Here is a 57671-nt window from a genome sequence, read left to right on the forward strand (position 1 = left end):
GAATTGTGCCACTTTCTCAATTTCACCTGCCACATCGGCAACAAAGTCTTCGTATCGAACAATCAACACTTCGTGAGGGTTGCGTTCAGCTCCTAACACAACACGTTTGACGAAAGTAAGATATTTGCAGCAAAATTCGCTGAAGCTGTACCGTGCGGCCCAAGGAAACGACCGACTGAGACCTAGCCAAACATCAATGGGATCTCTCACGGTGGCAATCGTCTTGTAATTTGACATGTGTGAAAGCGGGAGGCGATCTAGAAACCAACTGCAAGATTCTGGAAGACGCTCCGTATTCTCACTAAAAAAGACGCTTTGGGTATGCTCCCTTAGCAATACGCTTCGTCCATGGGTCGCCGCGAATTGCAAGCAGTTCACGGTGCGTTCTACGAGAAGTTTTTCGAAATCGTTCCGATCAATGGCTCCTGATTGCAGCATCTGCATTTCAGGATCGTATGGCAAAAACACCTTTCGTGACGGTGTTTGCGACGGACCGATCTCATTTAGCCCCATCAAGTTGAACGTTTCTAGCAATACGCGGAAGATGACTGACCCGCCACTACATGCAGGATGGACAAGGATGACTGTTGGGAGGCGCTGCTCTTCCGAAGAGGTTTCGTTCGAGTTCAACGGGCTTCTGATGTTCGGCATTGGAAAACTCTGTTTGAATGAGGACGACGCACTAACTTCGGCAGTCTGCGATGGCAAAGGCAGATTGTACTTATGCTGCTCATTAGTTAGATTGCAAAATTCAATTTAAGCGTGATTTGTGGTGCCGTAGTTACGTACCCATCAGGCAGGACTCCACTTCGTTGACGCGATGTTAAGGAAACCTACCTTAGAACCAGACAGAAAATCACTAAAACGATTGGCATAAAATCTGCGACTTGTTTAACCATTTTCACTCCAAGGAGGACTAAGATGGCTTAAGCTAATATGCCGGATGAGTTTTATGAGATTGCGTTTGGTCATCTTCCCCCGGAAGCAGCGGTTGGTCCCGATGGTGGCCGACCTGCGATTGACCGTTACAGGGGCCTGCGTGTGATCTTGTATGTGCTGGTTACCTGAGCTCGCTGGCGAGACGTGCCGGAGGTAATGAGGTGCAGCGAGGAGGCCGCTCGCTGTCGATTGCGTGGCTGGACAGGATGCGGGCGTGCGGGATCGACTCCACGTGGATATGCTCCGTTTGCTGCATCGTGAGGGTGAACTCCAACATGAGACCGCGATTATTTTCAGCACACAAGCCGGAGCCTTTGGAGGCGGGGAACTAACGGGGACTAGTCCGGTCGATCGACGCAAACTGGGCACAAAATTCACTCTGATGACGGATCGAAACGGTGTTCCTTTGTCGATCACTATCGCCGGGACCAATCGGATCGATCAACGTGAAGTATTGCCGATGATTAAAAACGCATTTTCTGCAGGCCGGCGGTCAGCCTCGGCGTCCACTAACCAGGCCCAATGTGGCCTCCGCCGACGCCGGAGACGACAGCAAAGCAACACGCGATGTTCTGCGAAGCTTGGGGATGACGCCGTTCATCCGCAAACGAACTGCCCCACACGGCAGCCATCTGGGGCGTGTTCGCTTGGCTCAAAGGCTTTCGTCATGTGCGATTGAGTAACGATTGCAGCGAACCGGTCATCCACGGCTGGGCGGCTTTGACAATGGCTGTCCTTACTTTTCGGATTTTGCAAAATGACGCTCAACTCGCCAATTGATTATGAAAACTTGAACCATTGAACTCAGTTATAAAAACAACAGTTTCCTGTCCGGTTCTTATGAACCTGCCCTTCCCACGCGGCCCTATCGCGGTCACTCTCTTTACAATTGCGTCAGTAAACGATAGGTATGAAGCAGAGGTTAGTCCACTGAGCGAAAAATTCGCATGGCGCAAATGCCGATGATGCATTGGACTGTTGATCAAGGCAATCGCACCCTCGTTCATTCACGGACGGCTTTCCTGCCGGGAATCGAAGAGATCTCACGTACAATTGTTTTGAGCATCCGTTTAGCTTGACGTGTCGTAAGACCGGCCCGCAGGAAATGATGGAATGTGCGCCAGGGTTTACACCCAATACGGTAATCGTCCCCCAATCCCTCGACTGCTCCCGTCATCCCTTCGAAGATACACATGTAGGCCGTCTGTTCTTGGGTCCATTCTCCGAGCCAGATCGAAGCGTTTGGATGCTTGAATCGTGAGGAATGAACTGATCGCCACTGCAGGAACCGTTCTGCATATTTCAAATCGCAATCGGTTCTCCGGTAGCAAAGCATTCCGGCGTTAAAGAATCGGTGACCTATTTTGAATGCAAACGTCTCTTCCGATTGCCCGAAAATCTCCGCGAACATTTCACGCAGCCAGAGTGCGTCAGCATTTCTTTGAACATGATCGTGCAGGTACATCCCATTGATTGTTGCCTGACGTGCCCATTGAACCACTTTGCTCGGAAACTGCAAGAAAACGGTGTCTGAATCAATCACCACCATTTGGTCGCATCGCCCCAACAGGATAGGGTGGAGAAGTTTTGCAATCATATGAAAATCGCTCTGATACAATGCTGTTAGTGCTGGGTATTTGTTCAATATACCTGAATTGTTTGCAGCTTCGTACCGTGTCAACAACCTCACACCAGGAACATGCTCGACCAGAATAGCTTTCTGATCGGCTGTGAGAGAACCATCGTCTGTAACTGTCACAGCCGCGCGAAGATCAAACCTTAGTAACGACTTGAGCGCAACGAGGCCAACAAAGAAATCTTCTGAACGCAGTAACAAATGAACTTCAAAATCGGCGGTCAGCGGATCGGCCGCAGGAATTGCCCGAGTGCGCACCACACTTCGGACCGACCGATCGATCCAAGCTTGATCCCAACTACGACGCATTCGAAATGGAATTAGTGACTCGAGCATTAGAAACTTATTGATCCTCACGTCTTTGAATCAGCCATACTGTTTATCAATTTACGCGAATCGGGCAGCGGAATTGACTTTGCTACGATTGGCCAGGCGAAGAATCGCTCGACACGTATTCGGCCGGCTTTGCCGAGTTCAGCTCGCAGCGCTGGATCGTTATGGAGTTTCAAGATAGTATCCGCCACCGCGGCAGGATCGTTCCCGTCTACTAGAAATCCAGTCTCACCGTCAGCAATTGCTTCTGATGTACCTCCGGAACGACCGGCAATCGTCGGTTTTCCACAGGCGGCTGCTTCCAAGAGAACCATTCCGAACCCCTCCACATCCGACCCCACTTGCCGATTCGCCAATACAAATAGATCACAGTACTGATAGAAGGAAGTCAATTCCTCGTCGGATACATTTGTTCGAAACTCCACGAGGGAAGTCACGTTTAGTTCATCAGCCAGCCGTCGCAGATAAGTTTCCTCTTCGCCCGAACCGGCGATAACGTACAGCAAATCAGGAATTTGATTCCGAAGGACTGGCAAACTTCGAATCACGTTATCATGCCCCTTTCGTCGCTGCAGTCGTCCAACGGTTAATAACACAAAACGGTTGGACCAGCTCGCTAAATACGGACGGGCAGGCACAGAGGCACCCGGGCTTGAAGGAGTGAAGGTCAATGCGTCCACACCAGGATATGCCACGGTCACTCGACGGCGAGGCACTCCCCACTGGTCGGTCAACAGCCTCGCTGTGTTTTCACTATTCGCAATCACTAGCTCCGCGGAAGCGAAGCATAAATTCGCCATCCATCGGTGTTGGCGACTACTCATGACGCCACCATTTTCAATTCCGTCAAGATTGATTTCTTCGCCATGGGCGAACACGTGATAAGAAGGTCCTCCGAAGAATCGCTTCCAAAGCCATAGAACCCAACCCTCGGGGACGACCCTCGCGGCGCGTGCTAAATCAACGGGAGATTCACGGTCAATGGCTCGGACGCGACGAAGTAAACGGAGATACTGCGACATTCCACGAGCAGAAAAGAAGCCTGTTTCAGAAAGACCAAAGGGTTGTCGGATAATTGTGAGATTGCCCACGATTTCCCGGGTCGTTCCTGGTAATTCGCCTCCGTTGGTCAATGCCACTGCCGGATGGTCCAAGCGAGTGTAAACTTCGTATAGCCACCGACCGCTTCCTCCCGGTCGCGGTGGAAAGATTTCGCTGAGTAATAGCTCAGGCATGAGCCGCTGGTTGCCTCCCCTTTTCATCCCAATCTTCGCCGGTTGACATACTGTCAGTCGGTTCCTCCCAATTGTCGTGGGCGAAGATCGATGCTGTCGCCAATCCGATCGACGCTAGTACGTACGGGGATTCCGAAAGTGCGCCGGTCGAGAACATGGACCCTGCAATGTAGCCGGGTAAACCGGCGATAACGGCCAGCATGCTTGCCCCCAGCCATGGCGGAGCGTTTTGAAGGCCTCCGAATCGACGTCTCAAACTCACCATCTGAAACCACGGCATGGCAAGAAAAGCAAAATAAAGAAACGCCGCTGGCAGTCCAAACCCGGTTGAAATGTCGAAGAAGAGGTTGTGAAGCCCCTTAGTGCTTGCACTTAACCCTCCTTCGTAGTATTCCGGAACTAAGCGCTGCCCAGCGTAGGGGCCAACCCCCAACAACGGATAGTCGAGGGTAATCTGAAAGCCGGCTTTCCAAAGATAAAAACGGCTCTCCGCCGAGGAATCACGCTCACCTTTTGCCTGAAAGCTTGACGAGAATTCCTCCACGACGGACGGGCCAGCAAGTGCAAGAGTGGCAATGATAGCGATTACTGTGCTACGGATCGTAAACGTATTCTTAGGCATCACCCATGCAATCACAGCGGCCATCCCCAACGCGGCCAACATCGCCCCGCGTGACTGTAAAAGCATGATTTGGTGAATCTGCAGAATCGCGATGCTTCCGGTTAGGTACCGCACCCAGCGTTTGTCCGTGAATATGCAGATAGCGATCGAGCATGCAATCAGCGGAAGCGTCAGATTGGAGTAGAGATTGTTATCACCCTTCGTTCCCCACGGTCGGTACGCGTACAAGCTGAAGCCATCCTGAAAGTACTGTTCGTTGATTCGCAGCGCCGAGTAGCCTTGCGCAAAACAACAGACGGCGATTGCGATCCAGACCTTCTTCGGCGAATCGATTAAGACAACTGCCAAGATAGCCATCAATACGATCTTCCACATATTGGACATGTAGAATTCGCTAAGCTTCGGATCGATTGACTGTGTGGCGCTGACGAAGCCAAGCAACAAAAAGCCCGCCAGGCATGCGATTGCCAATTTCGACGATGTTGCCAACGGCGGAACCTTGCAGCCAGTGAGAACCCAACCTGCCAGTGTTGCCGCCGCAATGTACTTTTGGAATTGGAAGTCGGCGGGAATGCTCCACCGCCAATTCCATTGCGGCTCCAGAATCACCCATCCATAGAAACCGATCAGGCCAACCCACGGACGCATCACCCCCGCTATAAGCAGCGACAGGAATAGAGGGTAAACAAAAAAGGGGCCTAACAAGAATTCATCCGTAAAATAGAAGCTTAGTTTAGATCACCGCCCCCACTGTCACGTTAGAGGAACTCAGGGCGGTGGTCCATCACTTATTAATAACGGCAGCCAACCATCGCTGCAAATTGGCCTAAAAACAGCACTCACTTGCCGACTCACCATGCCAGTCTCGATAAATCTCCGCTTTTGCGTGAGTTGGCTCTGTGTTTATGAGTCGATTGGAAATTCTGACCTGCTTATCCGCATAACAATTAAGCGTCCGCCGTACCGCATTAGCTAACAGCCTCTAAGTGCAGCAATTCGGCATGCCAGTTTTCTTGGCAGGAAAGAAAAGCCGTTGTAGGCCAAGCGCTTCAGCCGCCCGAGGTTACCCGGCGGAATATTTCGAAGGATTTCGCGGGCTTCGGCCCCTTCGCCACGAACGAGCGAATGGTATACCGCCCCAACTCGTCTCTGCTGTAAAACCGCACGAATGTGTTGACGTTCTACATCGGTCAATTCACCACACTCTAACAAACGTTCAAGCACCTTAACATCGTTACGATACAAACGTCCTTTCGTGCCGCTGATGTTGTCCCCCTGTTGATACATCGTCACGAGAATTTGGTCGACCGCGGCGAAGGTGTAACGTTTGGCCAAACCCAACCACAATGCCCAGTCCTCCGATCCCCATATGTCTTCCGGAAAACTGAAGCCATCAAGCCCACCTCGCACCATCACCGCCGAAGTAATCACTCGGGACTGGGTGATCATCCGTTGAAACAAGTCCGGGCCAAAAAGCAATTTATCGCCGTCTCGCTGGACTTCCGCTCCATATAAACCGCCGAGCGAAAATCGGGAGGGCATCAAGATCTGGCCAGCGGATCGAGTCATGGTATCGCAAAAAATCAAATCTGCCCCTGGAAAACGACTAGAGGCGTCCAGTTGACGCTCTATTTTTTCAGGATGCCATTCGTCATCACTGTCCAAAAAGGCGACCCATTCCCCGCACGCTGTTTCAATCCCACGATTGCGGGCAGACGCTGCGCCAGCATTTGCTTGACTGAGCACACGAACGTCTTCCCCGTAGGAAAGCGCCACACCAACCGTATTATCGGTGCTGCCATCATCGACGACAATGATCTCACCAACCGGCACTGTTTGCGCTCGCACACTTGCTATGGCACGGCCAATCTGGTTGGCGCGATTGTAACACGGTATAACTACCGAGATCTTCATGAACAGCAATCTTTCATTCAGCCAGCCCTTCAAAATTTTTCTTCGAAAGTTCAAGGACAGCCGGAAGATGCCGTCGGATCTGCTCACTAAGTTGTGCGCTCAGAGAAATACGTTGACGAAACAACGATGCCATTTCGTCAGCACTCTCAGGAAATCTTTCAGCCCCAACCAGCCCGCCCGACGACAAACCAAACAGCTCAAACTGCCCTTCAAACTTCCCTTGATAGGGGAAACCGGTGATCGGACGTCCCATCCCCAACGAGGCAATGCCCAAATGCAGGCGGCAGGTAAAAACATGTTTACACAATCCAGCAATATGCTTCAGCACCTGAGCATGCGGCAGCGGGGACACCAAGTGAGAGATAGGCTCGGCTTCTCTATGCAATTTCTCTTGGAATGCCCTCAAATACTCAACGCCTTCTGGCTCGTCATGAGGAAGCAAAAGAAACCGCACTCCATCCTCGATCGCGAGCCGTCGACACGCTTCAGCCAACACCTCTAGCCGATGCTGCTCCGCACCGTATTGGCCCAAGACAACCTGCGTCAAATTTATGCCAATAAGGTTTCCACGATTCTGATTAACAAAACGCCTTAGTCCAAGATCTTCTTGTGGTATCTCAGCAGGATTCAACAAGTAAGCAAGATCTCCAACTTGCTCAATTCCTGGGATCCCAGCGGCTTGCAATCGCCGAAAAGAGACGGGGTCGCGAACCAGTAAACGGGTTCGTTTCCCCAAGCGTGACATTCGCGCCACAAGCCCAGGCGAAGGTTTCCCATTCACGCTGAACCCCAATATTCTTGTCTTAATCCCCAATTTCGTAGCCAAATCGATAGCGTCCATCGAAGCAACGCTTCGCTCCTCGCCATATCCTTCGTCGAGAACGTCCGCGCCAATCACCAGCATTTCTCGATGCATCCCCGCCACCCTGGGAAACGCAAGCTGTTCACGAAAACTACGAGTTGTCAAAAACAGAGGAAACAAATCAGACCGAATTCGACAATCTTTCGTAGGGCACAAGGACTCTATCGACTGATCACTCGTTGTAAGAATCGTGTGAGGCCCCCCCTTCGTTGCAACATGCTCGACGACGACCTTCAACAAAGCTTGATCACCACGATTTCGCTCAGGGACGGGAGCGGAGCAAATCAGATAGCCAGCGCCCGGCTTGCGGTTCCCTGCCAGTGCCAGGCTCACTGCGACCCCAAGTTGTTTTGCCAAGCCTATCATTCTACACCCGCATCCCAGTTTAGACTGCCACACGCGATGGCGAACGCCCGCCTAAAAGAACATACTCGCATATAGCAACGCCCCCATAATCTCATTACTTCACCGCCCAAGGTCGACGCATTTTCCTAACCGCGCTTTTGAACCAACAGCTAACCCTCGTCTTTTGCATTGACGTATTCATTGGCGTTAACCGAAGCGCTTTTGCAAACGCAGAAAATGCCCCCTGCTCATCACCAGACATCCAATGAATATTATACCCCACGGACCAAAAAAGATCATGGGCGACCCGTTGATGCAGAGCCTTAAGTTCGCGATCGCTAAATCGAACTTCCTGCTTAAGATCTAAATACCCTCTAACCAGTGACTCGTATACCTTCGCACGCGCGGCAGAAGCCATACTTAGCGATGCAGAGGAGGAATTCCCCCGATGCTTGCGAAAGACATATTGCAAACGATGCAATTGCGCCACTCGAACCCCGGATTTGATTGCACGAATCAAAAACATACGATCTTCCCCATTGCGCAAGTCCGCCCGCAATTCGACACGATCAAATACGGATCGTCGAATGACAGACAATGGAAGCCCAAAGCTATGAGCGGTCAGCAACAGCTGTTCTACAAATGCAGTGTCCGTAAAAATCTGCAAGTCGTCATTCCAACTTGACTCTAGCGCCAAAACGGACTCGGGCACTGCACTCATTTCTCGAGATCGCAAATCATCAATTGGCGATTCGCCAGAAACATGACACCCCCTGACGGACACCCAGTCAACACCAGGATACCCCCTCAATACCTCAATACAATTGTTGAGATAATCCTCAAACCAAATATCGTCACTGTCGTAAAACGCAACAAATCTACCATTTGCGTTCAACAGCCCTAACTTTCGCGCCGCGTAAGCGCCTGCATTATCTTGATAAACATACGTTGCACGCGACTCCGCAGAACCAAAACAATCATCAAACAGCTTCTTGGTATCGTCGACGCTACCGTCATCAACAACAATTAACTCCCAATCCCTGAATGTCTGACGTTTTATCGCTGCAAACGCTTCAGGCAAAAATGCGGCTCGATTATAGGTAGGCATAATGATCGAAACACTAACCATCGTGCGCCTCACTTCCAGCTTCGGCTAACCGTTCAGCGATTTCCACGATACGCTCCAAGGTTTTTGTTTCACTCTCGACGCTAAATTTTGCTCTTACAGTGTTCCTCGCCGCTTCTCCAACCCGTCGCCTTTCCGTCAAATCGCCACCAAGCCGGCACAACAATTCGGCATGCCGAGAAATATCGCCCGGCTCAAAAAGAAAGCCATTTACGCCACTCTCTATCATATCGACGACTCCTCCGGATTCACCTGTCACAACGGGCAACCCATGAGCCATTGCCTCGAGAATACTAACACCAAAAGTCTCAACCCTCCCCGACGATGCCCCCGTACAATTATGCGCAGTAAACACGTCGGCTTCACAACGCAAACGATTCCCTTGATCACTTGAAACGGTGCCGAGAAAGTGAATCCGATTATAGCAATCCTGCTCGCGAGCCAAGGCCTCACAGCGGTCTCTCATTGGCCCGTCTCCAGCAATGGTGAGTTCCGCGTCCAACCCCCCGCTACATGCTAAAGCAAACGCACGTATCAGGAGGTCAGGCCCCTTACAGTCCACCAATCTCCCCAAGTACAGAATCTTCATGGGAGAACGACTCGAAACCTCCGACAAAACAGCTGGCACTTCGATCCCAAAGTGGTTGACGACAACGCGGTCAGAAGGAAAACCAGCCTCGACCAGTTGGGTTCGAGTGTAATTTGAATTTGCAATTAACATCACATAGGGAGCAAGACCAAGACAAGCGTCTCTATATGCTTTAGCGTCACGCAAGTTTTCCCCGTTATCATTTGACAGCCCCCAATCAAAATCAGCACCATGGCAATGCACAACACAAGGATGACGCTGAGAGCGAATGATCGACTCTAATTCTAACGCTACATCCAGATAGTGAACGACCAGTGGTGTCCCTTCCAACCCTCGAAGTTGCTTGCCGACTCGTAGCACCGGATCCTTGCGCCACAACGACTCACTGCCTCCGGCAAAACGGCCGATGCAACGCCGAAATGCCCCAGGCTTCATACCCCACGCAGCGACCAAAGGGCATGCAAACGAACTTGCTCCTAAACTCTCAATGGATCCATGGTCAGTTATCACCACCGATACCCGGGAGCCCAAATTACCAATATTTCGCCGCATCCACAGATGTGGTGGGGCTGCTAAATGCTTCGCCACAACAATCACGGCATCGACCGATTAAACTTTGTCGGAAATGACATACTATCGACCGTACACTTTCTAGAGAACTTAAACATTGTAACGCAGCATCTAGCGTCCAATCATACCCATCACTCGGTCGTAGAGACGGAACACAAAGCCCGGCAACACCACCCGACTTGCCGCCGATTCCACAGAACGTGGGAGGGTTTCTTTGCGACAGGCACGGGAAAGGCTAACATAATGGTCCATCCTACGGGAATAATAAGCGGCGTCGAGAATACAAGTAAACACATTATCATTGAGAAAATGGCAACTTGCGGCACGATCCTCTCCTAACGAAGGTGCATGACGTGTTATCCATTCACGTTTTGCCAAATACCTATACAATTGAGTTGCTTTGAATCGACTCTGCCCAGCTGCGTGGCGACGATACCCAACCAGCGGTTCCGATACGTAGAGCAACGCTCCACGAAGTACTACATCGAGAAAAAACAGAGTATCTTCACCGTAAGAGACACCTTCTCGGAATCGCGGACAACACTCAGACCGGATCAAAAAAGTTGACATATTCGATGGAATGCCCCGAATGACGTCCTCGATACTAAAGTAACCTTGAAGTCCATCGGGAGCATGCACATCAGAGATGTCACCAAAGTTAAAAAAACCTGTACACGACGCCAGGGCATCGTCTTTAGCTAATCCTTGGAGTTGACGCTCTAATTTCCCGGGCTCCCACAGATCATCTGCGTCACAAAATGCGATCCAATCACCGGTACTGAGTCTGATCCCGTGATTGCGGGCAACTGCCTCACCAGCGTTTTCCTGACGAACGACTTGCACCCGATCATCTACCGACGCTGCCACTTCAGCGGATGCATCAGTACTGCCATCGTCAATGACCCAAATCTCTGTTGGCTTGTGCGTTTGCCCCAATACTGACCGAAGTGTTTCTTCAATAAACGACTCACCGTTATAACACGGAATTACGACTGATACGCTATCACTCCTCATGTTAAATCGCTCGATCCTTTCTTCATAGTTCACACAAGCATATTGCGGGATACCGTTTGCCTAAACAACGGCAACTTTGAGACAAGTCGCCTACTGCAATTTAAACGAGCAGAAAAACCACAACGATACCAAGCGGGGTTCTTTTCGAAATACCATATTGCCCCTTCGTGCTTTCACGTCCATACTTTTCTTGCCCAAGAATCGGATTCAGAAATAGCCCCGGCGATCCTCAGCCAACTGAACCACCGGAGACGGCCACTCTCAGACTAACACAAAATTCCTGCATGTACCGTCAAAAGCCCGCTCCACACTAAACGTCCTGCCGCGTTGGTTCGAACAATGAGAGTTAGCCTCCATTGCGAACCAGCTTAATCATGGGCTATATCCTCAGAAGATTCAGGCCCTCACTTACGACAGGAGGAGAAGTACGCTGCCTAAACCAGCGACTGCCTCAAGAGGCCAGAGCAAGGCAAAAAATGAACGATAAGCCTCTCAATTCCCTCTAGTATGTTTTTCCTGAAGATATACGCGGTCGGCCTGGGACGTGATGCAATGATTACAACACGGCCCCTTCCAATGCGAACGTAGACGACGTGTGCAACTCGCTCCCCCACCGCACCGTCTCAATTGGCGCACCAGATTTTTCGCCCCGCAGCACCTGCGCTAAACAACCAGAATGTTACTCCGAAAAAAACGCAAGTCGCGTTGTGTGGGCTGACGCGCCGAATGCCTGACTAGCTAGGGCTTAGCTGGAAGGCGGAACACACAACTGACAACTGGCCATCGCTGACCTTCACCGCCCATCAATTGACTATTCGGTCTCCCATTCGAGTACAACATATGGAATCCTGGCTTCCCGGGCAGGATTCATAGGCAACCTGTTCGAGCCGCATTCAGAACCTCACCGGGAATACTTTCGCTGTTGCCAAGAACAAATGTCACACGACATGCTGAAGGAAACCGCCCCCCCACGTGGACTTGCACCACTTCATACCGGGATGCGAGCAGGAACATGCTAACAAAATCGATTCCCGCCGTTTGAGCCACGTCGCGACGGGCGTTCGTCGATGGGCCGCCGTGGACCATTCAGATTCACGTCTTAGCGCGTTGGCCGAGCATTTACAAAAACGCTAATAAAGTCACCTGCGGGGTCTTCTCGCCAACAAATCTCCCCGCGGACAGAAGCCTCTCGCGTTCGTCCTTGAGAAATCAGAGTGGAAAAACATCAGTACAGACACCACTGGCGCTATCAACGGGCATTTCAGGATCGCTACCAATGCCGTCACAAGCTCGACTCCATCGCTCTGAAAACTGCAATGATGCAGGCTGCGGATTTGAGTGAACCTCTCACACATCCCCAGGGATAATAGAGACGAAGCTCACCCCCGAGTCATTTGTCGGATTGGAAATAGCCGCTGACTTAAGACGAGGAAAACGGCGCCGCAGCCAACTTGATAACCGCGAATCCAGTACCTGTGTTTACTCGTGTAGCTTGCAATATACCATAGCGTTCCTCCCAGGCTTCAAAAATCTTTGTCTCCCCCTCTCTTGCAGCATCATCCAACACGATGATAGCGTCTGGGGCGAGCTTGCCAGCGAGTGCTTCAATTGCCGGAATTCGAGCATACCCCGCCCCCTTGGATCCATTAGGAGGACCATCGACGATGACAAGGTCTACATCACCTCCAATACTACTAAGGTGCGATTCAAGATCGTACCAATTTACCTTTTTCCCAAAATAACTTTGTTCGTTTAAAGGCGTAACAATCACGTTGGCAATGGCATCGCAGCTACGCTTTCCAAGATGCCTAGTTGTTATTTCCGCCCACTCCGGATCGTGGTCCACCGACAGGAGATTACCACGCCCTGCCTCTTTCAGCCAACTCGCCACACAAAGCGTTGATATACCGGAACCGAATTCTACAACGTTACGAGGCCTGTACGTGTCTAACACATCGATAAGGAGCAAAAGATTGGGAAACGTCATCGACCAAGTCGACGTCGGAATCTGGAGCCCTGGAAATCGTTCACGGACTGCCAACACAGCGTTTACGTCGACCGCTGCTATTGTGGCAGAATCAGTCAAATGCTTACGCGCCAGCAAATCATGTTGCCCGGCACGCAATTCCCACAAAGCGACATTAAATCGCGCGGCGACCATTCCGCATCCGAAAACAAACAATACAAATGCAGCAGTGCACCCCCAAAAAGGCGGCACTACCCCCAATGCAGCAGCAAAAGCGTTGACAATGGAAACGCCAAACACAAAGAATAAAACTATTTTCACAATATACTTTGCAGAAACATGGAAACCTAACGAATCTACTGTCTAGCACGCAAACGCATAATCTTTTGAAGTGACCGTATCCCAGAACCGCTTACGTTCGATTCAGATTCTAGCGATGCATTGTGGGCAACGCGGAATTCACCTAAGGCATTTTCACAATCCCCTTCGGCGCCAATGAACTCCCAAAACTTCATGAAATCCGCGGATGCATTATCGAGACTAAATTCCATCTTACGTGTCTTGTCTAAAAGAAACAGTTCGATGTTGCGATTTACGGTCTCACAGTAGTCGAGTGATACCTCAAATGGACTGTAACCCTCGTCCACGTGGAGCAATACATCTCGCCGATACGCGTCGATAATTCCTCGATCATAGCGTTTCACAAAACTTTGTGCGGTATCAACAAGGTTGCGTTTCAAGTGCACGTACAACGCATTATCGCCAAAGTGGGCATGAAGCCTTCCCAAGCACCAGGAGAGACGGTTATCAGCTTCAATATGTCGATCAGGAAAGTCGAAGCGATCAGCACCTAGCAACCCGCTCCTTGACTCGTGTTCACTTGTGTAGTTGGTAATGTGCTCGCATGCACGGATGAAGGTCATCGATCCGCACCGCCCCGTATTGAGTATAAATACGTTCATAAATCTTTTTATTCTTTGGACCGGCTGCCAGCAAATTGTGATGAAAGTTAATGCACAATAAATGTAAGGATGCACATCTAGCTGCGACTTTGCCGACCTACAACATCTACTGACCACCCGCTAGAAGCGTGATGACATGAATACGTTTTCTAAATCGGCTTCAAGCGAAAGCAAACTTGGGCTCTGCTTGTATCATGCGGCAGATATTATTACGGTTCACAACGATTGTTGCAACGACGCCACTCGCTCTTTGCGATGCACACTCCAGGATGCGTCCTTTTGCTTGTACTCAAGCTTACGCCGTCGACGATAGTAAATGGAGCAATTTCCGATATCAAATCTAATTGCTTACCTTTGCTCGAAATTCCGACTGTCAGCGTATAGTCCCCTGGCGTTAAAGGAAGTCGCTGAACAACCGACAGCACATCATCGGACGATGAAATGTCATTGCCCAAACCAAATGAATCAGTTGAAAAGCAGGTTAGCATTCGCTGACCTCTGATGCTGTCAATGCCGATTCCGATGCGAAAAGATTGTGCAGGCAACTGTTTTTTAAAACGCAGTAGGACCATCAAGTCGGATTCTACCGCGATTGAATGTATCACAGCATGGTCTTTATCGATGATATGTGCCGACCGCAAATAGGCTGCCGACGCAAGTCGTTTCAGCTGCTCGGGTTCATTGTTTTTAATTATACTGTTTCTATATTTTAGCATCACATCGCCAGTGACTCCGACAGACGCAACCTGGCCGCGTCTCACCTCAACAGCGCGATCACATAACGTTTCCACTGCGTCTAAGTTATGACTTACAAAAATCACAGTCCTACCACTCTCGGCCACACTTTGCATCTTCCCCATACATCTTCTTTGGAATTCCGCGTCTCCGACAGCAAGAACTTCGTCGATAATCAAGATTTCAGGCTCAAGATGCGCAGCAACTGCAAAGGCGAGCCTGACCTGCATGCCCGACGAATAGCGTTTTGTCGGCGTGTCGAGGAATTTCTCAACTCCTGAAAAGTCGACGATCTCGTCGAACTTGCGATCGATCTCGCGTTTGGTCATCCCCAAGATCGTACCGTTCATATAGATGTTGTCGCGGCCGGAGAGTTCCGGATGGAAGCCGGTCCCGACCTCTAACAAACTGCTGACACGACCTCGTATCACCGCCCGACCACTTGTCGGCTCGGTGATCCGGCTGAGGATCTTTAACAGAGTGCTTTTGCCTGCTCCGTTGCGGCCAATGATCCCTAAGACATCACCTTCATTGACTTCGAACGAAACGTCTTTCAACGCCCAAAGCGTATCTTCCTGATCATCGTGATCTTCGACTTTGGTCGTGCTGAGCCGTCGCAAACGCTGCAGTTTTTTCAGCGGGGATCGAAGAACTCCCTTCAGGGCGTCTGCCATGGTATCGGGGACCTCTTCCTTTAAACCTAGTCGGTAGGCTTTGGAAAGGTTTTCGACAGAGATGATCGGGCGTGACATGGATTTGTTACAGAAGACGGGAGGTGGGAGAGGGGAGTTGGGAGTGACTAAGCGACGTCGGCGAATATTTTCTCTTTGCTGCGGAAGAATGCCAAACCGCTGATGAACATCAACGTTGCAGAGACAGTGCCAACAGCGATCAGATCCCAAGGCATCGATTGAGTTCCCAGTAGAGCGCTACGGAAACCTTCGATCACGCCCACCATCGGGTTCAGGGCGTAGAGCAAGCGGTATTCTGCTGGCACCAAACTGGTCGGGTAGACGACGGGGGATGCATACATCGCGATCTGGATCACAAATCCCATTCCATGTTTGACATCGCGGTACTGGACCGCAAGCGCAGTCAACCAAATGCTGATCGCCGCCGCCGAAAGGGACATCAACAACACCAACAGCGGCAACATCACGATGCCCATACCGGGCGGATGACGATAGGCAACCATCAGTGCAACCAGCACTAACATCGCGATTGCAAAATCCAACAACTTGGCTGCCACCGCCGACAGCGGCAGCAACAGCCTTGGGAAATAGATCTTCCGTAACATGTTGGCTTCGCTTACCAACGACGCCACGCCATCGTTGACCGCGTTGGAAAAATAGGTCCAAGGAACAAGCGCCGCAAAGCTGAACAGGGCATAAGGGACGCCATCGCTGTCGACCTTCGCCAAGCGGCCAAAGACGATCGTAAAGATGACCATCGAGAAGACCGGTTGAATGATCGCCCATCCGATACCGATCGCGCTTTGGGCGTAACGGACTTTGATTTGCCGCCATATAAGGAAGCGAAACAGATCGCGATAGGCGACCAACTCCTTCCAATCCAACAACTGCAAGCCCTTCCGCCGCTCGATGATCAATTCATATTCGAATCGCTCTTCGTCGTTCGTTTCGTCACCGGAGCCAGTTGATGGAATTTTCTGTGTTGTTTCGATAGTTGATGACATTTTTTAATCGACAATAGCTGGCAATTGAACTCTGTGGCTGATGCGACCTATTCCGGCTACCGCCCGATGGGCGCGGACTTCGTTCCTGTGGGTGACCGCAGCCTACCCTGGAAATCACTTTAAGTTTGCAACAGGTCCAGGGGTTAGATTAGTTGCGGATGGGCGGTCGTATAGAGGGGCGGCGGGATTTCCTACCACTACGACGCGGGATGCTGTTGGTTTGGTGACGATGCTACCGGCGCCAACGATTGTCTGGTCGCCGACGTCGGCCAATACGATCGCTCCTGCGCCGATCCAGCTATCGCGTCCGACGGTCACGCGGACCTGGGTTCCCGGTTGCTGGCGGATCGGGATGTCCAGTCTTGCGGTGCCATGCGTCTGCGGACCACTGGGAATTTGGACTGCGGGGCCCAATAACACGTCCTGCTGCAGCGTCACCAACCCCAGCATGCAGCGAGGCCCGATGTAGACGTTGGCTTCGATCCGTGCTCCCACCTTGGATAACAGGGTGCCAAAACCTATCGTTGCCGAAGCAGAACAATACTCCAAGGCGGTTCGACAAAACGCAACACGCAGATAGCTGCCCAGCGTCCCCGGAAGCCACGCCAATAACTGGGTATGGGTTTCGAGCGATCCGTCGGGACCGACGATCCGGCCGAGGATCTGGTGCGTGATCGCCAGCGGAAGAACGGCAAGCGCTGCGAGCAGGCGGAACGTTGCTTTGATTGCGGGTTTCAAGAGTTGGGAGCGGGGAGGTGGGAGGTGCTAGGGTTGGGGAGTTTTGGTGGGGGCGAGCGATTGGTAGTGTCGGTGGTAGGCTGCGATCGTTTGCTGCAGGTCGAATTTCTCGATCACCCGCGCTCGCGCCGCTGCGCCCATCGCTTGCGTTTGTTTCGGGTTGTCAAACAGTTCCCCGCAGCGGTTGGCCAACGATTCGTGATCGCCTCGCGGGACGAGAAAACCTTCGACGCCTTCGCTTACATGTTCGCCATTCCCCCCGACGTCGGTCACAACGGCAGGGCACTGGCTGGCCATCGCTTCCAACAACGTCAACGATGCCGCTTCGCTAACACTAGTCAGGGTGAACAGATCGACGGCCCGAAGAATGTCCGCCACATCGGATCGGATCCCCCAAAATTCAATCGAATCTGGGAACGTTTGGGACGCGGGGCATGAAGGGGATGAGGTGCGGGCGAGTTGCTGTACAAGCGATTCGATCGATTCGCGTTCGGGGCCGTCGCCGACTAACAGCAACCGGGCGTCGGGCCGCTGTTGATGGACAAGCTGCCAGCCGCGAATCAGCATGGCGTGATCTTTGACGGGATGAAACCGCGCGATACAGGCGGCGTAGGGACGATCGAGATCGAGCCCCAATCGACGCCGCAGGTCGGCTTGTGACGCCTGGTCACCGCGTGGTGGCAACTGCCCAAGGTCGACTCCATTGACCAACGTGACAGCCGCGGAAAAACCTTCGATCTGCTGCAACGCCCGGGTGCTGAAGTCGCAGCAGGCGGTTGTCACGTCGGCATAACGTTGCAACAGCAACCGGTTCGCCCAACGCCGCTTGGGCGAGACGATATCGGGGTAGTGCCGCCCGTGTTCGGTAAACAGAATTTTCACCGGAGCCCGATGTAGCAAGCGGGCCAGGGCAGAGTAGAAAAAGGGTGTGTATTGGTGGGCATGCAGCAGATCGATGCCGCGATTGCGAACTTCCGCAGCCAACCGACGGGGAACGTTGCGATCTAGGCCCGGCCTGCGATCCAAAACGACAACCGGAACACCTGCATCCCGCAGCTGTTGTCCCAATTCCCCCAGAGCATCCAAACAGAAGACCGTCGGTTCGATTTGGTCTTCCAGACGCTCGATGATCTGTTTCACCAACACCTCCGCCCCTGCGACCTGCATCACATGCATCACAAACCCGACGCGGATCGGCGTGGCGCGGCGCCGATCGACTGAGGTCGATGGATGCGAGGAATTTGACGAATTGGAGCTAGGGAGAGACATTGGGCGCAAGGACGAGAACGTCGTTTCCTTCGGGGGGTTGGATTGCCTAGATCTGGCGAGGCGGGATGAGAAGCGGTGGGGCGTTACGGTCGGACACTTAAAGCTGGAACGCCCAGTTGTCCGGAATGAGATAAGCGTTTATTCCGGGGGGGCATATGATCTGTTTGCCGCGGGTCGATCTGGCTGATGACAAGTTTGTGGGGAACCGGACGCTAGCGGCTTGTCGGTTTAATCAGCCGATTGGGCGTTAGCCCCGGTTCCGCTGCCACTAAACCGGGGCTAACGCCCAAACGGCTAATACAAGGAAGCTCGTTGTGACTAAACCGACAAGCTGCTAACGCGTGGCCGCTGATAGGAGCGAACGGGTCCGTTTTCACCGATTCACGATACGTATTACGACGAAGGGGGCGGGCGGCAACAATGGCGAACCGGACGCTAACGCGTGGCGGCTGATGTGCTCGAGCAAAATACGGGTTTGTTTGCAACGGTTCAGGATACGTTTGCCGCCGGTCGCCCGGGTTGCAGCAAGCTATCGAATCCGGCCAGGGTGGCGGGCCAGGTGTAGCGTTGGCAGACCAATTGCCGCGCGTCGCGGGCAATCCTTTCGCACTGCGATCGATCGCGACAAAGGGCGACAACCTGTTGAGCCCATTGGTCGGCAGTCTCGGCGATCCGCAGGTGCTGGCCATCGACGGCGTCGATTCCGGTCGCCGCGTGAGGGGACGCGATCACCGGTTTCCCCATCGCCATCGCCTCGAGGACTTTGTTTTGGATGCCGCGAGCGATCTGTAGCGGTGCAATCACGATATCAGCGGACCGCAGATAGGGTCGCACGTCGGGGACCGCACCGGTGACCAGGACGCCAGGCAATTGGGCGAGCTTGTTGACAGCAGGGCTGGGATGTTTGCCGATGATGTCGAAAGTGATTCCCGGAATCTCCCGTCGCAAACCGCTCCACACATGTTCCAAAAACCACTGCACCGCGGCGACATTGGGCGGGTAATTCATCACCCCAACAAAGGCAAGCTTCGGGTTTTCGCCACGATTAGACCGAGTATCGATCGCGGTGGCGTCGGAGGTTTGTGGGGCGAAATACGTGGTATCGACACCGTTGGGAACGCCATGAATCGCGTGGCCGCCGGAGGCCAGACGAGTTCTCAGCACATCCGCTTCGGCGTCGCTGACCAGGGTGACAGCTTGCGATGTGCGGACCGCTTCGTGTTCCAAACGCCCCACGCGTCGAGCTTCGGTGCGGTAGATCACGCGTTTCCAAAAGTTGGCGTTATCGGCGTAAGCGTGAAATTTCTGGCTGTCGACATCGACCAAGTCGACGACTTTGGGCAGGTTGCACAGCGGCCGCGATCGGACATACCGCAACATGCCGCTGCAGTAGACAAAGACCGAATCAAACGAATCGCTGTCGGCCCAGCGATCGACAGTTTTCGCCAATGCCGACGAATAAAAGAGGCCTGCGGTGAGGGCATCGCCGCGAACCGCCGACGCTCCCGCCCGCAACCACTGGGTCCGTTTCCCCAACGGTGCGATCGCAACGCGATCACAGACCGATTCGAGCCGCTGACGGGCGTCGGGGCAGATCGGTTCGTCGGAAACACAGGCCAGCGAAACGTCGCACTCTTTCGACAGATGCTGCAGAATATTCCACGAACGGATTCGATCGCCGCGATCGGGCGGATAGGGAACGCGATGGGTTAACATCAAGATCCGGCGACGCCGATTCTGCGATGGCGCAGGCTCATCGGCGGCAGCAGAGGAGGCTTTGTTTTCGAAACCGAGTGCGTTCATCGTATTTGAGCGGTGCTGATGGATCTCATGTTTCGATCGAACGAAGCGATTGCGTCTTCGCCACCTCGCTGTCGTTCCATTGCTTCAGGACGTCGCACACGGGGGCGAAACGGAATTTTTGCAAAACGTGTTTCAGCCGCTGTTCGGTGCGACGCAGACCGATGTAATGGCGGAATCGGCTGCGGAATCCGACCCCGGCGATGCGAGGTTGTTCCGGATCGACCTCCCACGGATGAAGATACAGCATCGAAGGGTTTTGGCCGTTTTGAATCGTCCGCATTGCGTACATCGTCATGGCGATCGGGAACATCCGAAAGTATCCGCCGCCAACGGGAATCTTCAGCGGTCCCAGCAGGGCGACCGATGGTGGGATCTCGACGATCGTACCGGCGGCTGTCTGGCGTTCGTGGATCTCTTGTCGGCCATCGGGGACGCCATAGCGATCGTGACGGATCGGGAAGACGCTGCTGTCGACAGTAAAACCTTCTTCCGCCAAGATCTCAAAGGCCCACATCGATTTCGCTGTGATCGAAAAACTAGGAGCCCGGTAGGCGTTGACTGCTTGCCCGGTGGCATCGGCAATCGCCGATCGGCTGTCGCGAATATCGTGGCGAAATTGTTGGGGCGTGAGGTTGTAAACCAGTTGATGCCAATAGCCGTGGGAGGCCAGTTCATGCCCGGCGGCGGCGATCCGTCGCAGGAGTTCGGGATTGCGATGGGCGACCCAGCCGAGAACAAAAAAGGTGCCCCGCACGTTGCAGTCTTCAAACAACTGCAGCAGCCGATCGGTGTTGGCTTCGACACGACTGGGCAACGCTTCCCATTCGCTGCGTTTAATGCGATGTTCGAACCCCGAGACTTGAAAATAGTCTTCGACGTCGACGGTCAGGATGTTGGGATTCAAAGTCGTTTCCGCATCGGGTGCGATGGCGTTAGAAGCATCGGTTGTGTGTTTGGATGAAGTCAATGTCCGGTACTACAGGGATCGTTAAGTGCAGTGACTTTGGCGGCTCAACCGCCACGCGAAGAGCCGATGAAAACTGGGGCTGGCGTAGAATGGATGCTTTTTGCGTCCCGCCCCTCATGCCGCCCAAAGACCTCGACGGACAAGCGGGCTGCTAACGCGGGCGGACAGCGACTGGCGAACCTGGATCGATTCGGGCGACTGTCTGTTCCCAAACTTCGTCGGTGTGTGTCGCGGCCCATTCTTTACGCCGCTGCGATGCTTCCAAAAGCTCTTGCAACGAAACAGTTGGACTGTTGGCGTTGGTGGCGGGCAGGTGCTGCAACAGTTTGGAGCGATCGAGCCCCATGCAATAGGTCAACCATCGGCCGCGGAGAAAACAGACTCGCAACGCGGTCAACAAGATCATCCGCAAGTCGAGCCAAGCGTTTGCGTGATCGATATGCTCCAAATCGAGCGTCTGTTTTCGTTCGACGCTGCGGAGGTCGCTGTCGGGAGGAAGGTTGATCTGTGCCAGACCGGTGATCCCGGGGCGGACGATCAACCGCCGCTCGTATCCCGCGATCTCCTCTCGTAGGAATTCGACGAATTCAGGGCGTTCTGGACGGGGCCCCACCAACGCCATCTCGCCACGCATGACGTTGACCAATTGTGGCAGTTCGTCCAGATGCAGTTTCCGCAGCACGTGGCCAACCGTGGTAACCCTAGGATCGCGATCGGAAGACCATTGTGGGCCATTGGCTTCGGCATCGATCCGCATCGTCCGCAGTTTATAGACCCAAAAGATCTCTCCCCCACGGCCAACACGTTTCTGTTGAAAGATTCCTGGGCCCTTGGAGGTCAGCCGGACGATCGCCCAACAGACAGCAATCAGAGGTGCGGTGAGCACCAATAATCCGGTCCCAACGACCCGCTCCAAACGGTTTTTGCGGATAAAGTAGCGATAGCGGCGATGACGTCGCGGCAGCGCCAGCGGCGGGCTATCGCTTGCCTCATCCAGATAAGCCGCTTCGGGCAAGAGTTCTTCAATTGTCAGCATACCAATCGCCAGTAAACAATGAGGTGGGGCAAACGTTGGAGGTCGATTACAAGCTTTCCGTCGACGCGAAAGCGTGCGCGTCGAGTTCAGGAAGAAAGCTGCGGAGGAAATCTTTCACTGGTGGTTCCTGCCCCATTACTGGCGGGGTCCCGGCAACCTGGATCTTGTACAACCGATCGGTCATCCAGACCCGCGGGTACTCTGCTGCGTACCACTGCGTTCCATCGCTCCATCCGTACCACACATCCAAATGTGGTTGTTCCGCTTCGGTGCGACGGAACTGGACCCGCCACAACTGATCGTTGGGGCGATCTTCGTCGATCGTTTCGGCGACTCGGGTTCCCGCCGGTTCAGTCCCTTGGCTGCTGTAACAGACTTCGGGGGTGTGAACAGCGATCGGGCCGCGCGGGCCAAACATCACGGCAACGTTAACACGATCATCCGTCGATCGCTTTCGGTACTCGTGAACTATCGATCCGTAGCACTGCAGAATCTGTTGCGCCTGGGGATCGAGCTCGGACGTGGAGACACGTTCCCACTGGCCACATGTGGTCGGCAATGTTTGCAAACGATCCCCCACCAATTTCAGATCTGTCTTGGGTTGCCAGCGGCCGTCCAAGAGTCCATGAAAAAGACCGGAGAGGAGAATCAGCGACAGGCAGACGACCAGAGCCACGGTCCGCGACCGCATCTTCAGGCCGGAGGATCCTGCTCCGCCGCCATTTCCATCGGTCCCGGCGATCGGTTCAAGGTCGGTTGTTGTACTTAGTGGTATCGACATCGTGCAAACTAAGGTCGAAGGAAGGAATCAAAGGGTGGAATGGCTGCCGGGCGAAGGTCGCACCGGCGATATTGGCGGGCAAATTGGCGAGTGTTCAGGAAGCCTTGCGGCGTCCGAATTCCTCTTGGATCGCTTCCAAGTCGCGCGATTCGGCTGGGGTTAAGACCGACGATTTAATCGCCCGAATATCCAGTTGGGCCCATTGGGCTCGGGCCGCAACCCTGTCTCCCGACCGCAACAGCGCCATCACGAGATGGAACCTGTATTGTGGGTCGGACGACGTCGCTGTCGCTTCGCGAAGTGTCTGCACCGCCTCGTCGACTTGATCGTTTCGCAGCAACACGAGGCCAAGCGTATCGAGCAGTTCGGGAGACCGCCCGTACAGATCGATCGCTTTGCGAATTCGCGGCAGAGCGTCGACAAAGCGTCCTTGAACCTCCGACAACGCCATCGCCAAGTTATTCAGAATGCGAACATTGTCGGGAGCCAACCTTTCGGCTCGCTCGTACAACGCAACCGCTTCGGCATAACGATGTTGTGACAGACGCAACGTGGCGACCGATTCCATCACTTGGGCGACCGATTTGTAGCGATTGATCGCATCCTCGAGGTAGGCTTCGATTTCGATCGGCACGGTGACGGTGTTGCCGCTGAGGACGATCAGGTCGGCGATCAAGGCCAACGTATTGCCATCCATCGTCTTTTCAAAGTTCGATTTACAAATCTCCAACGCGGTATCGAACTTGCGGCCCCGCGCCAACGCGATGACGTAGGGGCGTAGATATTTGGGATCTTCGTCGTAAGCCTGTTGCAACCAATCGAGGGCTTGTTCATGGAAGCCTAACCGCGAAAGCGTGCGTCCAGCGGCCTCCCAGGCACTCGCTTGCGGCGTCCCTTCGGATCCGATCATCTGTTGCGTCCAGGAGGCAGTCAATTGTTCCACTTTTTTAACGTCGCCATGATGCCGGGCCAAACGCAAACGGATGTCGAGCGCCAACGTCCCGCCTTCGGTCATTTTGTCCAATTGATCCGCCAACGCATCGATCTCACCCGTCTGCTCGGCAGCCAGCAGAAGATCTGCAAAGCGATAAATATCCAACGGCAACGGCTCGGGGCGTCGGACGAGAATTGTGTACAAACGTCGCGATTCGGCAAAGGCCCGCGTCGCTTGGCTTGAATCGTCCTTTTCGGTCGCAATCGCCCAGCGTCGTCGCTCCAACGCGGCAAGCATGCGAACGGCGTCGTCGTGATTGTCTTGATCGTTGCGAATCAATTCCCGCAAGATTTTGTCGGCCTGCTGTTGGCGTTGTTCATCGCCCCGATTGATCAAGATCAATGCGTGCAGCAGTTTGTTTTTAGCCGACAAGGTCTGCTCGGTCCCCAACAACTGGTCGAGCCGTTGCCAAGGAACCTCTCCACCATCTCTCAGCGCGATCGCAAGCGCCAAACGATTGCGAACGTCGACGTGGTCGGGACGAACTCGCAGCGCCGCTTCCAACATCTCGATCGACTTTGCGTCGTTCTTGGCGGCTTTGTAGTAGTCGGACATCGCGATCAAACATTCGGGACTCTCCGGAGCGATCCGCACAGCCTTGGTAAGCGCTGCGAGAGCGGATTGCAGATCGTTGATCTGAAGGTAAGCGAGTCCGACAAACAGCGACCGCGAAGGTTCGGAGATTTTGCTGCTGGCAGCCTGTTGAAGTTCGCGGCTAACTTCGGGACGGCCAAAAAAGGCGTTCTGAAATTGGACTCGCAATTGATAGACCGGCAGGCTGCTGTTCCCCGATTCTTCGAGAGCGTGATCCAGGGCTTCGCTCGCTTCGGCAATCAATGCCTGGCGGGCTTGTGGTTCGTCGGTTGATCTGGCCGCGGCCGACGCGGTTTGAGCCAACAACAACCAGGTCTTGGTTTCGTTTGGATTGCGTTTGGCACTGGCACGAGCGAGGTCGAGCCCCTGGCGGAAGTCGCCCTTCATTTCGGCGATCGCGATCGCTAATTGCGTGACCGTCGAATTGGCTTTCTTCAAGCGTTCGAATCCTTCAAACGCAGCTTCCGCTTCGGCGATTCGATTCGCGGTGGTCAACTGCGAAACCAACAACAACAGACTCGAGACACGCTGATCTCCCCCATCGATCCCGCGACGCAGGGCATCGATCGCTCGATTGGTTTCACCATTTCGCGCGGCGATCAAACCTTCCAGACTGATCCCCAATGCCCAGCGAGGACGCGACACCGCAATTTCTCGCTGCAATTGCGTCGCTTGTTTCAGCAGGGCGTCGCGCTGTGGGTCGTTCGGTTTGGCACGGTCATATTCGTGCAGCAACCGCGATGCGACGGCCAGCCGCCACCAACCTCCCGACGTACCAACTTCATCGCGGAGCACGTTTTCCCAGTGTTCAGGGGATTGCTCTGCAGAAACGGTTGTCGATTTAGTTGGATCGACCGCAGCTCCCGATGGTTTCTGAGATAATGCGAGGCCGTGCAGACGGAAGATGAGATCGGGAGTTGGTTCGATCGCAGCAACGCGAGCCAATAACTCGAACGCCAGGTTCGGCAATGAATTCGCCAAGGCGATATCGGCTGCTTGCTTCAAGCTGACAACGGCGTCGGCAGGCTTTTCAGATGCATGCTGAGTCAATGTTGCGATAGCGGGTTTCGCGTTGCCCTGCATCGCCAACAGGGATGCTTTCGTTTGGCAGTAGACAAGCGAATCCTCCCCTGCCAGATCGGCGAGGGTTTCAAGTTTCTGACGCGATTGGTCCAATTTGTTGTCAGTTGCAAGACTGAGCACCGCCACCGACTGCAGTTCAGCGCTATTGGGATACCGTTTCAGCAACTGTTCCAATCGTTCGTGGGGTCCCAATTGGCTCGAACCATCGTCGGCGGCCGGCATCGCAAGAGCCAGAATCTCCGACTGAATCGTCAACCGTTGACGCTCTTCGGATCGATCGTCACCCAGCTGGGCAATGGCGAGCTTTGCTTTTTCGAGCGTTTGAACCGCCGCAGCGTAATCGCGTTCACTGGCGGATCGTTTCGTTTGCTGGCGGACAATCGCTTGGGCCTGTTCCAACAAAATCGCAGCGGAACTGACTTCGGTGCCACGCCATTGTTGGATAGACCGATCGGTATTGCCAGCTTTGCCCCACGCGCGTGCCGCGGCGATTCGGTACTGCCCCGCGGACGGCATCAGATTGCTCGCCTGTTCAAACGCGGCGGCGGCGAGATCCCACGACTTGGCTTGCTCGTAAGCCGCACCAAGCAATCCCAGGGCGGCGACACGATCGGTGAGGGCTGCCGGGGCTTGAGAATCGACAGCTTTCTTCAGGAAGCCAATCGCTTCGGACGTCTGACGTTGCCGGAATGCCAATTCTCCGTTCAGGTAGATTGCCACCCAACGCGCCGCGTCGAGCGCGTTCTCACGCTGCTTGCGTTCTACGGCAGTGAGCCTAGCGCCGGAGGAGCCCGTTAGCGCCAATGTGAGTCGATTTGTCACGGCGGCAAGTTCGTCGACAACATCCTGTGCCTCGCCCAAGTCACCAGTCGAAACAACTGTTCTTGCCAGGGCCAAATGAAGCGTTAGCGATTCGTCTCCCAACCGCTCGATCCCGGCGCGCCATACTTCCCAAGCCTGCTCGGGCTGCGTCGCCTCCCAATACAGTGTTCCACGCGTTAGGTAGACGGCCTCAATCGCTTGAGGTCCCACCGACAACGATTCCAACTCAAGCAACTGATCCAGAACCTTCGCCACGTCAGCGATCTTTTCTGGCGTGGGATCGTCGCCTAGATCGGCAAGAGCCGCCTGATACACGATTTGGAAATCCCAAACTGCATTTGTATTCGGGGCGGACGACGACGTCGCGAGCGAGTCGTCGCCAGCGGAAGCGGCGAGCGTCTGCAAACGCTGCAACGCGGAAGCGTGAACGTCGTCCAATAGTGTTGATGCCTGATCGGGGTTCGTCGATTGCAGATGGCGATAGACCGTCCACATCGCCTGTCCATCGTCTCGTTTTTGCCGCAAATTGGCCAGGACTTCAGCGCCGATCGCCTGCGGATTTCCGTTGACATCGGTTGCTGCAAACGCCCCTTCCGGTTCAGTGGTGCACAGTTCCAGTAGCGCGGCGGCCAACGGGATCTCGTCGCGGTTGGCAATCCATGCTGTATAGACTACGGAGCCCAAAGGTTGTTGAGCTAGCCATTCCCAAAAACCGGTTTCGCGGTTGAACTTTTCGGGCTCCAGTTTCTCTTTCCCCGCTTGGCCTTGCGACAGGATCAATCGAGTTGTTGCCAGCCCGAGAAGCATCTCAGGATCATCCTGGGCTGCGGAAAGCTCGATGATTCGCTTTTGGGTCTCGCTGGCATAACGCGGGCCATATTCCAGCAGGCGGGTGATCAGCTTCCGCTCCAGAGCGTTTCGCTCCTCTCCCGGCGAATCGTCCAACGCGATGACAGCGTTGCGCAGATGGCGGATGGCGCCGTCGATCCGCGAATAGCGTTCTGCCGGTTGCAGATCGCTGGCATCGGCTGATTTGTCGGCGGCGTTTGCAAGCTGAATCGCAATCTGCGTATCGGCCGGGTGAAGCATCCGCAACTGGTCGAGCCAACGGAGCTGTTGGTCCCAATCCTCTGCTTCGGCCGCAGCATCGGCTTTCTGTTGAACCGACTCGGCGAGCTGTCCCGATTGCATCCAATAGATGCCCCCGAACAACACCGCCGCGATCGCAGCAACACCCAATGTCAGCAACAAGAAGCGCAGGTCGACTTCCCAACGAACGCTTCGTTCGGCCCGTTTGGTTGTCGATTCAATAGTTACGGAATTCATATTCAACGTTTTTTACGCAAGCGATGACAAATGGAACACCAAAACGCCTGGTTAGGCCGTGGACTGTTACGCGTTTGTGCTTTGGCAAATCAGCCAGCACGCACTAGCAGCTTGTCGATTTAATCAGCCGATTGGGCGTTAGCCCCGGTTCCGCTGCCAATAAACAGGGGCTAACGCCCAAACGGCTAATGCAAGGAAGCTCGTTGTGACTAAACCGACAAGCTGCTAGCGTCCGGTTATCCAAGAGCCCCCGACACTAGCGCGTGCCGGTTGATACCTCAAATGAAACAGTGCTCTGCCCTTGTGATCAGGCGTGCTCGATTGTCTGCGGTTCGGGTTGAGCGGTGAAATAGCGGTAATCGCCATACCGGTAGGCATACTGGCTGCTGGGCACACCGCTGAACACGGTGCCCGCGACGTTAGCCCCCGCCGCTTCCAAACGTCGGCTGGTCCGGACCACCGAATCGGTGCGACTGACGTCGCGCATCACGCATACCAACGTCGCGTCGGTTTCCGAAGCAATTGCCAAGGTTTCTCCGGCGGCCAAAACCGGAGCGGTGTCGAAGATGACGAAACCATATTTTTCGAGCGCTTGATCCAACAAGTCGCGGATCGACGATGCATTGACTAAGCGATGTGGGCTCTGATGCATTTTCCCGGCGGGGAGGACGTGAACAAAGTCGCCCAGGCTGGTGTCGACGGCATCCTTTAATTCAACGTCACCCGAGAGGACTTTCGACAACCCTGGGCCGAGATCGAGCCCAAAGATTGCGTGTTGATCGGGGCTGCGAAGGTCGCCATCGATCAGCAAAACGGTTTTCCCCGACGCCTTTGCGACGGAGATTGCCAACTGCGATGCAACACTGCTTTTCCCCTCTCCCGACATGCTGCTGGCGATGGTCAGCGAACGGACCCCGATCGTATCCTTCGACATCATCAGATTCGCTCGCAGCGTATCGATACTCTCTTCGAAGACGCGCCGCCCTTTCCGCGAACCAAACTTCGGTGGCAGTTTGGCCACCTCGCCGATGATGGGAGCCATCACCTTGGATTCCAGGTTGGACGCATCGCAGATCTTCTGCGAACGCAGCTCCCACAACAGGCCAAACAAGAATGGAATCATAAACGCGCCTCCGGCAGCGACGATCATCTTTTTCGTCGGCATCGGTTCGACCGGATTCAATGGCGGTGTGGCCTGCGCCAAGGTATGCAAGCCGCTGCCACGACGGCGTTCGGTGCGAATCGCCGCCAATCTCTGATTCAATTGACCAAGGATCCCTGCGGCGATCTCGCGATCTTCGGTCGCGAATCGCAGGTCGGCCGCTTTGCCACCACGCTGTTCCAAACGCGCTTTCTCGATATCGTATTCCTGTTGAATAATCGCCCGTCGCGCTTTCAGATCAACCAGCTGTTGATTGATCGATTCACGCAGGGCTAGCGCGGCCGTTTTTTTCTCGGCAAGTCCCTCTTGATAGTCACGTTCTGCGTCGCGACGCAGCCGTTCGGTGACCGCTTGCGGCGCCCGTTGTCGCGCGTCAGCCAAAGCGTTGTCGAGTTCGCGTTGCTGTTCGGCCGCTCTCTCGACTAACTCTTTGTGATATTCCTGTCGCAGCGGTGCCAATCCGCGATCCTCGAGGTTTCGCACCCGCGATTGCCGTTCGGCAAGCAACCTTCGGTTGGTAACAACACTTGGATCGGACTCCACAAACTGGTCGATCTCTTCCGGATAAGGCGCCCGAACTTTGGATGGATCGAGATCGCTTTTCGCTGAGCTTTCGCCAATCGCCGTGTTCATCGCGACTTTCGCTTCGAGAATCGATTCTTCGACGATCAGGTTGGAAAGATTGGACCGAAGCGATGCAAGAACAGAGAGATCGTTTTCGAGGCCCTCCACTCGGTGGGTCGGGTCGTAACCTATTACCATCTTGCTCAAGTCTCGCACCCGTTCTCCATGCACCTGGACTTCATTTTTCCACTGATCGATCGATGGCGTCAGCCAGCTCTCCAAATTCGAAACACGGTCGTTATCTAAACGGTCACGAATCGTAAGAAACGAGTCGGTGATCTTGTTGCAGATCGTGGCTGCGGCAACGGGATCTTTGTGTTGAAACTCAATCGATAACAATGTAGAGGAACCCACATTGGACACCCCAACGGCTCCCCGAATCTGCCCAAGTGATAAGGGCGTCTCAGAGTCGTAAAATGCCTGCACTTCGGGGTCGTTTTTCACTTCGTCGAGAACTAATGCGTTGGTGACCAACGGCCGCTCGCTCGCGACAAGATTTCGCGGTGTCGGCATCACTCCCTTAAATACGACGTAATCTTGATTGACTTCCAACAGGTGCGTCGCTTTGTAGACAGGCACAAAAGTACTGAAGACAGCAAACGCCGCTGCGGCTGCGAGAGCGAGCCCGATCGGGGTTGCCCAAACCCAACAATGCCTGACGGTCACCCACAACAACTTGGGATCCAATTCGGTCGAACCGCTTGGCGCTGGGCGAGTTGCGTGAGCCGATGGCCGACCGTTGTTACCGATTGGCAAACCGGCGCGATGCGATGAAGGGGGTTTATTTTGCATGCTCAATTTCCTACGACGAAACGCTACGAAATCTTAATTTGACGGAGAAGATGTTTGATTGAAGCTGGCGTCGACTAGCGATGCAGCCGATTGGTTGTGGACGACAGTAAGGAGACTTCACGCAGGTGGACACCAGCGTGCAATGTGAATAAAGGTGATCGAGAGTGTTGATATAGAACGCTCGAGCGAGGGGACGGTTGAAGGCTTCCGTGATCTTGTGCCACGGATTGCATGGTGTGGATCATGGCTAGACCGCCTGCGGATTTTGCTGTAGACGTTCGACTGGATTGTAGACCTGAACCGGACGGTACAATCGCTGCCAGTAAACGATTACCAACCACATCAAAAATGCTGCGGCGGGAATCATCAGGTAGCCCATCCAATCGTGGATCGTTTTATGCGCCTCGGGTGAGTCAAACCACTGGTAAAGAATACAAGTGATCGTAATCCGCAAAGCGTTCACCAAGATCGCCATCGGAGCGGCCGCCAACATCAGGACAACGCGATCGATCCAACTGCGGTTGACGGTTACCGCCCAGAAGTACGCGATCGCAAAAACACCGACAAAGATCCGCAATCCCGAGCAAGCCTGTTCGATCATAAAACGCGATTCGCCGATCCAAAGCGTATGCCCTTCGGCGATCGCCGGCAGCCCAAGGATCCGCAGCATCGTCGTGCTCAACACGGTCGCCATCCCTTGCAGCTTCCAACTGAGCATCGTTTCAGCTCGGTAGGGAAGCGGCACCAAGACGACAAGAAAGATGATCGCGGGAGCGGCCCAACGGGTTGCTTTCCAACCGAACAACAGCCATGAGACCCCGGCAACCATCGGTACAAGCGACCAACCATCCATGAAATCCATGTAGGCCAACCGCCCCGCCACTCGCATGACAACCGCGATCCCAATCAACCACAACCCTCGCCAATCGACGCCACGGCGAATGCCCGGGAAGCTTTCCCAGCGAAGCCACAGCAACACGCCCGCGAGCGGACCCCCTAGATATCCATGGGAGTAATCTGGTTCATTGCGCCACGTCTGTTCCAGCCAAAGAAACGTCGGATAATACGCGAAACAGACCCCAGCAATCAGAACCACCGTCCAGGCCCACAACGCTCGCGAATTCCACGTGGGAGGAACGGTAAGCTGGAGCGTCTCATCGGCTTTAGCTCTCCGGCCGCGGCTAGAAGACCGCTGCCTAACGCCCCGCTTCCCTTTGCCTTCCGGGGCTTTCTCCCCCGGTTTCGCGGCATTGGATTTCTGGGGGTAGCGCGACAGGGCAGCCCTGTCTATCTTGTTGACGGTTCGGCGTTTGTTCCTGCCCAAGAAAACCACCAATGTGTGTAAAGTGTTACGAACACACGACTTACGAAACCCAACGCGTTCGATATCGGCGCAGACTTCGTGCTCGTGGGTGACCGATTTTCAACGGTCACTTCTGTCTAATTTCAACCGTCACAGCCTCTCGTTCAGCTTGTGAACGCCCAGCTGGCGGGAATTTTTGGGAGATGTGAACTCGCAAAGTGTTTGCAAATTCGCCCAAGGAATCCGCCCCATCAGTGGCCCAGTGACCGGGGGTGTGTGATCCTGCCCTAGACAGGTATGCTAGACAGTACCTGTGGGGCAGTCAACGAACTGTAAGTTGGAATTTGATCTTTACTTTTCTAACTTCCGATTACGCACCCGGCCAACACATTTAAGGGAGGTTCGTTCGCCGCAGAGCATTTATGCTTATGTGGCGGATTCGGAGGCAAGATTCCGCTGTGCCGAGCCGTTGGCCTGGAGCTTGTTAAAGAAGCCGCGTGGAACAGGGCAGCAATCGCCCTCAATGAATGTAGATGCCTTGGGCAGACTTTGCGGATTGGCGAAACAAAACAGCCACGCCTCCACGAGCGGATGATTAGATTGGTTGTAAAACTTGGACGGGCAAGAAATCGATGGGGCGATGATTGCGGCAGCGGGAGTCGAAGTGCGCGGACGTACCCAAAGTATCGATTGGAGAGAACCTGTCCGCGCCCTGATGGCACTGGGGCTTGTCGGCACCATCGTTGGTTCTGCGTGGGCGTACGGTGGTGGTTATCTAAGCACGCGGTTCCATGTCTGCCTTGCGATCTTAGTGACTGCGCCACTGGGGGTCCTGCTGACGATTCGCAGACATGACGATCGCAGACAAACGAACTGGATCGTCGTCGCGACAGCTCTGGTTTGGATTGCCGGTTTTGCGCAAACGCTTCCGTTGCCCGAGTCATTCATCGATTGGATTCAACCCAGCGCGACTGAAGTCACTCGCAAGTGGTTGCCAGAGGCGATCGTTTCTGAAGCAAGCGACATCCAGCCCGGGCAGACTCTCAGCATCGCGGCCACCTATACCAAGATGGCACTCGCGGTACCGGCAACGTTTGGGATCGTCTGCTGGTTGGCGTCGCTCGTGTTTTCCGATCGGCGGTGGGGGCGATTTTTCTTGGCAAGCATTGCCGTTGCTGGCGGGACGTTCTCATTTTTTGGATTGGCAGATGCGATCCGGCTGGGACGCGACGAAGCTGTCGAGCTGCGGCAACGTTTGATTATCTCGCCGGTCGGCGCAGACGATCCGTTTGGTCCGTTTGTCAACAACAACAATGCTGCAGGTTTTCTAAACATCGCCGTCGGTTGCACGATCGGCTTGTTAGCTCTAAATCGTCGCCGCTTGCCGACGTCCCCGCCCCTTTCAGCGGTGCGACAAAATCGGTCCTCCAATACGGGCCATGCTGGCGCGACGGACTATCGACGTTTCATCCAGGTACTGTTGGCGATCACTCTACTGTTGAACATTGCCGGTGTGATGGGCAGCGCGTCGCGAGGTGGTTTCCTGGGCTTGATGGCTGGTGGGCTAGCGATTTTCGCGTTGCGTCTACGAACCACACCGCCCGCCCGCACCGTTTTGATCGTCGCAGTTCTCTTGGCGGCTTCGGTTGGGTTGCTTGAAGTCTTAGGGCTGCGAGCGATCTTCGCAGCTCGCCTGGAAACCCTTTACCAAGGAACCGCGTTGGAAGACCCGCGGATCGATCACTGGAGCGATTCGCTCAACGCAATATGGCACTTCCTCCCACTCGGGGCCGGCTTAGGCACCTATCGATTTGCATACCTCCCATTCCAGCACTCGGGCGGCCCGCGATGGTTCGTCAACGCCGATGGGATGCCGATCGAATGGTTGCTCGAAGGTGGGCTTTGGTTGCTGCCAATCATTGCTGGCTGTATCTGGTGGTTGGTCCGACGCAGTGGACAATTGCGGTCCCATCTCGATTCGCTCGGCCCCAAAGATGCAATTTTCGCCGATGGAATGCTGACTGCCGCGAGGTTTGTCCTCCCCGCGATGCTGGTCAGCCAATTGTTCGACTACGGAATCTTGCAGCCTTCACTGCTGTTGAGTGTTGCGTGCATCGGCGGTGCCCTGATCGGAATCGCAAATCGTGTCGCCAATACGCATCGTTTGAATGACCTACCGATGGACGCGGTTCGATCGGAGACAACCTCCCAACCAATGATTGCCGGCAACCAACGATCCGACAGGCCAATCGGAAAGGCTGATAGCGCGTTTCTTCGTGCAGAAACGCGATTTGCCCAACCGCTCGCCTTGATTATGCTATTCGCTGGGCTGTCGCTTGCGACGTTGGCATTGTCTCGCGGCAGCGCAATAGAAAAGATTCGATTGCAACGCGATGCGTATCGGAACCAATCCCTACTGGAATTCCCAGATCTTGAAGGGAAGATTGCTGCGGTTGAACGCGTCTTGCTGAAACAACCCGATCACTCCGAAGCGCACCTATTAATGGCCCGGCTGCTGATCGATCAACAGCGACAGATCGGTGCTAGTTATTTGGTCGCCAATAATTTGGTTCCTGCCGACAAGGTCGCCAGCTGGGTCTCGCCACGCACAGTGCGACGGGCTTATTACGCGAGGGCGTCGGAGCCGAATAATTCGCTACACGACTTGCTGATGCCTACCCAAGATATATCTCAATGGAAGCGTGCCCGAGAGCATGCGATCGCAGCACTCTACCATTGCCAGCTGGACGACCGCCCGCGGCTACTTTTAATCGAACTGGACATGTTAAGCGAACAGCCCCAACTGACCACGCCCGTATTGATCCAACAAGCACGGATCCTACGCAACCGAACGCCACGAGTGATGCAACACCTCGACCGACTCGAATCGATTCGGATCGTCCCGAGCCCCGGGACGCCGGTTGAGATGACAGAATGAAGCCCCCCGCGATGGCTAACATTCCATTTACACAACACCAAGACACAAACTCCAACCGCGATGGCGATTCGATCTGCAAGATGAATCACGCTCGATTGGCCAAAGGCATATTTTGAGGAACTTTCGATGAGTGACACCGTTGCAACACCGAAGCTGTTGATCTTTTTCGCTTGGAGCTTTCTGGGGACAACTCTCGGGCTTGGGACCGCATATTTCAACTACGTTCGCGAGCGTCCCAGCTTTGAATCGACAGCGATCGTAGCGATCCGTGATCTTGGAGCGGACAAGAGCGTCACACCCGAGTCGCCCACGGAGCCTCAATCCAGTTCATCGGTCGCAGCCCCCTTGGGCTCAGAGCGTCCCGAGGGGATCGTCGCCGAAGGACTGGCGATCCTCAGCGAACCGGTCGTCAAGATGGCAATTGCCGAGAAAGGTGTCAGGGACGCAGGCGTGGCGAATTTCATCCGACGCCACGATTTGCAAGTCGAATACATCGACAGTTCGCCCAAACAGGGACAAATGTTCTCGATCCGAGGACGAGGCGAAACTCCATCGGCAGCTGCGGAAGTTGTTGCATCGGTAGTTAATGCATACCGCGGCTACGTTTCCAAGGATGACGGATCGGAATCATGGCAACAAGCACTCGCACAGTTCTCCGAGACTCACGCAGTTGTCAATTCACGGATCGAGAAATTGGAACAGCAACTGGAAGCGCTGTCGTTACCGGCCGACGCCTCCCTTCTCAATGGGAGCGTGGTTTCGCGAGCGGCAACACAGGTCGATTCACTGCGATCGGAAGCGGAGCAAGTCGCGAACCAGAAATCGGCAGCGGAGACCAAATTACAGAAAGTGGAATTGCTGCTGGCCGCCGATGCCCCCGACACTAACTACCAGGACATTTTAACGACACTTAATATCACACAAATCCCCCGTTCCCAGCCCCAACCTGCAGCGGTAGAAAGCCCTGAAATGAAACAAGCCGCGGCGGAGCAGCGGGCTGCAGAGATTGAACAGGCCCGGCAGCAACGCATCGCGTTAACCGAACAAGTGCAACGCGAATTAATACCGCTGGAGCAGGAATTAGATCTTCTGCTATTGAACGTTGGTACCGAACATCCCAAGGCGAAAGGGTTGCGAAAACAAATCGCTCTCGTGCGGGCGAAATTGACGCAATTGCCGCCAATTCCCGCTCCGCTCGAAACGCCCCCCAACCCGTTCGACCAACGCATCACCCCGCCAAGCGATCCGGCCGAAACCAGCGAGCAAAGAGAAACGCTTCAAAAAAAGATCACTACCAAGCTGGCGGCGCTTCGAGTCGAGATTCAACGACTAGACGCCCGTTACAAGACGATTGAAATCGAGCTCGATAAAGCGGCCAAGGAATTTACCAGCCAACAGCAGACGCTGCAGGAAGAGCAGCGTCTGAGAGAGGCATTAAGTCAGCAATATCTGCTCGCCGATCAGATCACCCGCACGCTGGCTGCAGTCCCCGACCTTGCTTCCGATCATCCCAAAGAGGTCACGGTCGTGCGGCCTGCGGAGCGCGGTACCCAAGTCGCCCCCAACCTTGGAATGCATCTTGCTGCTGGCGGTGGCTTAGGGTGTCTGTCGGGAATGATGCTGGTGGGGTTGGTTCTCGTGACGACTCAACAGGATCGCTCCGAGACCATCGGTTAGATCAGGATTGGACAAGCGGGACATCGTTAATTAAGGTCGTTGCGGCGGAGGCGGACGGTCTCATCAAAATCATTTCAAATAAAACCATCCTCCCAGTCACATCCCCACCCCACATCTACTATACTCGGTGCGGCAGGGCTGTTGAGTCTCAACAAAGCCGATGGTGCATACTGCGATAAACCAGGCAACGGCAGCGGTTTTGCTCGTGTCGAGTTCGACATGAAAAACCAAGCTGGTGCTTCGCAGTTGCAGCCGTAATTCGAAGAACGGCTTGGGGTTGGCTCGCTTTAACTCTGGCCTTTTCCTGGCACTCGATCTCCCACTTGATACTTTCAGGACCACGTTATGATCATGCACAAAATCCTGCTTGCGGCCAGCGTTGCTGCGGTCAGCATTCCAGTAATCGGCCGATCGATCAACGCCCAAGACGCGGTACTGCCCGACCCTGTACCTGTACCTGTACCTGCCGAAGCGTATGCCGAGGGTAGCGTTCCCTACGACTTTTTCGCGTTTGCGGACGCCGGCGTGTTGCGACTTCAAATCGTCGATTTACAAAGCAGCAGCCGAGTCTCAGTCTCGGGGCTAAACGCCAAGTTGATCGCGTTTGACGGAAAGTCGATGACGGCTCCCGTCACTCCCGACGGCGCTGTCGAGTTCCGTGGGGTACGTCCGGGAACGCACAGTGTTCTATTTGCTGGTCCGGGAAAGTTTGCCGCCATCGCGATTTACGTTCGCAATCGCGATCAGCAGACCGGACTGATCGAACCGTTGTATATTCCAACCATCGCGGTCTCAAGCGATCTCGAAATTCGCAATTTCACGAATTACCTGGCGTATGCCAAACAACAGTTCAAATACGACGACCGAAGCCAATTCGCTCATACGCCGATGCGGGCGAAGAGTTTCTACATGGCCCAATTACAGGCTGACGGTCTATTGATGGGGCGTGTTTACGCGGTTTCAGATCAGACACGGGAACTCAATCGCACCACCCAGATCAATATCTATCAACGGGGACGCAAACTGCAGACCGTCGTTTCGGACTCATCGGGTGGGTTTACTGTTGCCGGCCTAGAGCCCGGCGTTTACGACGTCGTTTCGAATGGATGGTTGGGTTATTCAGCCTTCTCATTCCAACTGCTCCCGGCTCAATCTGCAGCTTCCGCCGTGAAGTTCCGCAAAACCGCATTCCGAGCGGCCAACAACAGTGCACAGGCTGCGGGCCCAACGCTTGAAATCCTGTTGATTCCAGGCCCCATGCGTCAGTTTCTTCAACAATCCGTCGATTCGAATGACAATCAAAATGGCGAAGCTGGTAACACAGCAGCTGCACCGGGAGCGGCTGGTGGCTCATCAGCCGGATCGGGTGGCGGCGGATCGGGCGGAGGCGGCAGTGGTGGCGGAGGCGCGGCAGCGGGGTTGGCTGCACTGGGAGCTGCGGCCGCGGCGGCTGCAAGTGGTGGCGACGGCGGCGCTTCGATGAGCGACACAACCGCCAGCTCGACCGATCAATCGACAACGACCACGTCGGGCAATTGACATCTCATCAACAACACGAGTTCTTCACCAGCCCGACTTGGTGCCCCGCTGGTCCAGGGGATTGGATGACTGGGTGCCTGAAGCAGCCGAAACCTGCGTGAAAGCTTGACCGATCGCAGCGATGGCGTCACGATAGATGGCGGAGTGGTCGCCGGTTCTGCTGGCGACTGGCTCCGCTGGACCGCTTCTCTTCTCTACCGTAAGGCCAGGTCATGTCACGACGTCGATACGCAGCATTGCTGCTGGCAGCAATCGCTTGCCTCTTTCCGCTGGCCAATCTAGGATCCGCTCAGTCGCCGACCGATCGCGTCGCGCGACACCTGGCTGCTGGCGAGTTCGCTGCTGCAAAACAGGTCGCGATGTCGCTGCCGATAGAGAATCGAGCCAGCCTGCTAGCTCAAGTTGCCCACGGACAAGCTGCTACCGGCAGTCCGACCGCCGCGGCCAGCAGCCTGCTGGCGACCAACGGTCTCAGCGGTTCGACAGCTCCGATGGGAATACCCGACGCAGGAATGGCCGGCGGCGGCGCGATCGCCGACTTCGATTCGTTGATGGAGCTGATCCAAACAACCGTCGTCCCCGACACCTGGGAAGCGTTAGGTGGCCCGAGCACGATGAGCCCCTACCCGGCGGGCGTGTTGGTAGATCCCAACGGCTTGATTCGGGACGTCGCGGCGAGCGCGGACGCCGATCAATTGAGGCTGCTGCGATCGCAGAGCTTGCAACAAACCGCGTTGCCCCAACGCGACTGGCTGACAAAATCACCGCTCCGCAAAGTCTCGCTGAATCGGCTGCAACACGAACTCGCTCGACAACTGATCAGCGGTCGATCGCTCGATTCAGCGATCCACAACTTGGCGGGACTGAGCACGATCCAGTACGTCTTCCTCAGCGAAGCGGGCGACGACGTGATCCTGGCCGGGCCGGTCGGCGGGATTCGCCTGGATGCCGACCAACAACCTATCGACATCGAAACGGGACGAGTCCCGCTGCGGATCGATCTGCTGGGGATGGCATTGGGCGCTGCCGAGCAACGCCAGCCGTTTGGGTGCACGATCGAACCGACGCCCGAAGGAATCGTTCGCTCGCAACAAGTAACCGCCGATATTCAATCGGGGAACCTGGCCGCGGCGGCGGCAAGCCCGAAGCTGAAGGAAGCTCTGGGACTACAAAACATCCGCGTCTTCGGAACCGCTGACGACACGCCGATGGCGATGCTGATGATCCAAGCCGACCGGCACATGAAGATGCTTGCGTTGGGAACCCAACCGATGCCGCGAGGCGTCGCTAACTACATGGAGATCGTCGAAGCGACACTCGACCAAGGCCCGCTGACCGGAAGCTTCTTGCGGATGTGGTTCGCTCCACAACCTCTGGACGTCCGCTGCGACTCGCAAAAGCAAGCGTTTGAACTGTCGGGACTCCCGCTGCAATTGATCACCGAACAACAGGCGGCCGACGCTCAAGGCGAACGGTTTGCCGTTGCGGCCGATCCACGAGCCCAGCAGTTCGCCGAGACCTTCAATCGTCACTTCGTCGATATCGCGCGGCAGTATCCGCTGCACGATCGCCTGCGTGGCTTGTACGATCTAACCGCAATCGCGCAGTTGCTTCATCAACAGATGCCAGCCGAACAACGAATGGCTGCGACCGGCCTACTGGCTCACCCCGATCAATGGATGCAGGCTGGTGCCCCGCCGGCGCGACAGACCGAATCGCTTGTCGTGCACCGACGCTTCCGAAAAGGAAAGACGATTCATTCGGTTGTTGTCGCCAGCGGCGGCGTCCTGTTAGAACCAGGCGAGCCGTTAACGCGCGAGCCAGTCGTCTATGCATCGCTGGCGAACTTATCGTCACAGCAAGCGAAACACCCGGTTCGCCAAGACCACTGGTGGTGGGACTAACACGCCGCCGTTGCCCTTTCCGTCGACAAAGTTTTTCGGTTGCGATCGAGACCACGCAACCTGCCACTGCCAAGCCGCCGTAGCGACTTAATAACGCGGCACCGAGCTATCGATCTGTTGCGACCAAACGTCGATTCCGCCAGCCATGTTTTGCACGCGTGGAAAACCGTTGGCCAACAGGATCTGCGTCAACCGCATGCTGCGTCCGCCGTGGTGACAGTGGACGATGATATGGCGGTCGCGATGGGCTTCCAGCTCCGCTCCCTTTTCCTGCAGCTCGCTGAGCGGAATCAGGATCGAACCGTCGATCTTGGCGACCTGGTACTCATCGGCTTCGCGGCAATCGATCAAAACAAAATCGGCGTTCTGATCAAGCATCGACTTCACGGTCGCGACGTCAACTTCGATTGGCAGGGCTTCGTGTTCGGGAGACTGCATCAGTAAGAGACCCAATGTGGTTTGCGGAGGTTATGGTGGATCGCGAACCGGCGATCACCGGTTCGCTGCGGCGACCATGATCGCACACTGGGCCAAAACCGATCAAGCGGCGTCTTCCTTCTTGAACGGAACAACATCGGGTTTGTTGGCGACGTCGGACATCTGCCCGATCTCGCGACGCATCTCGCGGATCTGCGCGGTGCTCGCATGCAGCCGGTTCTCCAATTCGCGAACCTGTTCCTGAGCCTTCGCGTTGGCATCCAAGCTGGCATCGTATTCGTCGCTGATCCGCTTCAGATGCCCCTTCGCCTCGTGCAACTGGGCTCGCAAATCCTGCATCTGCAGCTCCAACTGCTCTCGCAATTCGGCATCCGCCTTCATGCGGTTTGTCAGTTCAACCTGACGTTCCAATTGATCGTTCGTCTTGGCCTGTTCCTGAGCGGCTTTGGCCAGTTCTTTCTGAGCCCGAGTTTGCTCGCGCTGCAATTCGGCGATCGTCTGCGACTGCTTGTCGACATCGCGTTGCAACACGTTGTGTTGATCTCGCAGCGCGTGGCTGGCGTCGATCGCCCGATCGCGTTGCAGCTCCGCCTGTTCCAATTGGTCCGACTTGACACTGAACTCCGCCTGCATCGCCTCCAACCGACTCTGGATCAGATCCAAGTCTTCGCAGCGCTCGTGCAGCGTTTCGTTCTCCGCCAACAGCGCGGTGCTCGCTTTGCGTAGCTTATCGTTTTGCGACAGCTCATCCGCCAACTTGCTCGACACGTCCTCCAGCTTCTGTTGCAACTGCTGCAAGACCTTCAGTTCGGCAACCAATTCCCGGTGCTCTTGCTTCTGCTTCGCGACGACTTCCTCGAGCGTTTCGTTATCGTCTCGCTCCTCCATCAAATCGGCTTGCACCGTCGCCAGCTGAGCCTGCGTCTTGGCCAAGTCCTTTTGCAGCGGTTTGATCTGCTTCAATTGCTCGGTCAGCGATTGGTTGTGCGTTTGATGTTGCGCGACCGAATCGGTCAAGCGATCGATCGTCGCTCGCTGCGTGCGGATCTCTTCTTGAGCCTTATCCAGATCGATTTTACTCTGCCCCAAGATCTCCAATTCGCTAGTCAAGGCGTCGTTCTTCTGCTGCCGCGCATCGAGCGAACGTCGCAGTTCGGCACACGTCTGCGTCTGCTTGTGCAGGTCGGCGGTCGTTTCGATCAATTGCTGCTTCAATTGACGCAGCGATTCGAGCTCTTCGTTGAGGTTTTCATTCTGAGCCTGCAGCCGCTGCAACGCGTCGTTGGCCTTGCGGTTTTCCAAACGCTCGGTCCCCAGTTCGCGGGTAGCCGCTTCCAGTTCAACGCGAGTTTTCTGCAAGTCGTCCAACGCGGTTCGGACGTCGGCAAGATCATCCAACTGAGCCGAGAGGCCCGAGATCTCTTGCTGCTTCTGCTGCAAAGTCCCCGCCAGGGCTTGGTTCTTCTCTACCTGAGCCTTCAATTGATCAGCGTTTTGGGCCAGTTGTTGCTGCGATTCCGCTTCGGCCTGCGCCAGCTTGGTTTGCAGATCGGCGACGCTCTGACGCAGCTGGGCGTTCGACGGTTTCAGTTCACCGATTTGTTGGTTCAGCTTATCCTTGTCGGCTTGGACACTGGCCAACGAAGCGGCAACGGCGGCGTTCTTTTGCTGAGCCTGGTTCAGCGAAGCAAGCGTCGATTCGAGCTGCTTGCGAACCTGTGCGTATTCGTCGTCGCGATGTTGCAGCGTCTGTTGCAGCTGCGACGACTGCGTCTGCTCGGCTTGCAGTTTCGCCTGCGTGTCGTTTAGGTCGGCGGCAATGCGGTTGCGATCGGATGCTTCCTGCGTCAACTCCGCGATCCGATCTCGCAGTTCTTGCGCGATCTTGCCCCGCTCGGTGATATTGGCTTGCAGCTGCTGACGCTCCGAATCGAAGGCGTTCAATTGCTTGTGAGCCGTCTGCAGCAGCGATTCGTTGCGAGCCAATTGTTCAGCGACCGCCGCCTTCTGTTCCTCCAGCTCAGTCAGCTTCTGCAGCGACTCAACCAGTTCGGCCTTCACACGATCGCGATCCTGTGCAACCAAGCTGCTCGATTTCAGTTCCTCGCGGAGGCCCTGGATCGTTTTCTGCAACTGATCCTTCTCGGCGCGTTCGGATTGCAAACTGGCGTTAGCCTGTTCCAACTGCTTGCCAACGCTTGCGACCTGTTCGGCTTGGGTATCGAATTCGCCGCGCAGCTTGTTCAATTCGTTATTGGCCGATGTCAAATCGGCGGTGACGGCGGCGTGCTTCTGCTGCAGCGGATGCAGCTGCGTCGCCAAAGCTTCCAGTTCGGTGATTCGTTGCCCGCGTTGATCGATCTCGAAATTCAGCGTTTGCTTCTCTTCGGCTCGCGTCCGCAGCTGCTTCTGCATCTGATCGCACGCATTGTTGGCCTCCTTCAGCTGCTGATCGAGCGTTTTGACAACCTTCTCCAATTGCCCGATCTTGCCGACCGCTTGATCTCGTGCATCGCTCAACCGCGGGATCTGCCGGTTAGCGATCACCAACGATTCGTTGCGACTCTGCTGTTCACCCAACTGGGCGCTGGTCTGATCGTAATCGCTCTGCAACTCTTCGACATGCTTCTCGATCTCGCTGAGGTCGGCTTCCAGCTTGGCGACCAAATCGGATTTGGACTGCTTTTCGCGATCCAACGATTCGCATTGAGCTACCAGTTTGCCGATCGCATCGTCGGCGTTGCACGAACGAGCTTCGAGTTCGCGTGTCACGCCATCCAACTGCAGCTTCAGTTGCTTGGCCTGCTTTTGCGCCGCCGCGTTCTGTTCCAACAGAACCCGCAGCTCTTGAATTTCGCGCGACTGCTTGGCGTGATGAGCCGAGCTGTGGTGGAGCTTGGTTTGCAGTTCGTGCAGCTGGCGGTTGAGTCGCTGGTGCTCCTGATCAAACTCTTGATTTGCACTCACCAAGTTGTCGGTGACGCCTTTGGACGCAACCAGTTCCGCCTCGGCAGCTTTCAACTGCGACGCCAGCAGTTCGGCTTGATCCTGATACTGACGCGAGGATGCTTGCAACGACCGCAATTCGCGATCCAGAGCCTCCAGTTCCTCGGTATCATCCGATGCAGTACGGTTGGACAGCAGATAGCCAACGATGACACCAACAAACAGAACTGCGAAAAAAGCAGTGATCATGAAACCGACTCCGACCCGGGGGCAGTGGGCGCAGCAAAACGCGTCGCCCGGTGAAATGCATTGCTAGCAGAGGCAAGCACCAATGCATACATATTTTGGATTCGGCGGGTTGCCTAGATCGTCTTGACTGAAACGATAAAAACGATCAAACCTAGTTTTGCTGGCAGTCTGTCGGGGGCCCAAGCCCCGGTCGCCAACGGTGCCTACCGAGAGCTGTTTACCACTATCCTCATGTGGAAAGCGACACCGAACCGCTCGTTCGCCCTTGGATTGCCGCGATCGAGGACCAATTACCAGGGTGTGTTGACCAGCATTCCCAAGTAAAAACCGACGTCGAAGCGATCGGCGATCGTTTCGTCGGTCGATGTCCCCGCTTGCAGCCCCGCTTCGAAGCCGACGCGGGTGCGTTGGTCCAAGCGAATCGGGCGGCCGTTCTGATCGAGGACCGCGGGAGGTTCGGGGCCGATCGGGAACTCGTACCGGAAGCCGATCGAGCCGACGCCGATGGGAGCCCCCCCGCCGTCGGTGCCACCATTTGATAGCGCGGTGGTGATCCCAAGTCCCAGCGTGGCGCCAAATCGCCAGCCGAGATCGTGCAGCGAAACCTTCTTGCTGTTCTCATCGGCGAAGAAGTCGGTCACCAGTTTCAGCGGTTTATAGATCTCCAGAACGTCCAACGACGCCAGGATCGAACCGTTGCGAAACAGATCGAATTCCGAATCGTTATCCCGTTTCATATCGAAGAAGACGCGGGCCTTGGGCTGCAAAAAACGGACCTGCGGTCGCCACGATTGGTCGTCGTGAACCTCGACAAGATCGCCCTGCAGCCCATTTTGCGAGATCGTGCTGTGCAGCAAGATCTCGTCGTCGGGAACTTCGTAGCGGACGACGCGTATCGTCTCTTGCTCCGGATCGTCCGACGGAACGTCCATCAATTTGCCCTGGACTCCGCTGGCGCGAAACAGATTGTGGGCAGTGACTTCGGTGAGTGGCACGTCGTAGCGAACGATCCGATGATCGACTCCCGACGGCGATGAACTGAGAAAGGTCGGGATCCGTTGGACGCCCGAAAGGATGTTGTGCGTCGCCGGTTCCGATGCGGCGATCGACATCGCCCCGGCCAGATCCAGACGTTGCGGCTTCGGAGAAGAATGAGCTTCCGAGATCGGTTCAAACTGAAACGCTGGCGATGGATCGAACAATGCCGGCGGCATCTCGTACTGCTGAGCGCGCGCAACAGAACTGCAAACGCAGGCTGCTATCAGCAATAAATACCGTTGCACGCTCCCATGCCTTTCCGCAAAATTCGCTCCCCCGATACTGTCCGTTTCGCAGGGTACGCTATCGGGCGAAGAGCGAGCAAGACGGAATCGTCACCGCCGCGGGAATGCTAGCGAGCGTAGACTACTTCGCCGCCGATGGGATCAATTGGAAACAGGCGACGCGATTTGCACCGCGAACGTACAGCCGGCCGTTGGCGACAACCGGAGCGGCCCAACAAGGCGATCGCAGAAACGGAGCCTCGATATCTCCCAACGCTTCGGAGAGATCGATCTCGGTGACCGGTTGATACGAATCGCTACTGTCCTTGATCAATTCCATGTGGCCGCGTTCATCGAGGACCACAAAATGACCGTCGATCCAAAGCAGACTGGTTCGGATTCGATTCGGTTTGGTCCACATCACTTCGCCGTCGGACCAACGGATGCAACGCAGATCGCTGTCGGGTTCATTGCGGCCGCTGCAACCAAACAGATAGTCGCCGTGCTGGATCGGCGTCGCCCAGTGGGCTCGCATCGCTTGCGCCCGACGCGACCGAGGATCTTTCCACAGCAGTTCGTAATCGCGTGGAGTGACTTTCAGCAAAGCACTTCCGACATCGTAACATTCCGAGATCAGCACCTGATCGCCGCGGACGATCGGTAGCGCCGCATTGACGCTCTCCAGCCGCGGCGAACGCCACGGGAAGTGCCACAGTTCTTCACCCTTGTTCGGATCAAAGGCCAACAAGCCGCCGCGCATGAAGGCCAGTCCAACGTCTTGGCCATCGATCTTGGCGATCACCGGCGTGCTGTAGCTGGCCAGTTCGTCGGACAGTTGATAAGCAAGCTTTCCATCGGATTGGCGGAACGCGACGATTCCCGAATTGTTGCCGATGACGCGATCCAACGCTCCCAACGGCAAGCGTTGGTCGGCCGCCGGGCTGCCGCCAACCATCACGATCACCATGTCTTTGTAGATCACCGGGCAACAGGAGACGCCGAAGAAGTTTTGGATCACGCCAAACTCTTCGTTCAACGAATGCGTCCACAACAGTTTGCCGTCGGTCTTGTCGAAGCAGCTGAGCCGGCCGGCGACGCCGTAGGTAAAAACTCGATTTCCAGCGATTACTGGCGAACTTCGCGGGCCGTTGTTGTATCCATACATGTCGCGGTAGGCGACTGGTTGATCAGCGTGCCAAATCTCGCGGCCGCTGGCGGCATCGAGACAGATCAAACGCTCGACGTCGCCGACGCGATCGAATTGGAAATAACGTCCCTGATCGACAGCTCCGATGCCGTAACTGGTATCGAGGTCGAGGGTCCACAGCAGCTTCAGTTTGCCGTCGCTCCAATCGGTTAAGATGCCGGTCTCGGTCGATTTACCGTTGGCCGTGGGGCCTAGAAAACTAAGCCAGTCGGCGGCGGCGAGCGGGCCGCCGGTTAACACGAGCACGACGAGCCAACAGATTGTCCAGGCAATGAAAGATCTCATAATCAACTCTCGGGTGACGATTCCAGCGGATCAGCTGACGGTGACGCATGCCCGCAGCAGCGGGCCAGGTGGGCAAAATGTCAACAAGGTGAATTCGAAAGTTACTGTATCTTGGCTGGTCGACGACAACAACATCCTCGATCCCGAATGGACCCGCCGCGTCAAAGTGCGACATCAAAATCGCATCAACCAGCTGGGACAGCTCTCCCTGACCAGCCAACAGTATCGCCAACAGCCGCGGAACCTCGAGGATTGCCTGACCAAGCTGCGGGCGCTGCTTTTGGAGTGCCAACATCCGCCGAAACGACGGCGTGAAACGCGGCCAACGCTGGGATCGAAGAAGCGACGCTTGGAATCCAAACGCCAACAGAGTTCCAAAAAACAATCGCGCGGCGGACGCTGGGACTGATCTCTCCCGCAGCCGTATCGCGGCAAGATCAGCTTTCCAATCGATCGCTCCAAGGCTGCCGACCACCGCAAAACTTTCTCGCACCGCCGGAATCAATGTCCGCACTCTCGGCGTTTCCAGGATTGGCCCACTGGCAGTCGAGCCATGCGTTTCCGATCGATGCGTCGACCATTTCAGTCGATGCGTTTCGTCGGACAACGCCGCTCTTCCGCCGCAACGAAAGTGCCCGCCCGTGCCTGGAGAACTAGTGCGATGATCCGATATTTGCTGTTAGCGATCTGCCTGCTGTGCAGTTTCAGTTCACCGATCCCGATCCGCGCCGACGATCCCGATCTTGCCTCGCGAGCGGCAAAGATCTTGAAAAAACACTGCTATTCCTGCCACGGCGTGAAGTTTGAAGTCCCTGGGTTCAACGTTTTGGATCATGCAGTTCTGGTCGCACAGCCCGCCGACGCGACGCCTTACGTGACCGCGGGCAAGCTGGACGCGTCGTTGATTTGGCAACGCATCGCCGTCGACAAGGACATGCCGCCACAAAAGATCGACGATCGAATCAGCGATCAAGATTTGGAGGTCTTGCGGCGTTGGATAGTCGACGGAGCGGCGGCGCCAACTTATACGAACCGCGAGTTCATCGCTGAAGAGCACGTGTTGCGATCGATTCGCGACGATCTGCAAGAGATGCAGCCCGAGAGCCGATCGCATCAGCGTTATCTGTCGCTGCATGCGATCAGCAATAACCCGCGGTACACCGATGCCGACCTGCGGCTGTATCGCGCCGCCGTCGTCAAACTGCTGAACAGCGTCAGCCGCCGCAGCCGGATCGTCAATCCACCGATGGTCGATGTCGCGGCCGAACTCTCCAGCGAAGGGAGCGTCTTTCGGGTCGATCTCCGCGACTTCGGCTGGTCCGCCGCCGATTGGCAGTTGGCTCTGCAAGGCTATCCATTTGGGCTCTCCTGGAACGACAACAAATTGCAAGCGTTTGCCAGGGACATCGAACAACTTGTCGGTTCGCTTTCGTTCGACGGCATCGCCTATGTCCGAGCCGATTGGTTCGTCACCAAAGCCTCGCGGCCAGCGACCTATCACGCGCTACTGAACATACCGGAGACCGCTGGCGAATTGGAAACGCGACTGGGCGTCGATACGAAACAGGACTTCCTGCAAGATCGGCTGAACCGCGCCGGTTTCGCTGGCAGCGGCGTGAGTCATCAGAATCGCTTGGTCGATCGACACGAGGGATCGGTCGCGTCGTATTACTATCGCAGCTACGACTTCGATAAAGCGTTTGGCCGCGGTGTCTTATACCGCTTTCCGCTGGGGCCTCGCTTCGATGGGAACCCACACGATCAGTTCGCCTTCGAACACGCTGGCGGCGAAATCATCTGGGATCTGCCCAACGGACTGCAAGGTTATATGTTGGTCGACGCCGAAGGGAAGCGGATCGATAAAGGACCGATCGAAATCGTTCGTGACATGCGTGAGATCGCCGGTTCGCCGGAGATCGTCAACGCGGTCAGCTGCATCGGTTGCCATCGCCACGGCCTGCTGGACTATCGCGACATGGTTTCGGGCTCGCAATCGCTGACCTCCAACGACAGAACCAAGGTCGACGCCCTCTACACTCGCCCCGATCGGTTGCAGGAAATCTTGACTTCCGACCGCAACCGCTACCTGGCAGCGCTGAAGCTTGCGATCGGCCCCTATCTGCAAATTCACGAGGCGGCCGACACAGCGATCACCGAATTCCCCGAACCGATCAGCACCGTGGCAAAATGGTACGACCAAGATATGTCGTTGGCCGATGTCGCGGCAGAACTGGGGTTTGAAGACGCGACGGCGCTGGCTCCCACAATCCAGTACAACCAGAAACTGAAGGATCTGGGCCTGGCACCGCTCGCCTCGGATTCCACGATCCCGCGGCGGATGTGGGACACGCAACAGGAGAGTCCATCGTCGATCTTCCAACGGACAGCGGTCGCGTTGGGAGTTGGCAGCGGGATGAATCCCAACTAACGCAGACTCCCCTCCGGGGTCACTTCGCAGCTTGTCGGTTCCAATCCGACAGCTCCTCTTCTTTATCGATGGCTCCAACACGCTCGAATCGGCTCGCGATTCGTCCCCGAAAACACGCACCAAAGCCCTCGGGTGTCAAACCGGGGGCTTTGCGCATTTTCTGACACCGTGCGGATGCTCTTCGCAAATTTTTCGCTGCACCGGTGTCCGCTTGAGGGGCGGAACCTGCATCCATTCTTTAGGGAGCGACACATGTGCTCTCCACGCCTGAACGCCAACTCAAGCGAAAACGAGACGAGAACCAAAACCGGACGACGATCCGCATCGCAGGGAGACATCGATCATGAAAAACACGCTCTACCGCAGCCAAGCATTCAGAATCCTGGGGTTGGTTGGCTTGTTATCGATCGCGATCTCGAGCGTCGCTTCGGCGGCCAGCGACGACGTCACGCCAACGGTTCGCGAGGCGATGGTCAAGTTGAGCGATGAGATCGCTCGCTACATCGCCGCCGATCCCGACACCAAAGGGCAAGTCGCGATCGGTGCCTTCCAAGGTCCTTCCAGCAGCGGCGCGGGAGCGAGAATCGTGCAATCGCTGAAGGAGAACCTGAAGTCGAAGTGTGAGATCGTCGACGTCGGAGCTGCTTATACGGTCAGCGGTCGCTTCATGGGACAGAAGCTCGATGGCCAATTCGTCACGATCATCGAAGCGGAGATCGGCGACGCGTTGGGCAACACGGTCCAGAAGCTGCGACGCAAAGTAGTCACCGCGATCGAAGAGGGCTTGGCCTTCTTCGGTCCCAGTAGCGTCGACCTATCGGCGCAATCCCAAGCTTCCAAGCCGGACAAACCAGTTTCCGAAAAGCCCGAATCCGATTCGACGGCGGCGACGGAGATGTTGGTCAGCAGCATCGTCAAACCGGAAACCCACCTCGATGCCAAACGCAAGACGCGGATGAACCCTGCCGACGGCAGCCCCTACGGTTTGGAGATCGCACTGAAGCAGTCCGACGGCAAATACCGCAGCCTTCCGATCACCGAGACCGACGGCGTTGCCACGGTCGATCTGAAAGCGGACCAGATCTATGCGGTCCGGTTGTTCAACGATTCGGCCCGCCCGGTCGGGTGCCGTTTAACGATCGATGGAATCAACACCTTCGCCTTGAGCTTGGATGCAAATTACCGCGGCAAGGAAACGATCATGGAACTGCAACCGAATGCCAAGTTCCTGATCAAAGGCTGGCACCACACGGGCGACCTCAGCCACGAATTTCGCATTAGCAATTACGCCGATACGCCCGCCGCCCAGTTCGGCGTCTTCGATGGCGTCGGCATGCTGACCACCACGTTTTTCGAAACGACAGCTGCCCAGCGCTACTCCGCGACTCGTGAGTTCGCCACCGCCGTGGGCGACGAAGTCGAGATGCGATACCGAGACGGGCAATCGAAGTTCGGCAAACCGATCGCCGCGGTCAGCGTTCGCTACGTCCGCCCGGTCGCCCCAACCGATTTGCCGCTGAACTGACCTCTTCGCTGTCGATCGCACCGCGATCGCGGCGAGCCTGAAAATCGAAACGCTCACAAAACAACAACAACTCAATCCAATTTGAAGCCCCATCTTTCCTTTTGTGCTTTGGAGAAGACCGATGCAAACGTCAAGTATTCGAATCGTGATCCCCGCCCTGCTGCTGACCGCGTTGGCTTGCAGCAACAACGCCTTGGCCAAGAACACTCAAAAACTGCACGCGATGGTGATCGGCAACGGCGACTACAGCGTTGGCACTCTCGCCAATCCGGCCAACGATGCTCACGCGATTTCCGAAGCATTAAGCGACCTCGGCTTTGATGTGACAACCGAAACCGATCTGTCGCACCAGGCGATGGACCGCTCGATCACTCGATTCTTCAACCGAGTCGAGAAAGGCAGCTTGGCCTTCTTCTTCTTCGCCGGGCATGGGATTCAAGTGGAAGGCGAAACCTATCTGATCCCGGTCGACGCCGAGATCTCCGACGAAACGCTGGTGAAATACAAAGCGGTTTCGCTCAGCCTGATCCTCGATTCACTGGGGCGTTCGGAAAGCGAGATGAACGTCGTCGTCTTGGACTGCTGCCGCAACAATCCCTTCGAGCGGTCCTGGGCTCGGCGTAGCGTCGTTCAACAGGGTCGCGGCCTGGTCGTGAACACAGCAATTCCCGAGGGGATGATCATCGCGTACGCCACATCCGACGGCAAAACCGCTGCGGACGGCAACCATGGTAACTCGCCCTACACAACCGAACTGGCTGCCGCGATGAAACAACGGCCAAGCGACGGCTTGCGGCTGCTGGACGTGTTTGTGAACGCCAGTCGAGCTGTGCGTAAGAAGACCGATCAATCTCCCAGCATGTACTTGGACGTATCCCGCGATACTTTCTATCTCCATCCACCAGAAACCCGCCAGACTTCATCGGTACCGAAACCCACACCCGAGATCGACCACGAAGAGATCACCAAAATCGCATCGATCACGGTGCCTGAACTCTCCGCTACGGAATCGATGGAGCTGGAGAACAATTCGTTGTTCGACCAAGCCGACGTCTACTTGCGACAAGGGAAATACGACAACGCGATCATGGCCTACACCGCGCTGTTGGAAGACCCAACGCTGCCAGCTGCGGCGCGAAAGAAGGCACGCAAAAGTCGTGGCGCCGCCTACCTGGGACGCGGCACACAACAGGATCTCAACTTTGCCATCGTCGACCAATTGGCGGCCGGTCTGGACGGGATCCGCGTCACCGTACGAAACGATTCAACGGAGCTTAAAGTCGGCACCCAGGAGAGCGGTCGCGTTTCGCGAGGCCAGGTATTGAGAATCACCAAATCGAAGCAGCATAACGCCAAGGATTGGTTCTGGGTCGCGGCCGTCAACGGCGACGAAACCCTAACCGGTTGGGTGCCCGCTGCGGCGGTCGTCAAGTCCGACAACACCACCAAACCTGCCTCGCTGGCCGTCTCCGCTACGCCCAGCCACTCAGCCTCGAGCAATATCGTTGTCGGCACGCCAGCCTCCGTCTCGATCCCAACCTCGCAACACCATCGAATAGTACAGACACCACAACCACAATCGTTCACGCAGCCTCAGCTGACACGCTCGGTCACCCCGTCGCACCATTCGTTCGGCACAAACAGCCGCACGACTCAACAGTACACCAGAGGATCCCACAACAATTGGAAGCCAAACAACACTTGGAATCACAACAACAATCACCACCAGAAACAACACCAATGGAAACAGAAGCACCATGGCCATCATGGGCACCACGGCCACAACAACCGCCAGCACCAATGGGGCGGCAATAATCAATGGGGCGGGAACAACACGCGAGCCAAAAGCATCTGGGCAACTCCCAAATGGGAATCGCCAGCCGAAATCCGCCGCGGGCTCGCCAACGGTACGCTTCGCTGGTAGGGCTGTCAGTTATACGCAAGTCGCCGGCAATCGGGGCGTGATGGGCACGATATTTGCGACAGCGATTTAGGCAGAGTGAGTATTGGACATCGCACAGCCTATGACGCGGAGACGACCATGGCAGAGCCAATTGCCAACGAATTTGAAACACTGCAACTGGGTGAAAAACGCCTCGATCGGCGGTGCAAGAAGATTGCCGAACGGCTTTCGGCCAATCCTCAAGCAAGCATCAACGCTGCCTCGCAGGGATGGAACGAGACGCACGCCGCCTACGAATTCTTTGACAACGATTCAGTGGACGAGGCCAAGATCCTCGACGCTCACAAAGACGCCACGATGCGGCGAATCGACCAACACGACGTCGTCCTGCTAGTCCAAGACACCACCGAACTCGACTTCTCCAAACATCCCACCGAAGACTCCGGGGTGCTAAACGAAGAGTACCGATACGGTCTCTATGACCACAGCCAGATCGCCTTCAGCGAGACCGGACTTTGTCTGGGCGTGATGGACGTCAAGCTGTTCTCGCACAACCTCGAAACGCTCGGCCAAAAAAGCGATCAGAGAAAGCAGTTGCCGATCGAAGAGAAAGAGTCCTTCCGTTGGCTGCAGGGCTACCGGCAGGCTTGCCAGCTAGCCGGCCAGTTGCCCGACAAGCAGGTCATCAGCGTCTCCGATCGTGAATCGGATCTGTACGACATTTTTGTCGAAGCGGCTCAGCATCCTAGTCCGGCTGATTTCGTTATTCGCGCCAAACAGCCGCGTTGTACGCCCGAGCGGGACATCGCGACAGGGCCAAACGTTTACAAAAAGGTTGCCGATGAAGTCGCCAGTGCTCCGGTTGCGATGAGGCTTCAGGTCGATTTGCCTACCACCCCCAAGCGTGCCGCTCGCCGAGCGACGCTGGATGTTCGTGCCAAGCGATTGACCGTCAAGCCGCCTCAGATGCGAAAGGCTGAACTGCCCGAGGTGGAACTGTCGGTGGTGGAGATCCGCGAGGTGAACGGACCAGGTGATGACACCGAAGTTCACTGGCAACTGCTCAGTAGTCTGCCGATCGACACGATCGATCTGATTCAGCGGGTGATCGATATTTACGTCACGCGTTGGCCAATCGAAACCTATTTCCGAGTCTACAAATCTGGCTGTAAGATCGAAGAGATTCAACTCGAAACCAACGCCCGGCAACGTCGCGCGTTGATGATCTACAAGGTCGTCGCATGGCGGCTGATGTATCTGACCATGTTGGGGCGGCAGTGTCCTGACCTAGACTGCGAAGCGGTCTTCCATGAGTTTGAGTGGAAGCCTGTCTGGAAAGTGGTTCGTGACGAACCGCTACCGAGCGAGCCACCAAGTTTAGGCGAGCTGATTTTATTGATCGGTCAGCTTGGCGGCCACAACAATCGTCGCGGTGACGCACCACCAGGTGCCGAAGCGATGTGGAACGGCCTGCGACGAATGAAAGACTTCTCGCTGGCCTGGCAAGCATTCGGTCGCGACAACTCACCATGACTTACATATAACTGACAGGCTGGTAGGGCCCGGGATTGATACCGCGCAGCGGCGCGAGGGTTCCTGGGGTTTGCACCTAGCAAACGACCCCACAGAACAATCGCCCCCCGATTGAGCCATCTCCAAGGGCCGCGTCACGCCCGATTCCAAGCTCGGTCTGGCGGAGGGAAGATCGGAGAAGCGCTGCCTCTAGCCGGGGCGCCACCTTCTCCGCCTGGCTGCCGCGGCGATGTCTTGGACGGACAAAGGTGTCAGGAATGAATGGCACGTAGTTAAGCGTAACCCGTTGTTGCAAAACGATTTCGGTTCGGATTCCTTGGAGTACGCATGAGCTTATACGACTTGGGCTGCTTCTTGACCACTCGTTTTTCTTGACGTCCCGGGCGCCATCCGACTCGGCGTTCAGCGATTGTTTGCATCAAGGTATTCCATTGATCGATGACGCGGTGAGCCTGTAGGCGAATCACCGCCAAAAACTCCTCCAAAGCCTGCATCGCATTGGTAAAGCTCAACCGCGTGGGTTTCCAGCTATACCGCAGCGACGACGCAATCATCGAGGCACGAACCAAGTTGTAGCCGATCAAATGACAATGGATTTCCTTGCGAACCATCGAAGGAGTTTTGCAACGCAGATGCTCCATTTGCATATGTGTCTTTAAGTTTCGAATATGTAGCTCAACTTCCCAACGTCGTCGATAGAGCTCTGACAACTCAGAAACGGGGTACTCACTCGCGTTCAGGAGTGTCATGGCCAGCCTCTGTTTGTGTGACAGTGTTGTGCAACACAATCTCATCAGAGGCTTGTCCATGTTTCAACCAAAAACTAGCATCAGAAATGCCGAGAGCTTTTGCAGGCACAACAGGCAGCGCTATCACTTTCAGAGAATCACCACATCTAGCCTGCGTCACCTTAACTACGTGCCATTCAGCCCTGACACTTTTGATCATTCTCGCTGTTCTAGCTGCGTCGTATTACAGTAATCCTAGACCATTCCCCGCAAAGGCAATCATTTAATGGATGCCTACTTTATGCCTCCCACAGACTGCCTACGCCAGGGGTAAATCAATGCACAGAACAGCGCATACGATGACAGGAAGATGTAGACCGATGCAAGCATATTCTGCCAAAGCGGACGATCGGTCTGACAAAGATGAACCGTTTGGTCGGGAGTGAATAATCGCTGCGCATTTCCTATATACACTGGAGGATCTAAGACAAACCACAAACATACCAACGCAATACTTCCCGTCATTCCGAACAAATCGACTATGTCAAATCTTGGGAACCTTGGAATCACAAAATTCACGAGACCGTGAAGCGAAAGACTACCAGCGACCAGCCCGACGATTAAATCGATGTATTGAGCTTCCTCAATTCCGTAAACGTATTCTGGTTTATTATCGCAAAAAATGCACCCAAACTCGTTGTTGTAAAAATCAGCGTGCATTAAGCCACCAAAAAATGGCCATCCGAAAAGGGACATGTCGCGATTCGTCGATCGCAACTGAGGAACGGCGTTGTAAAAGTTCAGTACGATCAGCGGCGTGAAGATCACCGTCGCAAAAAGTACCGAAGACATTGCTTTGGACGTAGGTAGTAGCACTTTCAAACTGTTCCTCAGGAAAGTCTTTTGCCGAGAGCGAAGCAATCGGTGCGATTATTACCGTGCAGAAATTTGATGGTCATACAAGTTCCAACCAGATCCATGAAGCAACCCGTAGTAAATGGAAGGGAAAAGGTGTGACAGCCCAGTATTTTTGTCTCCTTCCACCATGTCGTATGCAACCAATGCGTACCACGGACCGAGCATTGCGTATGTCTCCATAGATGTTTCCCAGTTGTACAATCCTTCGATTTCGATGACAGAACCGATGGCAGGTGGTGCATTATGGATGGTATCTCCATTCGGCAGCGTAAGGACGCCCGTGAAATTCCTTTGGAGGTAGCTCAAAATGTCAGGGACGTTACCCTTTGAATCTGCAGGCTCGTTTGGCAGCAAAGGATTCGGGAGCGGTGTTTCCCATACCTGATAGGAGGTTACAAGCAAGTTCTTTTGCGTCCAGCGAAGCAAGCTTCCCTCAATGATCTCCGTTCCGTCAGCGTTCTTAAGCGTTTCAAAGTTTAGGCCTGCGGCGTTGAACGTGTCAGCATGGATGCCTGATGAGATCGATCCTGCGCTCGCCAATCCGCCACCAAGAGACTGTCCCGAAAGCTGAAGGCCAGGAAGGTTCAATCGGTTGACATGAAAGGCAAGAACCTGCGCCGCAGTGTAATGCGCTGTCGGTGCCCCAAGACTCTGCGCCAGGTTGACCATCCAGTCCGCGTTTGAATCAAAGTTGGTTCCTTGATACGCAAGCGTATAGTCGCCCGAGTTGTAATCTCTGAACAACGCAACTCGTAAACCTGGAACACCTTTCGGATCAGTATCAAACGGCGGGATTGGCACATTGTAATAAATTACGTCGATTATATAGCGTTTATCGTGATCGCTTAGGCCTGAGTCTTCAAGGATCGATTCTAACTCGCTCTGCGTTACAACTCTTTGCGCATACGGCATGCTGCTAATTGGGTCAGAGTCGACTGGAGGCGTATCGTTACCATTCGGTCCACGCTCACCGTAAACCAAGTCGGCCGCTACAGCATTGCGAAGGTGGCGGTGCTTGACATAGTAGGGGTAAAACGACTCAGGGGCGACTGGCTTGTATTTGACTTTGTCCTCCGGAGCATCAGAGAGCATTGTCCCATTGAGTTTTGCACTCACATAGAGGTCAGGAAAGTTGCCGAGTTCAACATCGGACATTGTGTCAAAAATTCCAGTAATCGCTTCAGCCCAAAGAGTGATTCCACCAGTATCAGCATTGTAATTCAGGTCCCCGAGAGAATGTTCACCGTGAGGTATGAAGCTGCCCAGTTTACCATCGGAGTCTAGTGTGCCAACAGTCGCGGAAGAAAGATCAGGATCCGCTTTGAAAGTGTTCCACAGAAATAGCACATTCGAATGCGTGTTACTGATTTCAATCTTTAGCGACGGATCACTGGCATCGAGCCCTCTCGGCAATCGCAAACGAATTGGCGTGAAGTGAGACGCATTTGTCTCAATTAGTTTCCCGATCGAAAACGGATGAGACTCGATGTACTCCTCCCATGCATCGTTATCAGGATAGTCAAATCCATTGTCGTTATCGCTGTCAATGTCGACGTCGATGCCCCAGGTTGTGACTACAAGCGTTCCGCCGTGGACGACCTTCTCAAACTGGAAGTTCGTGTTATCAAAGATTCCGTAGGTTCCGTTGCCGTTCAACCAGTCGGATTCGCCCCAGACCAATTGAATGCTTGCCGTGCTTGGATTGATACGAATGCCTTCGATCCAAACGTCATCCTGCCCAGCATACTCAATCCCTGTGAGGTAGTCATCGCCGGACATTTCAGCCGTGTATTCCCCGCCGTACGGCGCAATGAAGTCCCATTTATCGGCGGAACTCCATACGCGTACTTCATTAGGGGTGTAAAGCAACAAGTATTTGCCATCCGCAGCGTTTGCGACTGTCGGCTTTATGCTTGCGAGTGAAACCTGAACGAGATCATCTTCCGCAGGGATACCATTGTCCCACCCAGCATCATCTAGCAGATCTTCGTAATTGTTGCCATCATCGTCGTCATTGTTATAAGCAACGTCTTGTTGGACAATTTGGAACACTGTCGATTCCAGTATCGTGCCGTCGCTGCTGACCATGTCGTCGTCTTGGAGTGAAATAGTGATCGGATAGAGATCTGGTTTCGGATCCCCCGAGGCGACGATGCGACTTGCGGCAATTTCGTTGTTTTCCCAGTCGTCCCACGATCCAATCGTCGTGCCGCCATCACCCCATGTGATTTGCAACCGATGCCGATCCTGGGAGCCCACATCGTAAATGTGTGCGGTGATCGTCAGGGTCAGGGCATCGTCTTCGTCCGTCGTGGCTCGGAGCGTTGGCGGTGCCCTAAATGCGGGAGCAACG

The 57671-nt window shown here is 55.1% G+C and carries 38 protein-coding genes (2 of these 38 cut by a window edge); 9 read left to right on the forward strand and 29 right to left on the reverse strand.

The window, feature by feature from the left end; genetic code table 11:
* The 22 genes from CA51_RS20020 to CA51_RS20125 form a co-directional block, all read right to left on the reverse strand.
* A protein-coding gene (locus CA51_RS20020; RefSeq protein ID WP_145122959.1) for a sulfotransferase domain-containing protein crosses the window boundary here: on the reverse strand, positions 1-651 show its 5' portion. It extends 321 nt beyond the left edge of the window; 651 of the gene's 972 nt are visible here — the first part of the coding sequence; the start codon lies at positions 649-651; its stop codon lies off the left edge, out of view.
* 1291 nt (positions 652-1942) lie between these two features.
* Positions 1943-2911 carry a hypothetical protein gene (locus CA51_RS20025; protein ID WP_231745803.1) on the reverse strand — a complete coding sequence of 323 codons (969 nt, stop codon included), beginning with the start codon at positions 2909-2911 and terminating at the stop codon, positions 1943-1945.
* A gap of 17 nt (positions 2912-2928) precedes the next feature.
* Positions 2929-4170, reverse strand: coding sequence for a glycosyltransferase (locus CA51_RS20030; protein WP_145122961.1), 1242 nt, complete (start codon positions 4168-4170; stop codon positions 2929-2931).
* Positions 4136-5470 (reverse strand): O-antigen ligase family protein, encoded by a 1335-nt coding sequence (locus CA51_RS20035; protein ID WP_145122962.1) that lies wholly within the window; start codon positions 5468-5470, stop codon positions 4136-4138. Before CA51_RS20035 ends, CA51_RS20030 begins: the two co-directional genes overlap by 35 nt.
* Before the next feature lie 267 nt (positions 5471-5737).
* A complete protein-coding gene (locus CA51_RS20040) occupies positions 5738-6679 on the reverse strand; it encodes a glycosyltransferase family 2 protein (RefSeq protein WP_145122963.1) in 942 nt (313 codons plus the stop codon).
* A gap of 13 nt (positions 6680-6692) precedes the next feature.
* Entirely contained in the window at positions 6693-7898 is a 1206-nt protein-coding gene (locus CA51_RS20045) for a polysaccharide pyruvyl transferase family protein (protein ID WP_197451339.1), read from the reverse strand.
* A 103-nt stretch (positions 7899-8001) separates the two neighbouring features.
* The gene (locus tag CA51_RS20050) at positions 8002-9015 is read right to left on the reverse strand and encodes a glycosyltransferase family 2 protein (RefSeq protein WP_145122965.1); all 1014 of its coding nucleotides are present in this window, start codon (positions 9013-9015) and stop codon (positions 8002-8004) included.
* Positions 9008-9979: a glycosyltransferase family 4 protein gene (locus tag CA51_RS20055; RefSeq protein ID WP_197451340.1), complete on the reverse strand. Its 972-nt coding sequence runs from the start codon at positions 9977-9979 to the stop codon at positions 9008-9010. Before CA51_RS20055 ends, CA51_RS20050 begins: the two co-directional genes overlap by 8 nt.
* Before the next feature lie 303 nt (positions 9980-10282).
* Entirely contained in the window at positions 10283-11218 is a 936-nt protein-coding gene (locus CA51_RS20060; protein WP_145122967.1) for a glycosyltransferase family 2 protein, read from the reverse strand.
* A gap of 1387 nt (positions 11219-12605) precedes the next feature.
* Positions 12606-13472: a class I SAM-dependent methyltransferase gene (locus CA51_RS20065; RefSeq protein WP_145122968.1), complete on the reverse strand. Its 867-nt coding sequence runs from the start codon at positions 13470-13472 to the stop codon at positions 12606-12608.
* Between the two features lie 35 nt (positions 13473-13507).
* Positions 13508-14113 (reverse strand): hypothetical protein, encoded by a 606-nt coding sequence (locus CA51_RS20070; RefSeq protein ID WP_197451341.1) that lies wholly within the window; start codon positions 14111-14113, stop codon positions 13508-13510.
* 209 nt (positions 14114-14322) lie between these two features.
* The gene (locus CA51_RS20075) at positions 14323-15600 is read right to left on the reverse strand and encodes an ABC transporter ATP-binding protein (RefSeq protein ID WP_145122969.1); all 1278 of its coding nucleotides are present in this window, start codon (positions 15598-15600) and stop codon (positions 14323-14325) included.
* Positions 15601-15647: 47 nt separating this feature from the next.
* Positions 15648-16544: an ABC transporter permease gene (locus CA51_RS20080; RefSeq protein WP_145122970.1), complete on the reverse strand. Its 897-nt coding sequence runs from the start codon at positions 16542-16544 to the stop codon at positions 15648-15650.
* Positions 16545-16658: 114 nt separating this feature from the next.
* Positions 16659-17282: an acyltransferase gene (locus tag CA51_RS26255; RefSeq protein ID WP_145122971.1), complete on the reverse strand. Its 624-nt coding sequence runs from the start codon at positions 17280-17282 to the stop codon at positions 16659-16661.
* A 27-nt stretch (positions 17283-17309) separates the two neighbouring features.
* Positions 17310-18551 carry a glycosyltransferase gene (locus CA51_RS20090; protein ID WP_145122972.1) on the reverse strand — a complete coding sequence of 414 codons (1242 nt, stop codon included), beginning with the start codon at positions 18549-18551 and terminating at the stop codon, positions 17310-17312.
* A 489-nt stretch (positions 18552-19040) separates the two neighbouring features.
* A complete protein-coding gene (locus tag CA51_RS20095; protein ID WP_145122973.1) occupies positions 19041-20354 on the reverse strand; it encodes a TIGR03087 family PEP-CTERM/XrtA system glycosyltransferase in 1314 nt (437 codons plus the stop codon).
* A gap of 25 nt (positions 20355-20379) precedes the next feature.
* Entirely contained in the window at positions 20380-21321 is a 942-nt protein-coding gene (locus CA51_RS20100; RefSeq protein ID WP_197451342.1) for an XrtA system polysaccharide deacetylase, read from the reverse strand.
* A 151-nt stretch (positions 21322-21472) separates the two neighbouring features.
* On the reverse strand, positions 21473-22357 hold the full coding sequence (locus CA51_RS20105) for a sugar transferase (RefSeq protein ID WP_145122974.1): 885 nt from the start codon (positions 22355-22357) through the stop codon (positions 21473-21475).
* Positions 22358-22403: 46 nt separating this feature from the next.
* On the reverse strand, positions 22404-23138 hold the full coding sequence (locus tag CA51_RS20110; protein WP_145122975.1) for an exosortase-associated EpsI family protein: 735 nt from the start codon (positions 23136-23138) through the stop codon (positions 22404-22406).
* A 94-nt stretch (positions 23139-23232) separates the two neighbouring features.
* Positions 23233-27957: a tetratricopeptide repeat protein gene (locus tag CA51_RS20115; protein WP_145122976.1), complete on the reverse strand. Its 4725-nt coding sequence runs from the start codon at positions 27955-27957 to the stop codon at positions 23233-23235.
* Positions 27958-28264: 307 nt separating this feature from the next.
* Entirely contained in the window at positions 28265-30535 is a 2271-nt protein-coding gene (locus tag CA51_RS20120; protein WP_145122977.1) for a polysaccharide biosynthesis tyrosine autokinase, read from the reverse strand.
* A gap of 247 nt (positions 30536-30782) precedes the next feature.
* A complete protein-coding gene (locus tag CA51_RS20125) occupies positions 30783-31646 on the reverse strand; it encodes an exosortase/archaeosortase family protein (RefSeq protein WP_420821472.1) in 864 nt (287 codons plus the stop codon).
* Positions 31647-32478: 832 nt separating this feature from the next.
* Between CA51_RS20125 and CA51_RS20130 the strand changes: the two genes are divergently transcribed.
* The 4 genes from CA51_RS20130 (at position 32479) to CA51_RS20145 (ending at position 39896) form a co-directional block, all read left to right on the forward strand.
* Positions 32479-34776, forward strand: coding sequence for an O-antigen ligase family protein (locus CA51_RS20130; protein ID WP_145122979.1), 2298 nt, complete (start codon positions 32479-32481; stop codon positions 34774-34776).
* A gap of 693 nt (positions 34777-35469) precedes the next feature.
* Positions 35470-36453, forward strand: coding sequence for a hypothetical protein (locus CA51_RS20135; RefSeq protein ID WP_145122980.1), 984 nt, complete (start codon positions 35470-35472; stop codon positions 36451-36453).
* A gap of 345 nt (positions 36454-36798) precedes the next feature.
* Positions 36799-37992: a hypothetical protein gene (locus CA51_RS20140; RefSeq protein ID WP_145122981.1), complete on the forward strand. Its 1194-nt coding sequence runs from the start codon at positions 36799-36801 to the stop codon at positions 37990-37992.
* A 212-nt stretch (positions 37993-38204) separates the two neighbouring features.
* Positions 38205-39896: a DUF1598 domain-containing protein gene (locus CA51_RS20145; protein ID WP_145122982.1), complete on the forward strand. Its 1692-nt coding sequence runs from the start codon at positions 38205-38207 to the stop codon at positions 39894-39896.
* A gap of 87 nt (positions 39897-39983) precedes the next feature.
* On the opposite strand, the gene CA51_RS20150 is transcribed toward CA51_RS20145, so the two are convergent.
* The 4 genes from CA51_RS20150 to CA51_RS20165 form a co-directional block, all read right to left on the reverse strand.
* The gene (locus CA51_RS20150) at positions 39984-40334 is read right to left on the reverse strand and encodes a rhodanese-like domain-containing protein (RefSeq protein WP_145122983.1); all 351 of its coding nucleotides are present in this window, start codon (positions 40332-40334) and stop codon (positions 39984-39986) included.
* Between the two features lie 102 nt (positions 40335-40436).
* A complete protein-coding gene (locus tag CA51_RS20155) occupies positions 40437-43529 on the reverse strand; it encodes a coiled-coil domain-containing protein (protein WP_145122984.1) in 3093 nt (1030 codons plus the stop codon).
* A gap of 290 nt (positions 43530-43819) precedes the next feature.
* On the reverse strand, positions 43820-44743 hold the full coding sequence (locus CA51_RS20160; protein WP_145122985.1) for a hypothetical protein: 924 nt from the start codon (positions 44741-44743) through the stop codon (positions 43820-43822).
* Between the two features lie 190 nt (positions 44744-44933).
* Complete coding sequence (locus CA51_RS20165; RefSeq protein WP_145122986.1) at positions 44934-46283, reverse strand: PQQ-binding-like beta-propeller repeat protein; 1350 nt, start codon at positions 46281-46283, stop codon at positions 44934-44936.
* Here CA51_RS20165 and arfB point away from each other — a divergent pair.
* From arfB to CA51_RS20190, 5 genes are all read left to right on the forward strand, one after another.
* A complete protein-coding gene (gene arfB / locus CA51_RS20170; protein ID WP_145122987.1) occupies positions 46270-46692 on the forward strand; it encodes an alternative ribosome rescue aminoacyl-tRNA hydrolase ArfB in 423 nt (140 codons plus the stop codon). The genes CA51_RS20165 and arfB overlap by 14 nt on opposite strands.
* Before the next feature lie 252 nt (positions 46693-46944).
* Entirely contained in the window at positions 46945-48711 is a 1767-nt protein-coding gene (locus tag CA51_RS20175; protein WP_197451344.1) for a c-type cytochrome domain-containing protein, read from the forward strand.
* Positions 48712-49054: 343 nt separating this feature from the next.
* The gene (locus CA51_RS20180; RefSeq protein ID WP_145122989.1) at positions 49055-50236 is read left to right on the forward strand and encodes a hypothetical protein; all 1182 of its coding nucleotides are present in this window, start codon (positions 49055-49057) and stop codon (positions 50234-50236) included.
* A 121-nt stretch (positions 50237-50357) separates the two neighbouring features.
* The gene (locus tag CA51_RS20185) at positions 50358-52160 is read left to right on the forward strand and encodes a caspase family protein (protein WP_145122990.1); all 1803 of its coding nucleotides are present in this window, start codon (positions 50358-50360) and stop codon (positions 52158-52160) included.
* 117 nt (positions 52161-52277) lie between these two features.
* On the forward strand, positions 52278-53672 hold the full coding sequence (locus CA51_RS20190) for an IS4 family transposase (protein WP_145122991.1): 1395 nt from the start codon (positions 52278-52280) through the stop codon (positions 53670-53672).
* Between the two features lie 272 nt (positions 53673-53944).
* Here the strand turns inward: CA51_RS20190 and CA51_RS20195 are convergent, their stop codons facing one another.
* The 3 genes from CA51_RS20195 to CA51_RS20205 all read right to left on the reverse strand — a co-directional run.
* Positions 53945-54481, reverse strand: a complete 537-nt coding sequence (locus CA51_RS20195; protein WP_145122992.1) for a transposase — start codon at positions 54479-54481, stop codon at positions 53945-53947.
* Positions 54482-54694: 213 nt separating this feature from the next.
* Complete coding sequence (locus CA51_RS20200) at positions 54695-55252, reverse strand: hypothetical protein (protein ID WP_145122993.1); 558 nt, start codon at positions 55250-55252, stop codon at positions 54695-54697.
* A gap of 81 nt (positions 55253-55333) precedes the next feature.
* A protein-coding gene (locus tag CA51_RS20205; protein ID WP_145122994.1) for a Tle-like phospholipase domain-containing protein crosses the window boundary here: on the reverse strand, positions 55334-57671 show its 3' portion. 215 nt of this gene lie beyond the right edge of the window; the window shows 2338 of its 2553 coding nt (coding positions 216-2553); the start codon falls outside the window, past its right edge; it ends in the stop codon at positions 55334-55336.

The organism is Rosistilla oblonga, from assembly GCF_007751715.1.
Taxonomy (GTDB): Bacteria; Planctomycetota; Planctomycetia; order Pirellulales; family Pirellulaceae; genus Rosistilla; species Rosistilla oblonga.

What these genes read in the sequence shown, in the direction of transcription:
- CA51_RS20025 (WP_231745803.1), bottom strand. Translation starts at nt 2,911, where the DNA reads ATGCTCGAGTCACTAATTCCATTTCGAATGCGTCGTAGTTGGGATCAA.
- CA51_RS20030 (WP_145122961.1), bottom strand. Translation starts at nt 4,170, where the DNA reads ATGAAAAGGGGAGGCAACCAGCGGCTCATGCCTGAGCTATTACTCAGC.
- CA51_RS20040 (WP_145122963.1), bottom strand. Translation starts at nt 6,679, where the DNA reads ATGAAGATCTCGGTAGTTATACCGTGTTACAATCGCGCCAACCAGATT.
- CA51_RS20050 (WP_145122965.1), bottom strand. Translation starts at nt 9,015, where the DNA reads ATGGTTAGTGTTTCGATCATTATGCCTACCTATAATCGAGCCGCATTT.
- CA51_RS20070 (WP_197451341.1), bottom strand. Translation starts at nt 14,113, where the DNA reads ATGAACGTATTTATACTCAATACGGGGCGGTGCGGATCGATGACCTTC.
- CA51_RS20075 (WP_145122969.1), bottom strand. Translation starts at nt 15,600, where the DNA reads ATGTCACGCCCGATCATCTCTGTCGAAAACCTTTCCAAAGCCTACCGA.
- CA51_RS20080 (WP_145122970.1), bottom strand. Translation starts at nt 16,544, where the DNA reads ATGTCATCAACTATCGAAACAACACAGAAAATTCCATCAACTGGCTCC.
- CA51_RS20090 (WP_145122972.1), bottom strand. Translation starts at nt 18,551, where the DNA reads ATGTCTCTCCCTAGCTCCAATTCGTCAAATTCCTCGCATCCATCGACC.
- CA51_RS20095 (WP_145122973.1), bottom strand. Translation starts at nt 20,354, where the DNA reads ATGAACGCACTCGGTTTCGAAAACAAAGCCTCCTCTGCTGCCGCCGAT.
- CA51_RS20105 (WP_145122974.1), bottom strand. Translation starts at nt 22,357, where the DNA reads ATGCTGACAATTGAAGAACTCTTGCCCGAAGCGGCTTATCTGGATGAG.
- CA51_RS20110 (WP_145122975.1), bottom strand. Translation starts at nt 23,138, where the DNA reads ATGTCGATACCACTAAGTACAACAACCGACCTTGAACCGATCGCCGGG.
- CA51_RS20115 (WP_145122976.1), bottom strand. Translation starts at nt 27,957, where the DNA reads ATGAATTCCGTAACTATTGAATCGACAACCAAACGGGCCGAACGAAGC.
- CA51_RS20120 (WP_145122977.1), bottom strand. Translation starts at nt 30,535, where the DNA reads ATGCAAAATAAACCCCCTTCATCGCATCGCGCCGGTTTGCCAATCGGT.
- CA51_RS20130 (WP_145122979.1), top strand. Translation starts at nt 32,479, where the DNA reads ATGATTGCGGCAGCGGGAGTCGAAGTGCGCGGACGTACCCAAAGTATC.
- CA51_RS20140 (WP_145122981.1), top strand. Translation starts at nt 36,799, where the DNA reads ATGATCATGCACAAAATCCTGCTTGCGGCCAGCGTTGCTGCGGTCAGC.
- CA51_RS20145 (WP_145122982.1), top strand. Translation starts at nt 38,205, where the DNA reads ATGTCACGACGTCGATACGCAGCATTGCTGCTGGCAGCAATCGCTTGC.
- CA51_RS20150 (WP_145122983.1), bottom strand. Translation starts at nt 40,334, where the DNA reads ATGCAGTCTCCCGAACACGAAGCCCTGCCAATCGAAGTTGACGTCGCG.
- CA51_RS20155 (WP_145122984.1), bottom strand. Translation starts at nt 43,529, where the DNA reads ATGATCACTGCTTTTTTCGCAGTTCTGTTTGTTGGTGTCATCGTTGGC.
- CA51_RS20160 (WP_145122985.1), bottom strand. Translation starts at nt 44,743, where the DNA reads ATGCCGCCGGCATTGTTCGATCCATCGCCAGCGTTTCAGTTTGAACCG.
- arfB (WP_145122987.1), top strand. Translation starts at nt 46,270, where the DNA reads ATGAAAGATCTCATAATCAACTCTCGGGTGACGATTCCAGCGGATCAG.
- CA51_RS20165 (WP_145122986.1), bottom strand. Translation starts at nt 46,283, where the DNA reads ATGAGATCTTTCATTGCCTGGACAATCTGTTGGCTCGTCGTGCTCGTG.
- CA51_RS20175 (WP_197451344.1), top strand. Translation starts at nt 46,945, where the DNA reads ATGATCCGATATTTGCTGTTAGCGATCTGCCTGCTGTGCAGTTTCAGT.
- CA51_RS20180 (WP_145122989.1), top strand. Translation starts at nt 49,055, where the DNA reads ATGAAAAACACGCTCTACCGCAGCCAAGCATTCAGAATCCTGGGGTTG.
- CA51_RS20185 (WP_145122990.1), top strand. Translation starts at nt 50,358, where the DNA reads ATGCAAACGTCAAGTATTCGAATCGTGATCCCCGCCCTGCTGCTGACC.
- CA51_RS20190 (WP_145122991.1), top strand. Translation starts at nt 52,278, where the DNA reads ATGGCAGAGCCAATTGCCAACGAATTTGAAACACTGCAACTGGGTGAA.
- CA51_RS20195 (WP_145122992.1), bottom strand. Translation starts at nt 54,481, where the DNA reads ATGGACAAGCCTCTGATGAGATTGTGTTGCACAACACTGTCACACAAA.
- CA51_RS20200 (WP_145122993.1), bottom strand. Translation starts at nt 55,252, where the DNA reads ATGTCTTCGGTACTTTTTGCGACGGTGATCTTCACGCCGCTGATCGTA.